The sequence below is a fragment of the Streptomyces sennicomposti genome (assembly GCF_019890635.1).
GTDB lineage: Bacteria > Actinomycetota > Actinomycetes > Streptomycetales > Streptomycetaceae > Streptomyces > Streptomyces sennicomposti.
The window spans coordinates 1-57,671 of the sequence record NZ_JAIOAB010000036.1 but is presented as its reverse complement, the minus strand read 5'-3'; the positions used below and the strand labels follow the sequence as shown (position 1 = coordinate 57,671).

42 protein-coding genes (1 of these 42 running past the window's edge) are annotated in these 57,671 nt (G+C 73.9%); 24 read left to right on the top strand and 18 right to left on the bottom strand.

The genetic code is table 11. The features are described 5' to 3' along the window. The 4 genes from guaA to K7787_RS20170 all read left to right on the top strand — a co-directional run. On the top strand, positions 1–1,304 hold the 3' portion of the coding sequence (guaA, locus tag K7787_RS20185; RefSeq protein WP_009190213.1) for a glutamine-hydrolyzing GMP synthase. The gene continues 277 nt to the left of window position 1, outside the view; 1,304 of the gene's 1,581 nt are visible here — the last part of the coding sequence; its start codon lies off the left edge, out of view; the stop codon is at positions 1,302–1,304. A gap of 761 nt (positions 1,305–2,065) precedes the next feature. Then, entirely contained in the window at positions 2,066–2,893 is an 828-nt protein-coding gene (locus K7787_RS20180; RefSeq protein ID WP_223002436.1) for a class II aldolase/adducin family protein, read from the top strand. 400 nt (positions 2,894–3,293) lie between these two features. Beyond that, on the top strand, positions 3,294–4,571 hold the full coding sequence (locus K7787_RS20175; protein WP_223002435.1) for a hypothetical protein: 1,278 nt from the start codon (positions 3,294–3,296) through the stop codon (positions 4,569–4,571). 239 nt (positions 4,572–4,810) lie between these two features. After that, a complete protein-coding gene (locus tag K7787_RS20170; RefSeq protein ID WP_027758010.1) occupies positions 4,811–5,341 on the top strand; it encodes a DoxX family protein in 531 nt (176 codons plus the stop codon). Positions 5,342–5,581: 240 nt separating this feature from the next. On the opposite strand, the gene K7787_RS20165 is transcribed toward K7787_RS20170, so the two are convergent. Both K7787_RS20165 and K7787_RS20160 read right to left on the bottom strand, forming a co-directional pair. Further along, positions 5,582–5,833 (bottom strand): hypothetical protein, encoded by a 252-nt coding sequence (locus K7787_RS20165; protein WP_009190217.1) that lies wholly within the window; start codon positions 5,831–5,833, stop codon positions 5,582–5,584. After that, a complete protein-coding gene (locus tag K7787_RS20160; protein ID WP_223002434.1) occupies positions 5,820–7,403 on the bottom strand; it encodes a PspC domain-containing protein in 1,584 nt (527 codons plus the stop codon). Before K7787_RS20160 ends, K7787_RS20165 begins: the two co-directional genes overlap by 14 nt. Before the next feature lie 209 nt (positions 7,404–7,612). Between K7787_RS20160 and K7787_RS20155 the strand changes: the two genes are divergently transcribed. After that, positions 7,613–8,902 (top strand): ATP-binding protein, encoded by a 1,290-nt coding sequence (locus K7787_RS20155; RefSeq protein WP_009190219.1) that lies wholly within the window; start codon positions 7,613–7,615, stop codon positions 8,900–8,902. Next, positions 8,902–9,633, top strand: coding sequence for a LuxR C-terminal-related transcriptional regulator (locus K7787_RS20150; protein ID WP_019981666.1), 732 nt, complete (start codon positions 8,902–8,904; stop codon positions 9,631–9,633). Before K7787_RS20155 ends, K7787_RS20150 begins: the two co-directional genes overlap by 1 nt. A gap of 112 nt (positions 9,634–9,745) precedes the next feature. On the opposite strand, the gene K7787_RS20145 is transcribed toward K7787_RS20150, so the two are convergent. Further along, the gene (locus K7787_RS20145) at positions 9,746–10,813 is read right to left on the bottom strand and encodes a C40 family peptidase (RefSeq protein ID WP_223002444.1); all 1,068 of its coding nucleotides are present in this window, start codon (positions 10,811–10,813) and stop codon (positions 9,746–9,748) included. Positions 10,814–11,251: 438 nt separating this feature from the next. Here K7787_RS20145 and K7787_RS20140 point away from each other — a divergent pair, with 438 nt between their 5' ends. Then, positions 11,252–11,605, top strand: coding sequence for a hypothetical protein (locus K7787_RS20140; protein WP_019981664.1), 354 nt, complete (start codon positions 11,252–11,254; stop codon positions 11,603–11,605). Positions 11,606–11,629: 24 nt separating this feature from the next. Here K7787_RS20140 and K7787_RS20135 read toward each other — a convergent pair whose 3' ends face one another. Beyond that, complete coding sequence (locus K7787_RS20135; protein ID WP_223002433.1) at positions 11,630–12,598, bottom strand: tellurite resistance/C4-dicarboxylate transporter family protein; 969 nt, start codon at positions 12,596–12,598, stop codon at positions 11,630–11,632. Positions 12,599–12,765: 167 nt separating this feature from the next. Further along, on the bottom strand, positions 12,766–13,827 hold the full coding sequence (locus tag K7787_RS31825; protein WP_247721100.1) for a C40 family peptidase: 1,062 nt from the start codon (positions 13,825–13,827) through the stop codon (positions 12,766–12,768). A gap of 1,124 nt (positions 13,828–14,951) precedes the next feature. Between K7787_RS31825 and pcrA the strand changes: the two genes are divergently transcribed. Then, entirely contained in the window at positions 14,952–17,477 is a 2,526-nt protein-coding gene (gene pcrA, locus K7787_RS20125; RefSeq protein WP_223002432.1) for a DNA helicase PcrA, read from the top strand. A 96-nt stretch (positions 17,478–17,573) separates the two neighbouring features. Here pcrA and K7787_RS20120 read toward each other — a convergent pair whose 3' ends face one another. Continuing rightward, positions 17,574–19,124, bottom strand: a complete 1,551-nt coding sequence (locus K7787_RS20120) for a M23 family metallopeptidase (protein ID WP_223002431.1) — start codon at positions 19,122–19,124, stop codon at positions 17,574–17,576. A gap of 191 nt (positions 19,125–19,315) precedes the next feature. After that, positions 19,316–20,200: an esterase/lipase family protein gene (locus tag K7787_RS20115; protein ID WP_223002430.1), complete on the bottom strand. Its 885-nt coding sequence runs from the start codon at positions 20,198–20,200 to the stop codon at positions 19,316–19,318. A 494-nt stretch (positions 20,201–20,694) separates the two neighbouring features. Here K7787_RS20115 and icmB point away from each other — a divergent pair, with 494 nt between their 5' ends. Continuing rightward, positions 20,695–21,111, top strand: coding sequence for a coenzyme B12-dependent isobutyryl CoA mutase small subunit (gene icmB, locus K7787_RS20110; protein WP_009190228.1), 417 nt, complete (start codon positions 20,695–20,697; stop codon positions 21,109–21,111). 167 nt (positions 21,112–21,278) lie between these two features. Here icmB and K7787_RS20105 read toward each other — a convergent pair whose 3' ends face one another. Further along, positions 21,279–22,907: a DUF5691 domain-containing protein gene (locus K7787_RS20105; RefSeq protein ID WP_009190229.1), complete on the bottom strand. Its 1,629-nt coding sequence runs from the start codon at positions 22,905–22,907 to the stop codon at positions 21,279–21,281. Positions 22,908–23,174: 267 nt separating this feature from the next. Further along, on the bottom strand, positions 23,175–24,530 hold the full coding sequence (locus K7787_RS20100; protein ID WP_223002429.1) for an SWIM zinc finger family protein: 1,356 nt from the start codon (positions 24,528–24,530) through the stop codon (positions 23,175–23,177). 133 nt (positions 24,531–24,663) lie between these two features. On the opposite strand from K7787_RS20100, the gene K7787_RS20095 reads away from it, so the two are divergent. The 5 genes from K7787_RS20095 (at position 24,664) to sucD (ending at position 32,734) form a co-directional block, all read left to right on the top strand. Beyond that, positions 24,664–25,860, top strand: a complete 1,197-nt coding sequence (locus K7787_RS20095; protein WP_223002428.1) for an ATP-binding protein — start codon at positions 24,664–24,666, stop codon at positions 25,858–25,860. A 216-nt stretch (positions 25,861–26,076) separates the two neighbouring features. Next, a complete protein-coding gene (locus K7787_RS20090) occupies positions 26,077–28,719 on the top strand; it encodes a DUF5682 family protein (protein WP_223002443.1) in 2,643 nt (880 codons plus the stop codon). A 91-nt stretch (positions 28,720–28,810) separates the two neighbouring features. Next, the gene (locus K7787_RS20085; RefSeq protein WP_223002427.1) at positions 28,811–30,004 is read left to right on the top strand and encodes a VWA domain-containing protein; all 1,194 of its coding nucleotides are present in this window, start codon (positions 28,811–28,813) and stop codon (positions 30,002–30,004) included. A gap of 635 nt (positions 30,005–30,639) precedes the next feature. Next, a complete protein-coding gene (gene sucC, locus K7787_RS20080; protein WP_223002426.1) occupies positions 30,640–31,821 on the top strand; it encodes an ADP-forming succinate--CoA ligase subunit beta in 1,182 nt (393 codons plus the stop codon). Between the two features lie 28 nt (positions 31,822–31,849). After that, complete coding sequence (gene sucD / locus K7787_RS20075) at positions 31,850–32,734, top strand: succinate--CoA ligase subunit alpha (RefSeq protein WP_009190236.1); 885 nt, start codon at positions 31,850–31,852, stop codon at positions 32,732–32,734. Positions 32,735–32,870: 136 nt separating this feature from the next. Here the strand turns inward: sucD and K7787_RS20070 are convergent, their stop codons facing one another. Beyond that, entirely contained in the window at positions 32,871–34,091 is a 1,221-nt protein-coding gene (locus K7787_RS20070; protein ID WP_308036400.1) for an RNA polymerase sigma factor, read from the bottom strand. A gap of 104 nt (positions 34,092–34,195) precedes the next feature. On the opposite strand from K7787_RS20070, the gene K7787_RS20065 reads away from it, so the two are divergent. Then, positions 34,196–36,079 (top strand): cell division protein PerM, encoded by a 1,884-nt coding sequence (locus K7787_RS20065; RefSeq protein WP_223002425.1) that lies wholly within the window; start codon positions 34,196–34,198, stop codon positions 36,077–36,079. Positions 36,080–36,136: 57 nt separating this feature from the next. Here K7787_RS20065 and K7787_RS20060 read toward each other — a convergent pair whose 3' ends face one another. Next, positions 36,137–36,964, bottom strand: coding sequence for a hypothetical protein (locus K7787_RS20060; protein WP_223002424.1), 828 nt, complete (start codon positions 36,962–36,964; stop codon positions 36,137–36,139). A 290-nt stretch (positions 36,965–37,254) separates the two neighbouring features. Between K7787_RS20060 and purN the strand changes: the two genes are divergently transcribed. From purN to K7787_RS20045, 3 genes are all read left to right on the top strand, one after another. After that, a complete protein-coding gene (purN, locus tag K7787_RS20055; protein ID WP_019981649.1) occupies positions 37,255–37,884 on the top strand; it encodes a phosphoribosylglycinamide formyltransferase in 630 nt (209 codons plus the stop codon). Continuing rightward, positions 37,881–39,446, top strand: a complete 1,566-nt coding sequence (gene purH / locus K7787_RS20050) for a bifunctional phosphoribosylaminoimidazolecarboxamide formyltransferase/IMP cyclohydrolase (protein ID WP_009190240.1) — start codon at positions 37,881–37,883, stop codon at positions 39,444–39,446. The genes purN and purH overlap by 4 nt, the downstream gene beginning before the upstream one ends. 327 nt (positions 39,447–39,773) lie before the next feature. Next, entirely contained in the window at positions 39,774–41,240 is a 1,467-nt protein-coding gene (locus K7787_RS20045) for a glycosyltransferase family protein (protein WP_223002423.1), read from the top strand. 149 nt (positions 41,241–41,389) lie between these two features. On the opposite strand, the gene K7787_RS20040 is transcribed toward K7787_RS20045, so the two are convergent. From K7787_RS20040 to K7787_RS20025, 4 genes are all read right to left on the bottom strand, one after another. Continuing rightward, the gene (locus tag K7787_RS20040; protein ID WP_019981647.1) at positions 41,390–41,860 is read right to left on the bottom strand and encodes a hypothetical protein; all 471 of its coding nucleotides are present in this window, start codon (positions 41,858–41,860) and stop codon (positions 41,390–41,392) included. A 97-nt stretch (positions 41,861–41,957) separates the two neighbouring features. After that, a complete protein-coding gene (locus tag K7787_RS20035) occupies positions 41,958–43,505 on the bottom strand; it encodes a protein kinase domain-containing protein (protein ID WP_372456660.1) in 1,548 nt (515 codons plus the stop codon). A gap of 818 nt (positions 43,506–44,323) precedes the next feature. After that, the gene (locus K7787_RS20030; protein ID WP_223002421.1) at positions 44,324–45,115 is read right to left on the bottom strand and encodes an FHA domain-containing protein; all 792 of its coding nucleotides are present in this window, start codon (positions 45,113–45,115) and stop codon (positions 44,324–44,326) included. 145 nt (positions 45,116–45,260) lie between these two features. Then, positions 45,261–45,854, bottom strand: coding sequence for a hypothetical protein (locus K7787_RS20025; protein ID WP_019981644.1), 594 nt, complete (start codon positions 45,852–45,854; stop codon positions 45,261–45,263). 367 nt (positions 45,855–46,221) lie between these two features. Here K7787_RS20025 and K7787_RS20020 point away from each other — a divergent pair, with 367 nt between their 5' ends. The 4 genes from K7787_RS20020 (at position 46,222) to K7787_RS20005 (ending at position 51,955) form a co-directional block, all read left to right on the top strand. Continuing rightward, positions 46,222–47,076: a bifunctional methylenetetrahydrofolate dehydrogenase/methenyltetrahydrofolate cyclohydrolase gene (locus K7787_RS20020; RefSeq protein WP_223002420.1), complete on the top strand. Its 855-nt coding sequence runs from the start codon at positions 46,222–46,224 to the stop codon at positions 47,074–47,076. 319 nt (positions 47,077–47,395) lie between these two features. Further along, positions 47,396–47,923: a DUF3017 domain-containing protein gene (locus K7787_RS20015; RefSeq protein WP_223002441.1), complete on the top strand. Its 528-nt coding sequence runs from the start codon at positions 47,396–47,398 to the stop codon at positions 47,921–47,923. Positions 47,924–48,298: 375 nt separating this feature from the next. Beyond that, on the top strand, positions 48,299–50,386 hold the full coding sequence (locus K7787_RS32295) for a helix-turn-helix domain-containing protein (RefSeq protein WP_223002419.1): 2,088 nt from the start codon (positions 48,299–48,301) through the stop codon (positions 50,384–50,386). A gap of 579 nt (positions 50,387–50,965) precedes the next feature. Continuing rightward, positions 50,966–51,955 carry a malate dehydrogenase gene (locus K7787_RS20005; RefSeq protein WP_009190249.1) on the top strand — a complete coding sequence of 330 codons (990 nt, stop codon included), beginning with the start codon at positions 50,966–50,968 and terminating at the stop codon, positions 51,953–51,955. Between the two features lie 170 nt (positions 51,956–52,125). Here the strand turns inward: K7787_RS20005 and K7787_RS20000 are convergent, their stop codons facing one another. Beyond that, positions 52,126–53,805, bottom strand: coding sequence for an MFS transporter (locus K7787_RS20000; RefSeq protein ID WP_247721098.1), 1,680 nt, complete (start codon positions 53,803–53,805; stop codon positions 52,126–52,128). A 93-nt stretch (positions 53,806–53,898) separates the two neighbouring features. Between K7787_RS20000 and K7787_RS19995 the strand changes: the two genes are divergently transcribed. After that, a complete protein-coding gene (locus K7787_RS19995) occupies positions 53,899–54,855 on the top strand; it encodes a LysR family transcriptional regulator (RefSeq protein WP_223002418.1) in 957 nt (318 codons plus the stop codon). A gap of 246 nt (positions 54,856–55,101) precedes the next feature. Here the strand turns inward: K7787_RS19995 and K7787_RS19990 are convergent, their stop codons facing one another. Then, positions 55,102–55,545 (bottom strand): carboxymuconolactone decarboxylase family protein, encoded by a 444-nt coding sequence (locus tag K7787_RS19990; RefSeq protein ID WP_223002417.1) that lies wholly within the window; start codon positions 55,543–55,545, stop codon positions 55,102–55,104. After that, positions 55,542–56,123 carry a carboxymuconolactone decarboxylase family protein gene (locus K7787_RS19985; RefSeq protein WP_372456659.1) on the bottom strand — a complete coding sequence of 194 codons (582 nt, stop codon included), beginning with the start codon at positions 56,121–56,123 and terminating at the stop codon, positions 55,542–55,544. The genes K7787_RS19990 and K7787_RS19985 overlap by 4 nt, the downstream gene beginning before the upstream one ends. Before the next feature lie 47 nt (positions 56,124–56,170). Between K7787_RS19985 and pdxR the strand changes: the two genes are divergently transcribed. Continuing rightward, complete coding sequence (pdxR, locus tag K7787_RS19980; RefSeq protein WP_169437619.1) at positions 56,171–57,577, top strand: MocR-like pyridoxine biosynthesis transcription factor PdxR; 1,407 nt, start codon at positions 56,171–56,173, stop codon at positions 57,575–57,577. Positions 57,578–57,671: the final 94 nt, after the last annotated feature.

The following is a 57,671-nucleotide window of genomic DNA, read 5'->3' as shown; positions in this document are numbered from 1 at the left end:
TCCAGCTGATGGCGCAGACCCTCGGCGGCACCGTGGACAACACCGGCGCCCGCGAGTATGGCCGTACCGACCTCGCCGTCTCCAAGCCCTCCTCGACCCTCTTCGAGGGCACCCCGGCCGAGCAGGCCGTGTGGATGTCGCACGGCGACGCCTGCTCCGCCGCGCCCGAGGGCTTCACCGTCACGGCCTCCACGGACGTCGTCCCGGTCGCCGCCTTCGAGAACGACGAGAAGAAGCTCTACGGCGTCCAGTACCACCCCGAGGTCATGCACTCCACGCACGGCCAGCAGGTGCTCGAGCACTTCCTGTACCGCGGCGCGGGCCTGAAGCCCGACTGGACCACGGGCAACGTCATCGAGGAGCAGGTCGCCGCCATCCGCGAGCTGGTCGGCGACAAGCGGGCCATCTGCGGGCTGTCCGGCGGCGTGGACTCGGCGGTCGCCGCGGCCCTGGTCCAGAAGGCCATCGGCTCCCAGCTGACCTGCGTCTACGTCGACCACGGCCTGATGCGCAAGGGCGAGACCGAGCAGGTCGAGAAGGACTTCGTCGCCGCGACCGGCGTGCAGCTGAAGGTCGTCGACGCGGAGAAGCGCTTCCTCGACGCGCTCAAGGGCGTCTCGGACCCCGAGGAGAAGCGGAAGATCATCGGCCGCGAGTTCATCCGGGTCTTCGAGCAGGCCCAGGCCGAGATCATCGCGGACGAGGGCCCGGCGGTCGAGTTCCTCGTCCAGGGCACGCTGTACCCGGACGTGGTCGAGTCCGGCGGCGGCACCGGCGCCGCCAACATCAAGTCCCACCACAACGTCGGCGGCCTGCCCGAGGACCTCGAGTTCAAGCTGATCGAGCCGCTGCGCAAGCTGTTCAAGGACGAGGTCCGCATGGTCGGCCAGGAACTCGGCCTGCCGGAGGAGATCGTCCAGCGCCAGCCCTTCCCGGGGCCCGGCCTCGGCATCCGGATCGTGGGCGAGGTCACCAAGGAGCGCCTGGACCTGCTGCGCGAGGCCGACGCCATCGCCCGCGAGGAACTGACGGCGGCCGGCCTGGACCGCGACATCTGGCAGTGCCCGGTCGTGCTGCTCGCGGACGTCCGCTCCGTCGGCGTCCAGGGCGACGGCCGCACCTACGGTCACCCGATCGTGCTGCGCCCGGTCTCCTCCGAGGACGCGATGACCGCCGACTGGTCGCGCCTGCCCTACGAGGTCCTCGCCAAGATCTCCACCCGGATCACCAACGAGGTACGGGACGTCAACCGCGTCGTCCTCGACGTCACCTCGAAGCCGCCGGGCACCATCGAGTGGGAGTAGCCCCCACGGGCCCCCGAGGCACGTGAGCGAAAGAGGTGGAACAACCGTTCCACCTCTTTCCGCATGACGCCCCACCGCCCGAGCATGCCGGGACGGCGGGCCGCGACTGCGGGGGCTGGGCGCGACGGGTGGCCAGGCGCCCGACTGGTGGTCGGTGGCCGGTGGCCAGGCGCGCGACCGGTGGCCGAGCGCGTGACCGGCGGCCGGGCGCGCGTCCGCCGGGCCGGGCCCGTGCACTGGGCCAGCCGCGTCCGCCGAGCGGGGCGTGTGCACCGGGTCAGCCGCGTCCGCCGAGCGGGGCGTGTGCACCGGGTCAGCCGCGTCCTCCGGGCGGGGTGTGTGCACGGGGGCGGCCGCGTGCACCGGGCGGGGCGCGTGCACGGGGGCAGCCGCGTCCTCTGGACGGGGCACGTGCACCGGGCCGCCGGACGCGGCGGTCGGAGCAGGCGTCTCGGCCGGCTCGGCAGTGCGGTCGAGACAGGCTTCCTCGGTCGGATCGGCGGAGCGGTCGAGCCGGGCGGCTCGGTCAGACGACGAGGCGGCGGGGCGGTGGGGCGACGAGCCACGGGCGATGACGGCGGCGGCGGTGGCCCCGGCGGAGCCGTCCGGGCACCTCCATGAGCCGCACCCACTGCCCGCCCCCCGCCTCCGGCCCCCCGCCGCGCGGAGCGCCCTGCGCCGCATCTTCACAACCCGGCGCTGTCATCCCGCCCCGACCGCCGGTACCTTCCGCCCGTACGCCGAACCGCGCCGGAGGAACCATGCACGGCCCCACTCCGCCCCCGCCCCTGCCGACCGACAAGCTGCGGTTCGCCATGCCGCCGCGCCACGACTCGGTCGAGGACGAACGCCGGCACCGCAAGGAACGCCTCGCCGCCGCCCTGCGCATCTTCGGACGACGCGGTTTCGAGGACGGCGTCTCCGGCCACATCACCGCCCGCGACCCCGAGTTCAGCGACTGCTTCTGGGTCAACCCCTTCGGCATGCCCTTCCAGCACGTCACCGTGGCCGACCTCGTGCTCGCCAACCAGGACGGACAGGTCGTCGAGGGCCGCTACCACGTCAACCAGGCCGCGTTCACCGTGCACGCCCAGGTCCACGCCGCCCGCCCGGACGTCGTCGCCGTCGCCCACTGCCACTCGGTGCACGGCCGCGCGCTGGCCGCCCTGGGTGAACTCCTGGACCCCATCACCCAGGAGAGCTGCGCCTTCTACCAGGACCACGCCGTCTACGACGCCTACACCGGCGTCACCGTCGACGCCGAGGAAGGCCGCCGCATCGCGGCCGTGCTCGGCTCCGGCAAGGCGCTGGTCCTGCGCAACCACGGCCTCCTCACCGTCGGCGACTCGGTGGACGCCGCCGCCTGGTGGTTCCTGTCCATGGAACGCTCCGCCGAGGTGCAGCTCACCGCCCGAGCCGCGGGCCGCCCCGTCCTCATCGACCACAAGGTGGCGGTCGCGACCCGGGAACAGCTCGGCGGCGACTTGGTGGCCTGGATCAACTACCAGCCCCTCTGGCAGGACATCACCCGCAGCGAACCCGACCTGCTGAGCCACGCCCCCACCCCACCGACCGACCTCGACACCTGACCCCGCCCCGCCGAGCCGCCACGCCCGACGCCGACCCCGCCGAGCCGCCACGCCCGACCCCGACACTGCCGAGCCGCCACGCCCGACTTCGATCCTGGCCCTGCCGACCGCCGCGCCCGGCCCCGACCCCGCCAAGCCGCCGCACCCGAACCCAACCCCGACCCCGCCTGAGCTGGTCCGACGGACCGTCCCGCACCTCCCCGTCGCACCGCCTCGGCCGGACCCTCCGACGCGCACCCTGGCGGACAGTCCTGCCGCCGGGTCAACCCAATGGCCCGAGCTTCACCCGCACTGATCAGACAGAGCAGCCGGGGATGCCCGAGGTAGGGCACAATTCGCAGACGGCGTAGGCGTGTTGGCCGCAGGTCTCTGCGGGTTCCGGGGAAGGCGGGCGTCGGACGTGGCGGTGCAGGAAGCGAGAGACGGTGCGGGGGCGGCTGCCCACTCGGGCGGCTGCACGTGCGGGGACTGTCCGCACGGAGCGCGTACCGGGCACCGGCGGGCCGTTGCCGAATTCCTCTTGAAACGGGACGAGTTCGCCGCCGGCCAGGGACTCCCGGCCGCCGTCGCCCACTCGGTGTCGGCCTCCCGCCAGTGGGTCTCGGAGGAACTGACCCAGTCCGCGGAACTCGTCGCCGCCCGCGGCCGCGCCGAGGGCGATGCCTGGCTGGCGCGGCTGTGGCGCTGGACGGTGTGCACGGTGTGGGCGGCCGTGGTGCTCCTCCTCCTCGCCCAGGCGCTGACGGCGATCGGCGCCGGCTGGAGCGCCGCCCGGACGGCGGGTCTGCTCGCGGCCGTGGCGGTCGCCGGCACGCTGACGGCCGCCTCGTGGTTCCACCGGGCGCGCGGCGGCGCGCTGGCCCCGGTCATCGGCGAGGACAACCGCCTGTCCACCTCGCGCGCCGTCGCCGCGGCCTGGGTGCTGTTCGTCGGGTACGCCGTACTCGTCCTGGCCGGCCGCCTGGCGGCCGCCTCCGACCACGCGGAGCGTGACGCGCTGCTCTCCGGGCTGGACCTGGCCCGGGGTGTTGGTGTGGTCACCGTGCTCGCCGTGGTGTGCGGCATCGCCGTGCTGGTGCGGCGGGTGGTCGGCCTGCGGGTGCTCGGCCAACGCCTCCAGAAGGTGCCGGCGCACCGCCCCCGCGCCGCCGACCTCCTCACCGACGACGCCGGCCGCGGCGCCTTCGCGGACATCCAGTACGTCGTCATCAGCGCTGTCTCCCTTCTGTTCGCCGCGGTACGGCTGGCCCGGCGGCCCGATCAACTGCCCGATCTGCCCTGGGGGCTGGCGGTGGTGGTGCTGGTGTCGGCCCTGACCTACCTGGCCGGCAAGTACGCCGAGGGCGGCCGGCCCGTCATCCTCTCCGTGGTCCGCGCCCGGGAGGCCGGCGACCTCGACGCCCCGATCCGCACCGGCGACGACATCGAGATCCGCGGGGCCGGGTTCGTCCCGCCCGGTGCGCAGGGCGCCGACCGGCTGTCGCGGATGGTGGTCCGCATCGGCGCGGTCAACGTCCACGTCCCCCTCGTCCCCGTCACCGGCGGCTTCAGCAACCCCACGGACACGGCCCTCACCGTCCCCGTCCCCGCCGACGTCGAACCGGGCCGCGTCGAGGTGCAACTGGTCACCGCGGCGGGAGTGGAGACCAACCGCTACAGCATCGACGTGACGGACTGAGACCGCGGCGGTGCGGCCGCGCACGGAGAGGGCGCCGACCGGTATTCAACGGACGGAACGGATGAAGCGGACGGAACGGATGGAACGGACGGAGAGGTCACGGACCAAGGGGCCGAGCGCAGGACCGAAATCATACGTAAGCCGGAAAATCGGTCCGGCGTGATTGAGCGACTCCTTCCTTACATACGTATGGTCTGTTGAGAGGTAAACGGCATTGCGGTGAGAGGCGGCTGGCAGCGATGACTCACGGCGTTCGGATGGACACGCACACCTCCTACGGCGACCGGCGCGGTGACTGGCGGGACACCGCCGCCCGCTATGCGCTCCTTCCCCTCCGTGTCTTCCTGGGCGTCACCTTCATCTACGCCGGCCTGGACAAACTCACCGACGGCGCCTTCCTGAAGGCTTCCGGCGCCGGGTCGATCGGCGACACGATGCGCGCGGTGCGCGACTCCTCCGCCGTCCCCGCCCTGGTGGACCTGTCCCTGAAGGCCCCGGTCGGCTTCGGCACCGCCATGGCCCTCGGAGAACTGGCCGTCGGCATCGGCGTCCTGATCGGCCTGCTGGGCCGCCTGGCCGCACTCGGCGGCGCGCTGATCTCCCTCAGCCTGTGGCTCACGGTCAGCTGGTCCTCCACTCCCTACTACTACGGCAACGACCTCGCCTATCTGATGGCCTGGCTCCCGCTCGTCCTCGCCGGCACCCCCTTGTTCTCCGTCGACGCGGCCCTGCGCGCCCGCCGCCGCCAGAGCCCCCGCACCTACCACTGACCACGCTTCCGGGAGCCCCGCACCTACGGCTCCTCGCGCTTACCGGTGACCGCTGCTGGGCGCTTCCGCACCTACAGCTGACGGCCTCCGGGACTCCCCGCGCATACAGCTGCCGTACTCACCGGCGACCGCTGCCGGGATTTCCTGGTGGTCTCCAGGCTCGCGCGGTCTCCAGGACGCGGGCTGCCCTCCGCCCACTCCAGCACGCCTCCCGCTCGGGACCGCGCGGGCACCCGGCGCTCAGTCCATCCGGTCCGCCCCCACGTCGGCCAGTCCCGGTCCCGGCCGACAGCGCCCCGCCCGGTTCCTTCGTACGGCCCGGTTCAGCAGTGCCGCGACGCCGGCCAGGCACAGCCCGCCCACGACGAGCGGGACGGCCGCGAACCAGGGGATCCGCCAGAGCCCGTGAGCAGCGCCCGCGTACACGACACCCGCCGCGATGAGGAACACCCCGGCCACCAGCTTCCCCGGCTGGAATTCATGACGCAGCACGGCTCACCTCTGCCTGTCCCATGCCGACCCGCAGGTCGAGTTCGAGTGTTCCGGCACCCTTGTCACCGGATGCCGGAGGCAGCGTCACCTGCTGGTGCCTGCCCGGAGTCACATCCACGTCCTGAGAGCTCTCGCCCGGCAACTGGACGTCACCCAGGCCCACGTCGATGGTCGCCCGCACGGTCACGTCCTGGGGGACGATCACCCGCAGCCGGCCCGCACCGACTTCCGCCCGCGCCGTCACCGTCCGGCCCTCGCCGATGCGTATTCGGGTCAGGTCGAGAGTGCCCTCACCGGTGCCGAGGTCGTACTCGCGCTGCACCTCCGCCGTCGTGGCCGGCCGCCATGTCGCGTGCGTCCACTGGGTGCTGATGTTCTTGGGGAGCGCCGCCGACGCCGTGAGCAGGGCCGCCGTGATGATCGCCAGCAGGACCGACCCCGCGCCTGTCCGCCCCAGGAAGGCGCTGACCGCTATGCCCAGTCCGAAGACGGCGAGCGCGCATCCCAGACCGGCCTGCAGACTGGTGCCGAGCGCGTGGTCGTCCCAGGTCAGCCTGGTTCCCAGGCCACCGGCGACCAGGGCCAGCAGGAAGATCCAGCCGCCGATCCAGCGCGGTCCGCGGGGGCGGCGCGGCGGCTCGGCACCGCCTGTGCGCGGAGTGTGCAGGTCCTCGCTCGCGCGGGTCCCGAGACTGATGTTGACGGCGGCCGCGATGTCCCGGTCACGGGAGTCCTGGGGGCCCCACAGATAGCCGGTGCCGCCGACGTGGGTGCCGTCCTTGACGATCGGTTCGCGCCACCACGAGGGGTAGGAGGCGGGGAACGGCGGCGCCTGCGCCTCCGGCGGGGCGTCGGCGGCGGCCTGGGCGGCCAGTGGATCGGGGTCGGGGGCGCCCCGGTGCCGCGACCAGTATCCGGCTCCCGCCAGGAGGAGGGAGAGGACGACGGCGAAGGTGAGCACGCTGCCGTTCTTCAGCATCGACAGGAACACCCCGCAGCCCACCAGCGCGAACAGCACGCCGGCCAGGGCCTGGCCGTCCACGCGGCCGGTGAGGAGCTTGCGCACCTCGTTCTCGTCCTCGTCGTCGGACGGGACGAGGAGCCAGGCGAAGCCGTAGAAGATGAGGCCCATTCCGCCCGTCGCGGCGAGCACGGCCAGCGTGATCCGGAAGATCACCGGGTCCATGTCGTACTGCCGTCCCAGTCCCGCGCAGACACCGGCGATCATCTTGTGCCGCTTGCTCCGCCGGAACCTGAACGGCTTCCGTCCGCCCTCGGACCCCTCGGCCGCCGCGGAGACCGCGTCGCGATCCGCGTCCGGTCCTGCGGTCGGTCCCGCGCCGGCCGTCCCCGTCGTCCCCGTCACGCTCGCCTCTCCGGTCCGGTGCGGGTGGTCGTCCGCACCCGGCTGTCCGCTTGATTGCCGCGCCTGCGCGCCCGGGTGTCCGGGCGGGCGCGGTTCCTCACCCGCACCCGTGCCGGGTGCGGCGGCCCGCGGCCCGGCGCCCGGCATCGGGCGGGGGCCGGAGCCGGGTCCCCGACCCGTCGCGGCATGCTGGTGATTCGTCATGCGTCCATGGTGACGGGCGCACCGCCGCGGCGGGAGTCGGGACGACCCTGGCCGAACCCTGATTCGCCCCTGAGCCCGGCCCGGGATGCGTTCGACGGCCGTCCGAGCACCGCCGGCACCGCGTCTCCGCCCGGTCCGGGGGAAGATCAGGGGAGTCTCGGGGGCCGACCCTGATGTCCCCGCCGCGACGGCATGTGACCATCGATGGCATGCCGGAAGCCGCAGCACTGCCCCTCGACGACCCGCGGCCGCCGCGCAAGCTCTACCGCAGCAGCGACGGACGCTGGCTCGGCGGAGTCGCGCGGGGCCTCGCCGGGCATCTCGGGCTGCCCGTGGTCTGGGTGCGGCTCGTCTTCGCCGGCCTGTTCATGGCCGACGGCCTCGGCGCGCTGCTCTACGCGGCCTTCTGGTTCTTCGTGCCCCTCGGCGTCGGCGGCGTCGCGGGCCAGAAACCGCCCTCGCTGGTCACCGCCGAGACCTCGCCGGACGGCCGCCGCAGAATAGTGGCCCGCAAACCGGACCGGGGACAGATACTCGCGCTGCTCCTCATGGTCGTCGTGGCAACGGTCTTCGTCGGCAGCGTGGATCTGGGCGGCGCGGCCAAGGCGTATCTCGTGCCGGCCGTCCTCGTCGCCGCGGGCGTCGCCCTGGTCTGGCGCCAGGCGGACAACGCCCGCCGGGCCCGCTGGGCCGAGGTGGGCCGCCACCGCCGGACGCTCACGCTGCTGCGCACCGGAGCGGGCGTCCTGCTGGTCACGGCGGGCGTCACCGCGATCTTCGTCCTGCAGGGCTCGGCCGCCCACCTCGGTTCGGTCCTCCAGGCGGCGCTCGCGGTCCTCGTCGGCATAACGCTGCTCGCCGGCCCGTACCTCGTGCGGATGACGCAGGATCTCTCCGAGGAGCGGCTGATGCGCATCCGCGCCCAGGAGCGGGCGGAAGTCGCGGCCCACGTGCACGACTCGGTGCTGCACACCCTCACGCTGATCCAGCGCAACGCGGAGAACGCGGGGGAGGTGCGCCGCCTCGCCCGGGCCCAGGAGCGCGACCTGCGCGCCTGGCTCTACAAGCCGGAGGGCAACGGCAAGGACGAGGCCGACGAACCGGCCACCCTCGCCGAGGCGGTCAGGCGCAACGCCGCCGAGGTGGAGGACAAGCATGGCGTCCCCATAGAGGTGGTCGTGGTCGGCGACTGCCCGCTCGACGAGAGGATCGGCGCACAGATGCAAGCCGCGCGGGAAGCCATGGTGAACGCCGCCAAGTACGGTGGCGAGGGCGGCGCCGTGCAGGTCTACGCCGAGGTGGAGGGGAAGAAGGTTTTCGTGTCCGTCCGGGACCGTGGCCCCGGTTTCGACCTCGACGCGATACCCGCCGACCGCATGGGCGTCAGAGAATCGATCATCGGCCGCATGGAGCGCAACGGGGGCACGGCCCGGCTGCGCGCGGTGCCGGACGGCGGCACGGAGGTCGAGCTGGAGATGGAGAGGGCGGAGAACACGTGATGAGCGACCCGACCGAGACGAACGGCACGGCGGGAGCGGAGGCGGCGGAGGGCGCCGGCGGGGCGGGCGGACGGCGTGTGCGCGTGGTCCTCGTCGACGACCACCGGATGTTCCGCACGGGCGTCCAGGCCGAGATCGGCCGGACCGAGGAGACCGGGGTGGAGGTCGTCGGCGAGGCGGCGGACGTCGACCAGGCGGTCAGCGTCATCACCGCGGCCCGCCCCGAGGTCGTCCTGCTCGATGTGCATCTGCCCGGTGGCGGCGGGGTCGAGGTGCTGCGCCGCTGTGCCGCGCTGATGGCCGACAGCGAGCGGCCGGTCCGCTTCCTCGCCCTGTCCGTCTCGGACGCGGCGGAGGACGTGATCGGCGTCATCCGCGGCGGGGCGCGCGGATATGTGACGAAGACGATCACCGGGGCGGATCTCGTCGACTCGATCTTCCGTGTCCAGGAGGGTGACGCGGTGTTCTCGCCGCGGCTGGCCGGCTTCGTGCTCGACGCCTTCGCCTCGACCGACGCGCCGCCGGTGGACGAGGACCTCGACCGCCTCACCCAGCGCGAGCGCGAAGTCCTCCGGCTGATCGCCCGCGGCTACGCCTACAAGGAGATCGCCAAGCAGCTCTTCATCTCGGTGAAGACGGTGGAGTCCCATGTCTCGGCGGTGCTGCGGAAGCTCCAGCTCTCCAACCGGCACGAGCTGACCCGCTGGGCCACGGCCCGCCGGCTGGTGTGAGCGGCCGCGCACGAACGGACCCGGCCCCCGCCCGGCCACTCGTCGCGCCCGCGGCGCCCGCCGCCCGCCTCTCGCAGCACCAGCCCTCGGCTCCCGGCCGAAGCTGTCCGCCTCACGCCACCCGGGTCGCCCCCGCGAACGGCATCTGGTCGATCGGGGCCAGGCGGACGGGGGCCGAGGGGTTCGGGGCGTGGATCATGCGGCCGTCGCCGACGTAGATGCCGACGTGACTGATCCCGGAGTAGAAGAACACCAGGTCACCGGGGAGCAGCTCGGAGCGTGAGACGCGGTGGCCGGCGTTGATCTGGGCGTAGGTCGTGCGGGGCAGCGAGACGCCGGCGGCGCGGTAGGCGGCCAGGGCCAGGCCCGAGCAGTCGAAGGCGTGGGGGCCGGTCGCGCCCCAGACGTAGGGGCTGCCGAGCTTCTGGTAGGCGTAGGCGACGGCGGCGGCCGCCCGGGAGGTGGGCGCCGCGACCGCGCCCGGACGGCCGAGCGGGCGTGCGGACGGGGCTGCGGCCGTGCGGGAGGCGGCGGAGGCGTCCGCGTCCTGGCCGGTCGCCTCGGCGCGCTGGTGCGGGGTGAGCCGGGACAGCAGCCGCCGGGCCGCGTCCAGCTTGGTGGTGATCGTCCTTTTGTGCCGCCGCAGCTCCGCCTGCTGCGACTTCAGGGAGGTCAGTTCGACGCGGGCCGCACCGCGCAGCCGTTCGATCTTCCTGAGCTGACCGCGTACTCCGGCGACGGCGGCCTCCTGCCGGGCGCCGGCCCGTTGGGTGAACTCGGCGCTCTCCAGATAGTGCCGGGGATCGTCGGAGAGCATGAGCCGCACGGTGGGATCGACGCCGCCCTCCCGGTACTGGGCGGCGGCGATCGATCCGAGGGTCTCCCGCGCCGAGTTCAGCTTCGCCTGGGTGCGGGCGGCCTCGTCGCCGAGTGTCCGCAGCCGCCGCTCGGCCGCGTCCGCCTTCTCCTTCGCGCCGTCGTACTTCTGGGTGGCGGTCTCCGCCTCCCGGTACAGCTGATCCACCCGGGCCCTGACCTGCGTCGGAGTCGGCTGGGGCGCGGCCTGTCCGACCCCGTCGAAGCAGGTGGCCGTCGCCGCGCCCGCCAGGGCGAGCGTGACGGCGGTACGCGCTGTGCCGCTGCTGAGCGGGCGTTGCCGGGGCCTGCGGTGCGCTGCCACGAGGAGCTTCACGTTCCCTTCGTCCGGCCGCTGATGCGGGGTGCGGGGTCCGGCGACGGCGCGAACAGGGGGAGCATGCCGCCGCCGGACCATTCGGCGGAGGTGCCCGGCCGCCGCCCCTGACCCGGGCGGCGCTGGGGATGGCCGGTCACCTGGGTGAGGACGCTAGGACCGACCGTGTCGGGCGGGTGGCTCCATGTACGGAACTGGCGCGAGCAGACCGGAGGGTGACCGTATGTGACCGCCGGGCATTCCGGAGGGCGGTCACTTCACGCGGAGTGATGACCGAAGCGGAGGTTCCGGAGCGAACAGGAGTAAGAGGGTGCTATGGGGCGTATGCGCACCGCCGTACCGAGGGCGACCCGCACGTCCGCGGGGCGGGTGCGCGGGACGGGCCGGTGTCGGAGGGGCGAAGGCCTGAGATTAGGCTCCGGCCTCATGGACGTACTCATCCATCTCTTCGTCGGCCTGCACATCATCGGCATCGCCGCGCTGCTCGGCGGTTTCCTCACCCAGATGAAGGCGATGGGCCAGGGCACGGCCCGATTCGTGCCGGGCATGCTGCACGGCGCGCTCACCATGCTGGTCACTGGCGTCGTCCTGGTCGGCCTCAACCAGGCTCAGGACTACCCCCTCGACAACATCAAGATCGGCGTGAAGCTGGCGCTGCTGATCGTCATCCTGGGCCTCGTCTACGTCAAGCGCGACGACGAGAAGGTGGACAAGAGCATGTTCGGCGTCGTCGGCCTGCTGACCATGGCGAACATCTTCATCGCCGTGCTGTGGACCTGATCGTCTCCCAGGCGGTGCGGCGGGTCAGCGCGCGGCCCTGAGGTCGGCGCGCGCCTCCGCGACCGCCCCCGCGCCGACCGCCAGCCAGGCCGCCGCCGCGACCCAGAGCAGCACCCGGCCGAGCGCGTCCAGCTCCGGCATGCGCAGGGAGACGGCGATGGACAGCGCGGCCGCCGCCGTCATCCCCAGCGGGAAGACGGTGGACCAGCGGCGTACGTCGTAATGGAGCCGGGGCCGGACGAACTCGCCGACGAGCAGGACGGCGTACCAGCACAGGTCCAGGACGAACAGCCCGAGGGTCACGGTGCGCAGGACCCCGCTGTCGTCGTCGTTCCACAGATACGGTCCCGCGCTCCCCGCGGCGATCAGCTTCGCGCCGGCCAGCGCCGAGATCGCCAGCGCACCGCCCGCGACCCACTGGTCCCCGTGCCCCTCCAGCACCTCCCGCAGCCCGAACCGGGACAGTGCGAGGAGATAGAGCGCGAGGCCGAGCCAGAAGAACACCAGCGCCGTGTGCGCCAGCCAGGGCACGGTTCGCGCCTTGGCCAGGGACGCGCCGAGCACGGCCAGACCCTCCGTGGCCACACAGCACAGGAAGACGGCGCCCGGCATGGGACGCCGTGAGTTCCGCACCACCAGCACGAGCAGCCACGGCCACAGGGCGAACGCCAGTGCGAGCAGCGCCGCGGCCAGGGTCTGCCAGCCCAGCGCCGAGAACCGCGTGCCCAGCACGGTCGTCGCGGCCACGGCGGTGAGCCCGCCCGGCGTCCCCGCGTCGGCCAGCCACCGCGGCCGGTCCCGCAGCAGCCGCACGGCGAAGTCCGCCGCCAGCGCCAGATAGGCGACGCAGGCCACCGCGAGGACCGCCAGGGACAGCACGTCGTATCCCGCCAGCTGCAGCCCGACCGACACGATGCCGCTCGCCATCACGGCGGCCCCGGCCGCGGGCGGACGCTGCGCCAGCCAGGCGCGCAGGGGGGAGGTGGCGGGCATGAGCGCGATCCTAAGGAGCCGCGCGCGCCGTGCGGGCGGGGCGCGCGCGGGCGCACTCGAATTGCGCCAAGGTGACCCATACCGGGTGCGCGCCGTCCTCGCGACCGGATGCGCCGGCGCCACCCGCCCACTCGCCCACCTCGGACGTGCTCTTCCCCGCCTTCCCTTCAGGCCGGTCGCACGACGTGGTGGACGGCCGGGGCGCCGTCGTGGTGGACCGGGTCCTCGCGGACGTACGCGCCCGGCTCCGGGGCGTGGATCATCATGCCGTGACCCGCGTAGACACCGACGTGGCCGACCTCGCCGAGGGAATCGCGGGGGTCGTGGAAGAAGACGAGGTCGCCCGGGAGCGCCTCGGTCAGCGGGACCGTCGTGCCCGCGCCGGACTGGTCGCGCGTGGAGCGGGGGAGGGCGACCCCGGCGGCCTTCCACGCGGCCTGGGTGAGCCCCGAGCAGTCGTAGGAACCGGGCCCCGACGCCCCCCACACGTACGGCTTGCCGATCTGCGCGCGGGCGAAGGCGAGGGCCTTGTGGGCCTTGGTGGCGGACGGGGAGCCGACCCGCCGCACGGCCTCGTCCGCGGCGGTCGGCACGGCTGGGGCGACTGGCGTGGCCGGCACGGCCGGGGCTGGGGCGGCCGTGGCGTGTGCGCCGGTGGGCGTTCCCGCAGCCGCCAGCAGCGTGCGCGCCGCGACGAGCTTGCGCTGGACGGCGGTTTTGGCCGCCCTGATGTCGTACTGCTGTGCGGCCGACGCCGTGGTCGACGCCCCGGCCGACCTCGTGACCGAGGCCCCGGCCGCGGCGGCCCGATGACGACCAGAACCCTCGGTACCGGTACCAGCAGTACTGGGAACAGCCGCATCGAGACCCGCAGCACCGGGAGCCGCCGCATCGAGATGCGCAGCACCCGGGACGGCGGTACCGGGACGAGCAGTACGGGGACCAGCCGCCCCGGGAACGACGGCGTCCACTGACGGATTCCGCCCCGCCGACGGGCTCTGCCCGGCCCCCGCCGACAGGTTCTGTCCGCTCCCCACTGGCCGCTGCGCGGTGCGCCCGCCGGCCCGGACCCGCTGCTGCGCGGTCAGCCGGCTCATCAGCTGCGCCTGGTCGAAGTAGCCGCTCGGGGCCTCCGTGAGCAGCAGCGCGGCGGCGTCCGGTCCCGAGGCCGCCGGGCGGTACGGCGCCGCGGTGAACGCCCCCAGCATCTCGCGCGCCTTGGTCAGCATGTCGGTGCGCTTGGCGGCGCCGTCGCGGAGCGCCCCGGCCCGGCCACGCTGCCGGACGCCCCTCTCACCGACTCCGGCACCGGCACCGACTCCGGCACGGGCCCCGGTTCCTGTGCCACCGGGGCCCTCCTCGGCCTCGCCGTACCGGCTCTCGGCGCCCCCGCGCCCGTCCCTGTCGCGCCTGCTCCCGGCCCCGCCGTTCCGGCCCTCGGCCTCCTCGCGGCCGTCGGCCGCGGCATCGGCCCGCCGGTACAGCTCGTCGAGCTTTCTCTCGACCTCTTCGGGGCTCGGCCTCCCGCCCAGGGACAGGACGTCCGAGGGCTCGCCGCTGTGGGGGAGCAGGGCCACGGAGCCCGGAGCCGGACCGGCCGGAACCGGAGCGGGAGTCGGTGCGGGAGCGGACGGGCCGGTCGTGTGCGGGACCGGGGGGTGGAGCTTGCGGTGCGACGCCAAGGGTGGCGACTCCTTCCATCCTCCGCCTGCCGGGTGGGCTGTCGGTTCGGGCGGGCGTTCCGGAAGGGCGCGCCTCGCTGTCCCGTTCGCGGAAGAAGCTCGTGGCGAGCTTGTGCTCGTGGAAGAAGGCGGACCGATTCCCCTCCGGGGGCGCGGGTCCCGGGTCCGGCGCGCATGGCGGTGCGGCCGGATTCGGCGGAGGCCGCGCGGCCCGGCGCCGTTCGCCGGTGGGGTCGTGCGGCCCGTGGGAACGGTAACCAACCCGTGAGGCTCATGTGAAGGTCGATGCGTGATATGCCCGATACGTATTCGTGACCTGGCCGAACCGTGTCGTCGCCGTGGCGGACCGGCTGCGTGGGGTGATCGCCTGGTCCGGTCCAACGGCCCCGGTCGAGCGGCCTGGTCCGGTCCAACCGGCCTTGTGCGATGGCCGCGCGGTGGCCGGGTTGCGGCCGTGCCGCGGCCGGCCGGTCCGGTCCGGTCCGGGCGACCCCGTTCGACGGCCGCCCCGTTCGACGGCCGCCCCGTTCGACGGCCGCCCCGTTCGACGGCCGCCCCGTTCGACGGCCGCCCCGTCCGACGGCCGGCCGGTCCCGTTCGATGTGCTCCGTGAGGGCGATCGGCCGATCCGGCCCCGGGTTGTCAGCGGGGAGCCCTAGACTCGTAGAGCGATGAGCAGCCTCTTTGACGACAGCTTCCTGGCGGATCTCCAGGCCCCGCGGGCCCATGGGGAGGAACCACCGCCGCCGCCCGAGGACGATCACGCTCCGGAGCCCGTTCCGGACGATCTGTTCGGCGGGAAGTTCGACGTGCCGCCGGACCCGGAGTCCTACCTCCCGGACCCCCGCGACTCCGACGGGTACGGCCGGGACGCCTACTACCGCGACGGCGCCCCCCGGCCGGTCGTCGACTCGGCCGCGCTCCTGGAGGGGCTGAACGACAACCAGCGCGCCGCCGTCGTCCACGCCGGCTCCCCGCTGCTCATCGTGGCCGGCGCGGGCTCCGGCAAGACCCGCGTCCTGACGCACCGCATCGCCTACCTGCTGGCGGAGCGGGGCGTGCACCCCGGGCAGATCCTGGCGATCACCTTCACCAACAAGGCCGCCGGCGAGATGAAGGAGCGCGTCGAGCAGCTGGTCGGCCCGCGGGCCAACGCGATGTGGGTGATGACCTTCCACAGCGCGTGCGTGCGCATCCTGCGCCGCGAGAGCAAGCGGCTCGGCTTCACGTCGTCCTTCTCGATCTACGACGCCGCCGACTCCAAGCGCCTGATGGCCCTGGTCTGCCGCGACCTGGACCTCGACCCCAAGCGCTACCCGCCGAAGTCCTTCAGCGCCAAGATCAGCAACCTGAAGAACGAGCTGATCGACGAGGAGGACTTCGCCGCCCAGGCCACCGACGGCTTCGAGAAGACCCTCGCCCAGGCGTACGCCCTCTACCAGTCGCGGCTGCGCGAGGCCAACGCCCTCGACTTCGACGACCTGATCATGACGACGGTCAACCTGCTGCGCGCCTTCCCGGACGTCGCCGAGCACTACCGCCGCCGCTTCCGGCACGTCCTGGTCGACGAGTACCAGGACACCAACCACGCGCAGTACGCCCTCGTCCGGGAACTCGTCGGCACCGCCGAGCACCCCGTGGACGTGCCGCCGAGCGAGGCCGACGTGCCGCCCGCCGAGCTGTGCGTGGTCGGTGACGCCGACCAGTCGATCTACGCCTTCCGCGGCGCGACCATCCGCAACATCCTCCAGTTCGAGGAGGACTACCCGGACGCGACGACGATCCTGCTGGAGCAGAACTACCGCTCCACGCAGACCATCCTGTCCGCCGCCAACGCGGTCATCGAGCGCAACGAGTCGCGCCGCCCGAAGAACCTGTGGACCAACGCCGGCGCCGGCGCCCGCATCACCGGCTACGTCGCCGACACCGAGCACGACGAGGCGCAGTTCGTCGCCGACGAGATAGACCGGCTCACCGACGCGGGCGAGGCCAAGGCCGGAGACGTCGCCGTCTTCTACCGCACCAACGCCCAGTCCCGTGTCTTCGAGGAGATCTTCATCCGCGTCGGCCTGCCCTACAAGGTCGTCGGCGGCGTCCGCTTCTACGAGCGCAAGGAGGTCCGGGACGTCCTCGCCTACCTGCGGGTACTGGCCAACCCCGAGGACTCCGTCCCGCTGCGCCGCATCCTCAACGTGCCCAAGCGCGGCATCGGCGAGCGCGCCGAGGCGATGGTCGACGCGCTCGCCCAGCGCGAGAAGATCAGCTTCCCGCAGGCGCTGCGCCGCGTGGACGAGGCGTACGGCATGGCCGCGCGGTCGGCCAACGCCGTCAAGCGGTTCAACACGCTGATGGAGGAGCTGCGCACGATCGTGGAGTCGGGCGCCGGTCCGGCCACGATCCTCGAGGCCGTCCTCGAACGCACGGGCTACCTCGCCGAGCTGCAGTCCTCCACCGACCCGCAGGACGAGACCCGCATCGAGAACCTCCAGGAACTCGCCGCCGTCGCCCTGGAGTTCGAGCAGGAGCGCGGGGAGGGCGAGCCGGTCGCGCTGTCTGAGTTCCTGGAGCAGGTCGCCCTGGTTGCCGACTCCGACCAGATCCCCGACGAGGAGGACGGCGACGGCGTCATCACACTGATGACCCTGCACACGGCCAAGGGCCTGGAGTTCCCGGTGGTCTTCCTCACCGGCATGGAGGACGGCGTCTTCCCGCACATGCGTGCCCTCGGCCAGGTCAAGGAGCTGGAGGAGGAGCGCCGGCTCGCCTACGTCGGCATCACGCGCGCGCGGGAGCGGCTGTATCTGACCCGCTCGGCGATGCGCAGCGCGTGGGGACAGCCGTCGTACAACCCGCCGTCGCGGTTCCTGGAGGAGATCCCGCAGACGCACGTCGACTGGAAGCGGACCGGCGGTTCGGTGGCGGCGCCCTCCGGACCGGCGTCCGGGGTGGCGGCCTCGCTGTCGTCGTCCCGCTCCCGCTCGTCGGCGTCCGGCGCCTCCGGGTTCGCCACCCGGCGCACCGCGGACAAGCCGGTGGTGTCCCTCGCCGTCGGCGACCGGGTCACGCACGACCAGTTCGGCCTCGGCACGGTGGTCGCGGTCAAGGGCACCGGCGGCAACGCGGAGGCGACGATCGACTTCGGCGACGCCAAGCCCAAGCGGCTGCTGCTGCGGTACGCGCCGGTGGAGAAGCTGTAGGCCTCTGTGGGCGCCGAATGAGGTGAGCCCCCGCGCGGCGGGGGCTCATGCTCGTCGGAACCGGAACCGGAACCGGAACCGGAACCAGGACCGGGATCAGGTCGGGTCGAGGCCGTGGCTGCGCAGCCACGGCAGCGGGTCTATCGGCGACCCGCCCGCGGGCCGCACCTCGAAGTGCAGGTGCGGGCCGGTGGAGTTGCCCGAGTTGCCCGAATACGCGATGGGCTCCCCGGCTTTGACACTCGTACCGGAGGGAACCCGGTACCTGGAGAGGTGGCAGTACCAGGTCTCCGTGCCGTCCTTCGCGGTGAGGATCAGCATGTTGCCGTAGGCGCTGTTCCACTGCGTGCGGACCGTGCCGTCGGTGGCGGCCATGACCGTGGTGCCGTAGGCGACGGGGAAGTCGATGCCGGTGTGCACGGACATCCAGTTCACGCCGGCCTGGCCGAAGTAGGCGCTCAGCCCGCGCTGCAGGACCGGCAGCATGAACTTGGGGCGCAGCCGCTCCTTGCGGGCCGCCTCCTCCGCCGCCTTTTTCTGCTCGGCCACCTGCTGGGCCTTGAGGTCGATGCGCTCCTGCGTACGGCTGGCCCGGTCGGCGAAGTCGTCGGCCCCGGCGGACAGGCTCTGCAGCTGGGTGTCCAGCTTGTTGTTGGCGGTGGCCGGCTGGACGGGGTGTGCGTCGGGGGCGGACGCCGAGGTCTCCTTGGCGTCGTCGGTGAACGTGCCCACGGAAGCGGCGGCCGCGCCGGCCACCCCCAGGACGCAGACCGAGGGCACCGCCACCGTGAGCAGCGCCGAACGCTTGGCCGGCTGGCGGCGGCGCGAACGGCCCGCCGCGCGGGGAGCCGGGACCGGGACCGGGGTGATCTCCTCCTGGTCCTCCAGGAGGTCGACGGCGGGCAGTTCACCGGTGGCGTCCTGCTCCCGCGCCGCCGGGGCCATGCCGTCGGCGCCCGTGTCGTCGTAGGACTGCCGGGGTTCGGGAAGCAGGCCGGTCGCGGTGCTCTCCTCGCCGACCGTGCCGCCGGTGTTCCACTGGGTGGCGTCGTAGGCGCCGGTGTCGAAAGCCTGTGCGCCGAGGGGCTGCGCGTCGAAGGTCTGCGTGTCGAACGCCTGAGCTTCGAACGTCTGGGTGTCGGAGCCCTGGGCGTTCCAGTCCCACTGCCGGGCCGCCTCGGCGGCGGCGTCCTGCGGGTCGTTCTGGAGCCAGGCGCTCGCGTCCCACTGACCGCTGGTGTCGGCGGGCGCGGACTGCTGCGGCACGAACGGCACTTGCTGGTAGCCGCTGGCCCACGCGGTCGTGTCGTAGGCGCCGGTGTCGTAGGCGGCGTGGTGCTGGGCCGCGTAGGCGTCGCAGTTCAGGCTCTGGTGGCTGCCCGTGGCCCACTGGGCGGTGTCGTAGGCGCCGGTGACCTGGGCGTTCTCGCCCGTGAAGCCGTCGTGGCCGGGGGCGGCGGAGTAGTCGGCGGTGTGGTACGTGCCGGTGTGAAAACCGGTGGCGCCGTACTCGTCGTACGTGGTGTCGTACGAGGTGAAGTCGCCGTACGCGGCTTCCTGTCCGCCGTACGACGCATAGGGCGCCGAGGCGTCTTCGGAGGCCGGTGCCGGGGTGGTAGCGGTCCCCGACGGGTGACGGTCGTTCACCAACTTCTCTTTCGCCTCGACAACAGGGGCTGCCAGAGCAGTGCGGTGACTGTACCCGGCGGTACGCGGGCGCGACAATCTTCGGCCGGTTTCCCGTACGCGGGAAACGGGCAATCGGCTGTGTTTCGGCGGACGGCGGACACGCCCTTGATGTTGTGTTCGAGACGAGGTTCGACCCTGATGGGCCAACGTCACGCCACGGTCAGCCCTCCGGCCCGGTTCGCGGACGGGTCTCCCGGCCGCACGGTGTCCAGGGCCTGGCGGATTCCGCTCGCCACGGCCGGATGCACCGGCAGGGCGAGATGGCCGATGCCGCTCACCCGCACGTTCTCCGCCTTCAGGTCGGGGTGGTCGACGCAGGCCGACTCCAGCGGGTCCATCAGATGGTCGAGGTCGCTCCAGAAACTGACGAAGTACGTACGGCAGCCCGGCGCGGGACGCGACAGCTCCTCGATCAGCTCCGAGCCGGGGCGCATCTGGCGCACGATCGGATGGGCGTTGGCCAGCGGCGCCACCCGGGTGCCGGCGTGCGGGGTGCCGAGCGTGACCAGCGTGCGCACCCGCAGGTCACCGCCGAGCCGCTGCACGTAGTACCGGGCGATCAGGCCCCCCAGGCTGTGCCCGACCACATCGACCCGCTTGCTGCCGGTGCGCTCGCAGATCTCCTCGATGTGCCGGCCGAGCAGTTCGGCCGCGGTGCGGATGTCGCAGGTCAGCGGCGAGTAGTTGAGGGACTCCACGCGCTGCCGGCCGTGCTGGGCGAGGCTGCGGCGCAGCAGCACGAACACCGAGCGGTTGTCGATGAACCCGTGCAGCAGCACCACCGGCGGCTTGGCCTCCACCGGCAGCCGGGCGGCGCCGCCCGCCTCGGCCGCGGCGCCGGACGCGGGGAGCGGGCACGCCGGGCCGCGGCGCTCCTGGACGATCCCGGAGGGATACAGGAGGACGTGTCCCGCGAGGATCGCCAGTTCCAGGGCGGTCGCCTTCAGCAGACCCAGTGAGACTCCCGCGATCCTGCTCGGGAACAGACGCTGGCAGAGCGGAAGGATGGGGTCTGCGACGCTGGTGACCTTCATGGCCGACCTCCTGTCGGCGCGCGGGAGGACGGCTCTGTCCCCCGTGCGTCCTTGTGGGCGGTCGCGGCGGCTGCGGCCGGCGGGGCGGGAGCGCGGAACGCGGGGCGGCCCGTGCGTCCTGCGTGCCCTCGCCGGTGCGCTGCACCGCCACGGCGCGCGGAGCGCTGCGCCGTGCTGCGACGACCTCGTTGCGGCTCCCGTGACGCTTGTTCCCGCACCGGCTTCCGTGCCACGGTGCTGTCCGGGCCCTGTGCCAGGGCGCTGTCCGGACCGTGGTCCGCGGCGGCGGGGAACGGTGCGCGGTGTGAAAGTCCCCCTTGCTCCAGGAGCCCGAGCCCGGAGGAGTGTCCCACCGTGTGATTTGCCCCTCCCCGCGCACCGCGAAACTGCGGGTTGCGGGATGCTGGAGATAACGTTCGTTCACTTCCCCGGACGATGTGGTGCGGGGCGGCCGCCCCGCGGCGGGCGGTTGTAGTCGCTTCATGGAGGCAGTGATGGGTGTGGCAGCCGGTCCGATCCGCGTGGTGGTGGCCAAGCCGGGGCTCGACGGCCACGATCGCGGGGCCAAGGTGATCGCGCGGGCGCTGCGCGACGCCGGCATGGAGGTCATCTACACGGGGCTCCACCAGACCCCGGAGCAGATCGTGGACACGGCGATCCAGGAGGACGCCGACGCGATCGGTCTGTCCATCCTCTCCGGCGCGCACAACACGCTGTTCGCCGCGGTCATCGACCTGCTCAAGGAGCGCGAGGCCGAGGACATCGTCGTCTTCGGCGGCGGCATCATCCCCGAGGACGACATCGCGCCGCTGAAGGAGAAGGGCGTCGCGGAGATCTTCACTCCGGGCGCGACCACCCAGTCCATCGTGGACTGGGTCCGCGAGAACGTCCGCCAGCCGGCGGAGGCGTAGCCCTCGCGGGTGCGGCGCGAGGTCGTGCACCGGGGCGTGCGGGCCGGGTGCGACCCGCCCGTCCGGCGGCTGAGGACCAGGCCGCTCGGACCCGAGGAGAGCCCGGGGGGCCTGGGGAGTCCGGGAGCGCGGCCCCCGGAGACGCCCACCGTCCTGCGCCGCACCGCTCAGCCGCCGAGGACACCGAGTTCCTCGGCCATCGCGGCGCGCAGCCGCAAGGTCGTCACCAGTCGCTGGAACGCCTCCGCCCAGTACCCGCCCGCCCCGGGCGAGGCGTCCCGCGCCTCGTCCGGCACCGCCAGCAGCCCGTCGAGCCGGCTCGCCTCCGCGGGGTCCAGACACCGCTCGGCCAGTCCCATCACTCCACTGAAACTCCATGGGTAACTCCCTGCGTCCCGCGCGATGTTGAGCGCGTCGACCACCGCCCGGCCGAGCGGCGCGGCCCACGGCACCGCACACACGCCGAGCAGCTGAAACGCTTCGGACAGACCGTGCGCCGAGATGAACCCGGCCACCCAGTCGGCCCGTTCGGCGGCGCCCAGCGTGCCGAGCAGCCGGGCGCGCTCGGCCAGCGACACCGCGCCCGGCCCGCCGGCCTCGGGCGCCGCGGGCGCACCGAGCAGCGCCCGCGCCCACCGTGCGTCCCGTTGCCGCACCGCCGCCCGGCACCAGGCGGCGTGCAGCTCGCCCTGCCAGCCGTCGGCGACCGGCAGCGCGACGATCTCCTCGGGGGTGCGCCCGCCCAGGCGTGCGGGCCAGGTGCCGAGCGGGGCCGCCTCCAGCAGCTGGCCCAGCCACCACGAGCGCTCGCCCCGCCCGGAGGGCGCCTTGGGCACGACGCCGTCGCGCTCCATGGCCGCGTCGCACTCGTGCGGGGCCTCGACGGCGATGGTCGGCGTGCCGAGGGTGTGATCGACGGCCACGCACGCCGCGGCCCGGTCCGCCATCCGCGCGGCCAGCGCCGAGCCGGGCAGCGCCGACAGCAGTTCGGCGGCGGTCGCCCGCACGTTGCGGCTGCGGTCGGCGAGGGCCTGCTCCAGGAACGGCTCGTCCGCCGGCGCCAGACCGGCGCGCAGCGAGTCGAGGAACATCAGGCGGTCCTCGGCCCGCTCGGTCGCCCAGGTGCCGGCCAGCAGCTCCCGCGCCGCCGCGGGGTCGCGCTCGCGGAGTGCCGCCAGCAGCGCCACCCGCTCGGCGAACAGGCCCTCCTCCCACAGCTCGCGTATCCGCTCCGCCTCGCCGGGGCCGGGCAGCGCGGCTCCGCTGCCGGGGGCCGCGCGCAGGGCGAACCGCCAGTCGGGGTTCAGCCGGGCCAGCCACAGGGCGCGGGGCCCCGCGAAGGCCAGCGCGGCCGGCCGCAGGTCGGTGCGTCCGCGGGCCGCGTCCAGCAGGGCGGGCAGAGCCTGCGGCGGCGCCGCGTAACCGCGCGCGTTGGCGGCGGCGAGCCACTGGGGCAGCAGCTCCATCAGATCGGGCGCGGTGCCCCTGCGTCCGCCGCCCGCCGTGCCGGGCCGGTCGGCCAGCAGCATGGTCAGCCTGCGGGCCGCCGCCGGAGGCAGCTGCGGCCGGGGGTCCTCGGGCGCCGGGTGCGGCCGCTCGGCCGCCGGTGCGGCCCGCAGCCCGGCCCGCCGCCGTACGGTCTGCACGGCCGCCGCGTCCAGCAGCGCCGCCGGGGCCTGCCGTCCCGCGGGCACGCCCGGGGGCGTACGGCGGTCCGTGCCGAGCAGCGCGGTGGTGACCAACTCCTCCCAGGCGCCCGCTGCGGGCGCTTCCACCGGGGCGGAGGTCCTGATCATGAGCTTCCCTTCGGTTGCCGGGTGCCTGTGGGTGGTCGGAGGGTCACTCGCGCCGGGTTTCCCGCGGCGCGGAACAAATGCGTGAAACAGGTGAGAAAGGGTGGTTGATTGCGATGCGGATCGGTGCGGTCCGGGCCGTTGTGCGCCTTTCGGGTGAGGCTTTCCCGCCGTACGCCGCATCCCTCCGTCCTGCTCCGCGACGTCACCCCAATGACGGACACCTGACCTCCGTGACCAGCGAAAATGTCGCTCAGAGTGCATCAATGTTCAGCACAGGGTGACCAATTCGCCGCCTTCCTCCCGCCAGGCCGTCAAGGGTGTGAAACCGCGGTGGCCGCACTCGCCGAACACCGTGACGGGCGCGCCCCCCGACAGCGCCACCAGCCGCCACAGCCCCGGCCGGGCGCGGGCCGCCGCGGTGAGCGGCAGCGCGGAACCGGAGCCGGCGTCGGCCAGCTGCCAGGAGTCGCCGTCCGGGACCGGTATCACCTCGCGCAGCGTCACCGGGACGGACTCCAGCCACGGGTCCTCCCGCAGCGCCTCGCCGTAGCGCGCCACCGCCTGCGCGGGCGTCACACCGGGCGGACGTGCGCCGGTCGGTGCGGGCGGCGCGAACCGCTCCCCGAGAGCCGCGCGCGGCTGTCCGGCGCCCGGATACGCGGCGACCTCCGCGTCCAAGGCCAGCCCCACCGGCAGCGCCGGCTCGGGGGCGCGGCCGGCGGCGCCGTAGGAGAGCAGCAGCGCCGTACGCCCGCAGTCCGCGCCGTGCAGCCAGATGCGGCGCGTGGTCAGCCTCGCGTCCGCCGTGTCGTACTGGGCGAGGACGAGCCAGCGGTCGCGCACCGGCGGGCCGTCCGCCGCACCGGGCAGGCCGACCCGGGAGCGCACCGTCGCCGCCAGCGCCTCCGGCAGCCGCTCACGGCGCAGCCAGCCCTGGTCCAGCAGATGCAGCAGCGCGCACTCCTCCAGCAGCCGCACCGGCCAGCCCGGCCCGGAGGACGGTATCGCCCCCAGCTCCCGCACCCGGGCCGCCAGACCGGGCGCCTGCGCGTCGACCATGCGGGCCGCCGTCTCCTCCCACAGCCCGTACCCCGCCTGCTCGGCCGCGGCCAGGCCGCCGCGCAGCAGATCGGCCAAGCGCTGCTCCAGCTCCGTCGCCCCCGCCGTGATCCGCTCCGCCCGGCGCTCGGCCCGGCGGCGCGCCGCCTCCGGGTCGGCGGTGCCGCCCGCACCGCCCGCCGCCCCGGCCGGCTGCGCGGCCGCCCGCTGCCGCCGGCCCGCCAGCCACGGCTCCGCCCAGTCCGGCGCCTCCTGCCCCGCCGGGACGGCCGCCTCGTCGCCCGCCCACAGCAACAGCAGTCCGAGCGCGTGCTTGCACGGGAACTTGCGGCTGGGACAACTGCACTTGTACGCCGCCCCCGCCGCGTCCCCGAGGTCCACGACCGTCTGGTACGGCTTCTTGCCGCTGCCCTTGCACAGACCCCACACCGCCCCCTCGTCCGAGCTGCCCGCCGCCGACCACGGCCCGGCCGTGGCGAGTTTGCTTCCCGCTTTGCGTGACGCGTCGTCAGGCGCCAGTGCCAGCACCTGGTCCGCGGTCCAGCGCACCCCCTGCTGTGTCATGCCATCGAAGGTAGATCCCCCCACTGACAATCGGCCCGGCGAGCACGTTTGCGCAGGTCAGCGCGCATTGTCAGTGGCGTGGTGCACGGTGGTCACCAGATCCGAACCGGCCGAGCTGGAGGGGGCCTCAGCCATGTCTGTGTCCGTGGAACCGACATCCGTCGAACCGAGCCAGAACCACTCCGCGCCCGCGAACACGGGCGGCGCGGGAAGCGCCGGCAGCGGCGGGAGCGCGCCAGGCACGGAGGCGGCGCAGGCGCTGCGCCCGCACGCCGAGCAGGCCTTCGCCGCCGAACTCGCCGCGCTCGCCGCGCAGGACGACCGCCCGCGCCCGGCCCGCTGGAAGCTGTCGCCGTGGGCCGTGGCCACCTACCTCCTCGGCGGCGCCCTGCCCGACGGCACGGTGATCACGCCCAAATACGTCGGCCCGCGCCGCATCGTGGAGGTCGCCGTCACCACCCTGGCCACCGACCGCGCCCTGCTCCTGCTCGGCGTGCCCGGCACGGCGAAGACCTGGGTGTCCGAGCATCTGGCCGCCGCGGTCAGCGGCGACTCGACGCTGCTGGTCCAGGGCACCGCGGGCACACCGGAGGAGGCCATCCGCTACGGCTGGAACTACGCGCGGCTGCTGGCCCACGGCCCCAGCCGCGACGCCCTGGTGCCGAGCCCGGTCATGCGGGCCATGGCGCAGGGCATGACCGCCCGCGTCGAGGAACTGACCCGCATCCCGGCCGACGTGCAGGACACGCTCATCACGATCCTGTCGGAGAAGACCCTGCCGATACCGGAACTGGGCGAGGAGGTGCAGGCGGTCCGCGGCTTCAACCTGATCGCCACCGCCAACGACCGCGACCGGGGGGTGAACGACCTGTCCAGCGCGCTGCGCCGCCGGTTCAACACGGTGGTGCTGCCGCTGCCGGAGACCCCCGAGGCCGAGGTCGACATCGTCTCGCGCCGCGTCGACCAGATCGGCCGCTCCCTGGACCTGCCGGCCGCGCCGGACGGCATCGACGAGATCCGCCGGGTGGTGACCGTCTTCCGCGAGCTGCGCGACGGCGTCACGACCGACGGCCGGACGAAGCTGAAGTCGCCCAGCGGCACGCTCTCGACCGCCGAGGCGATCTCGGTCGTCACCAACGGCCTGGCGCTGGCCGCGCACTTCGGCGACGGCGTGCTGCGGGCCGGCGACGTGGCCGCGGGCATCCTCGGCGCGGTCGTCCGCGACCCGGCGGCCGACCGGGTCGTCTGGCAGGAGTACCTGGAGACGGTGGTCCGCGAACGGGACGGCTGGAAGGACTTCTACCGGGCCTGCCGGGAGGTGACCGCGTGAGGGACCACGAGTCCGCACGGGGGATCGCGGCGGGCCGGGAGCGGACGCCGGGCGGTGCGGTGCGGAACCGGGCCGAGGACGAGCCCAGCTGGACGGGCGGCCGGGGCGGACGGCGCGGACGGTCCGCGCGAGGGGGACGGTGTGCGCGAGGGGGACGGTGTGGCGGGGAATGAGGGAACAGAGGCGACGGAGGACCGGTGGCCCGGCGCGGGGCCGCTGCTCCTCGGGGTGCGGCACCACGGGCCGGGCTCGGCCCGGGCGGTGCGGGCCGCGCTGGAGGCGGCGCGGCCGCGGGCGGTCCTGATCGAGGGGCCGCCCGAGGCGGACGCGCTGATCCCGCTCGCCCTGGACGAGGGGATGCGGCCGCCGGTCGCGCTGCTCGCCCACGCGGTGGACGAGCCGGGCCGGTCCGCGTTCTGGCCGCTGGCCGCGTTCTCCCCGGAGTGGGTCGCCCTGCGCTGGGCCATGGAGCACGACGTCCCGGCCCGCTTCATCGACCTGCCGGCCGCCCACACGCTGGCCTGGCAGCGGGACGACGAGGACGCGCCGGCAGACGCCGGCGAACCAGAGCCCGGTCCCGGTCCCGGCCCCGGTCCCGGTGAGGACCTGACCGGCGTCGAGGACTCCCCGGAGGAGGGGGCCGGGGAGCCCTCCGGGCGCAGGCGCACGCCCGCCCGCGCCGGAGCGCCTGCCGGTCCGCAGACGCCTGCCGGGCCGCAGGCGCCCGGCGGTCCGGGGGCGCCCCACGACTCGGACGCGCCCGCCGGTCCCGGGACGTCCGGCGCTTCCGGTGCGCGCCCCGGCTCCGAGGTGCGGGTCGATCCGCTCGCCGTGCTCGCCGAGACCGCCGGTTACGACGACCCCGAGCGCTGGTGGGAGGACGTCGTCGAGCACCGGGGGAGCGGAGCGGCGGACCCGTTCGCCCCGTTCCTCGCGCTGGAGGAGGCGATGGAGGCGCTGCGGGAGGCGTACGGGAGCGGCGGCCATGGACGGGACCTCGTACGGGAGGCCCACATGCGGCTCAAGGTGCGCGCCGCGCGGCGCGAGTTCGGGGACGGCGTCGCCGTGGTGTGCGGCGCCTGGCACGTGCCCGCGCTGCGGCGGAAGGCCACCGTCGCCGCCGACCGCGCCCTGCTGAAGGGCCTGCCCAAGATCAAGGCGGACCTGACGTGGGTGCCCTGGACGCACCGCCGGCTGTCCCGGGCCAGCGGGTACGGCGCGGGCATCGACTCGCCCGGCTGGTACGCACACCTGTTCGCCGCACCGGACCGGCCGGTCGAGCGGTGGCTGACCAAGGTGGCCGGACTGCTGCGCGAGGAGGACCGGATCGTGTCCTCCGCGCACGTCATCGAGGCGGTGCGGCTGGCCGAGACGCTCGCCGCGATGCGCGGCCGCCCGCTGCCCGGGCTGAGCGAGACCACGGACGCCGTGCGCGCGGTGATGTGCGACGGCTCGGACGTGCCGCAGGCACTGGTGCACGACCGGCTGGTGGTCGGCGACGTCCTCGGCGAGGTGCCCGACACGGCGCCCGCCGTGCCGCTCCAGCGCGACCTCGCCCGCCTCCAGCGCCGCCTGCGCCTCAAACCGGAGGCGCAGGTGCGGGAACTGGAACTCGACCTGCGCAAGGAGACCGACGCCGAGCGCGGCCGGCTGCTGCACCGGCTGCGGCTGCTGGGCGTCGGCTGGGGCGAACCGGCCGCCTCGCGGAGCGGCACGGGCACGTTCCGGGAGACCTGGCGGCTGCGCTGGGAACCGGAGCTGTCGGTACGGGTCGCGGAGGCCGGAGTGTGGGGGACGACCGTCCTCGCCGCCGCGACCGCCCGGGCGGAGTCCGACGCCGTCGGCGCGCAGACCCTCGCCGAGGTCACCGCTCTCGCCGAGCACTGCCTGCTGGCCGGTCTCAGCGACGCCCTGCCCGTGGTGATGCGCGTGCTCGCCGACCGGGCGGCGCTCGACGCGGACGTCGGCCATCTCGCGCAGGCGCTGCCGGCACTGGTGCGCTCCCTGCGCTACGGCGACGTGCGCGGCACCGACACCGGGGCGCTGGCGGGAGTCGCCGCGGGCCTGGCCGAACGGGTCTTCGTCGGCCTGCCGACGGCCTGCGCCGCCCTGGACGCGGACGCGGCCGAGGAGATGCGCCGCCACGTGGACGCGGTGCACACGGCGGTGGGCCTGCTGGGCGACACCCTCACGGCCGGCCACGGCGACCTGCGCCCGCGCTGGCACACCGTGCTGCGGACCCTCGCGGAGCGGGACACGGCGCCCGGCGTGATCCGGGGGCGCGCGGTGCGGCTCCTGCTGGACGACGGGGCGATGGAGCAGGACCGGGCGGCGCGGCTCATGGGACTCGCGCTGTCACCCGGGACGCCGCCATCGGACGCGGCGGCGTGGATCGAGGGCTTCGTCGGCGGGGGCGGCGGCGGAATGCTGCTCGTGCACGACGAGCGGCTGCTCGGGCTCCTCGACGCCTGGCTGACCGGAGTACCGGCCGAGGCGTTCACCGACGTGCTGCCGCTGCTGCGGCGGACCTTCTCGGCGTACGAGCCGGGGGTGCGCAGAACGCTCGGCGAGCTGGTCCGCCGTGGTCCAGGACAGGACGGCGGCCCGGCCGGGGCGCAGGCGGCCGGCGCACCCGGCTTCGGCCCCGGCCTGGACGAGGAGCGGGCGGACGCGGTGGCGCCGGTGCTACGGCTGCTGCTGGGTTTGGACGAGGCGAAGGCGATCGCGGCCGGGACCGCGACGGACGGCGGCGCGGAGGCGAACGGCATCGCCGCCGGGACGGCGGACACCGGTGCCGGCGCGCAGGGCGCAGCGGTCGGGGGAACGGTCCGCGACGGACGTGCGAGGGCGGTGGCATGACGGCAGGGGAAGGACGCGGCACGGCCGTGGGGAGGCGCACGTCATGACGGCGAGGAGGGGAGACGGCATGGGCGCGGCCGAGGGAGAGGGCATGAGCGCGGGAGAGGGAGTCGCCGTGACGGACGCGGCACGCGAGGGCGCTCAGGAGCGGCTGCGGCGGTGGCGGCTCGTGCTCGGCGGCGGCGAGGGCGCCGACGGCACCGGCTGCACGCTCTCGGGCCGGGACGCGGCCATGGACGGGGCGCTCACCGCGCTCTACGGCAGGGGCGACGGCGGCAGGCCGAGCGGCGGGAACCGTTCGGCCGGCCTCGGGGCGTCCGCGCCGTCGGTGGCGCGCTGGCTCGGGGACATACGGACGTACTTCCCCTCCTCCGTCGTGCAGGTCATGCAGCGCGACGCCATCGACCGGCTCGGGCTGGCGACGCTGCTGCTGGAACCGGAGATGCTGGAGGCGGTGCAGGCGGACGTCCACCTGGTCGGCACGCTGCTCTCGCTGAACAAGGCGATGCCGGAGACGACGAAGGAGACGGCGCGGGCGGTGGTGCGCAAGGTGGTCGAGGACCTGGAGAAGCGGCTCGCCACCCGCACCCGGGCCACGCTCACCGGCGCCCTCGACCGCAGCGCGCGCGTCAGCCGGCCCCGCCACCACGACATCGACTGGAACCGCACGATCGCGGCCAACCTGAAGCACTACCTGCCCGAGTACGGCACGATCGTGCCGGAACGGCTCATCGGCTACGGACGGGCGTCCCGGTCGGTGAAGAAGGAGGTCGTCCTCTGCATCGACCAGTCCGGGTCGATGGCGGCGTCGGTGGTGTACGCGTCGGTGTTCGGGGCGGTGCTGGCGTCGATGCGGTCGATCAGCACCCGGCTGGTCGTGTTCGACACGGCGGTCGTCGATCTCACCGACCAGCTGGACGACCCGGTCGACGTGCTCTTCGGCACCCAGCTCGGCGGCGGCACGGACATCAACCGGGCGCTGGCGTACTGCCAGGCGCAGATCACCCGGCCGGCGGACACGGTAGTCGTACTGATCAGCGACCTGTACGAGGGCGGGATACGCGACGAGATGCTGAAGCGGGTGGCGGCGATGAAGGCGTCGGGGGTGCAGTTCGTGGCCCTGCTCGCGCTCTCCGACGAGGGCGCGCCCGCCTACGACCGGGAGCACGCCGCCGCGCTCGCGGCCCTCGGGGCGCCGGCGTTCGCCTGCACCCCCGACCTGTTCCCGGAGGTGATGGCGGCGGCGATCGAGAAGCGCCCCCTGCCGGTGCCGGCCACCGCGTGACGGCTCGTGCGCGGCGACCACCGTACGGCCGAGCCGGGGACGGTCACCGCACGACCGGCCCCGGCCCCGGCCCTGGTCCTGGCCTCGGTCCCGGCCCTGGTCCTTGTCCCGGCCCTGGTCCTGACCTCGGCCTCGGCCCTGGTCTTGACCTCGGTCCTGGCCCCGACCCCGGCTCCGCCCGGTGTGCGGGCCGCGGGACACGTGCGAGTCTCTGGGGGCTGTGCGGGGCCGGGTAGCACGGGCGGCCGAAAGCCGTCGGTTTGTCCGGACGCACGCCCGGAACCCTGCGACAGGGCCGCGCTGGTCCCCATTGGGGTGGGGATCATCGGGCTCGGGCCCTCCGGGGCCGTGCACAGGGGTCTCACCGGGTCGACCCCAGCCCGGTGAGACCCTGCGGATCCGGCCACATCCGGCACGCCGTGCCAGGAACGGCGGCATCATGTGACAGGTATCACCGCGTGGGTGTGACCCCGGATTTAGGGCGCCCCCGCGAGCGGCGATAACCTGCGAGATGGACATGCCGCGCGCTCGGACACCGTGTGCGCCCCCCTAGTGACAAGCGGACGTCACGTTGCCCTTCGCGGCACGCCCACGCATCCAACGAACCGCGAGATCACTGATAGGGACGGAAGCGCGTGGACCTGTTCGAGTACCAGGCGAGGGACCTCTTCGCCAAGCACGATGTACCGGTGCTGGCCGGTGAAGTCATCGACACGCCTGAGGCGGCGCGCGAGATCACCGAGCGACTGGGCGGCAAGTCCGTCGTCAAGGCGCAGGTGAAGGTCGGTGGTCGCGGCAAGGCCGGTGGCGTGAAGCTCGCCGCCACCCCGGACGAGGCCGTCGCCCGTTCGACGGACATCCTCGGCATGGACATCAAGGGCCACACGGTCCACAAGGTGATGATCGCCGAGACGGCGCCGGAGATCGTCGAGGAGTACTACGTCTCCTTCCTCCTCGACCGTGCCAACCGCACCTTCCTCTCCATCGCCTCCGTCGAGGGCGGCATGGAGATCGAGGAGGTGGCGGCCACCCGCCCGGAGGCCGTCGCCAAGACGCCGATCGACGCGATCGACGGTGTGACCCTTGAGAAGGCCCGCGAGATCGTCGCGGCCGCCAAGTTCCCGGCCGAGGTCGCCGACAAGGTCGCCGACGTCCTGGTCAAGCTGTGGGACACCTTCATCAAGGAGGACGCCCTCCTGGTCGAGGTCAACCCGCTGGCCAAGGTCGCCTCCGGTGAGGTCATCGCCCTCGACGGCAAGGTCTCCCTGGACGACAACGCCGAGTTCCGTCACCCCAACTTCGAGGAACTCCACGACAAGGCCGCCGCCAACCCGCTCGAGGCGGCCGCCAAGGAGAAGAACCTCAACTACGTCAAGCTCGACGGCGAGGTCGGCATCATCGGCAACGGCGCCGGCCTGGTCATGTCGACCCTGGACGTCGTCGCGTACGCCGGTGAGAAGCACGGCGACGTCAAGCCCGCCAACTTCCTGGACATCGGCGGTGGCGCCTCCGCCCAGGTGATGGCGAACGGCCTGGAGATCATCCTCGGCGACCCGGACGTCAAGTCGGTGTTCGTCAACGTGTTCGGTGGCATCACCGCCTGCGACGAGGTCGCCAACGGCATCGTCCAGGCGCTGAAGCTCCTCGAGGACCGCGGCGAGAAGGTCGAGAAGCCGCTCGTCGTCCGCCTCGACGGCAACAACGCCGAGCTGGGCCGCAAGATCCTCACCGACGCCAACCACCCGCTGGTCCAGCGCGTCGACACCATGGACGGCGCGGCCGACAAGGCCGCCGAGCTGGCCCACGCCGCCAAGTAAGCACTCAGGACGAGGACACCAACACACCATGGCTATCTGGCTCAACAAGGACAGCAAGGTCATCGTCCAGGGCATGACCGGCGCGACGGGCATGAAGCACACCAAGCTCATGCTCGGCGACGGCACCAACGTCGTGGGCGGCGTGAACCCGCGCAAGGCGGGTCAGACCGTGGACTTCGACGGCACCGAGGTACCCGTCTTCGGCACCGTCAAGGAGGCCATCGAGAAGACCGGCGCCGACGTCTCCGTCATCTTCGTGCCGGAGAAGTTCACCAAGGACGCGGTCGTCGAGGCCATCGACGCCGAGATCCCGCTGGCCGTCGTGATCACCGAGGGCATCGCCGTGCACGACACGGCCGCCTTCTGGGCGTACGCCGGCAAGAAGGGCAACAAGACCCGCATCATCGGCCCGAACTGCCCCGGCATCATCACCCCGGGCCAGTCCAACGTCGGCATCATCCCGGGCGACATCACGAAGCCGGGCCGCATCGGCCTGGTCTCGAAGTCCGGCACGCTGACGTACCAGATGATGTACGAGCTGCGTGACATCGGCTTCTCGACCGCCGTCGGCATCGGTGGCGACCCGATCATCGGCACCACGCACATCGACGCGCTCGCCGCGTTCCAGGCCGACCCCGACACCGACCTGATCGTCATGATCGGCGAGATCGGCGGCGACGCCGAGGAGCGGGCCGCGGCCTTCATCAAGGAGAACGTGACCAAGCCGGTCGTCGGCTACGTCGCGGGCTTCACCGCGCCCGAGGGCAAGACCATGGGCCACGCCGGCGCCATCGTCTCCGGTTCCTCCGGCACGGCCCAGGCCAAGAAGGAGGCCCTGGAGGCCGCGGGCGTCAAGGTCGGCAAGACCCCGACCGAGACGGCCAAGCTCGCCCGCGAGATCCTCGCCGGCTGAACCGTCCGGGCGGTTCGGCCGCCCGGCGTGTGACATCGACGGGCCCGTCTCCCGGCCATCGCGGCCAGGGGACGGGCCCGTCGGCTTGCACGGAGGCGGCGCGCACGGCGGCGCACACGGGCGCGCCCCGAAAGGGCTAGCGGATCTCGGGCGCCAGACGCTCCGGTCCGCCCGCCACCTCGGCCTTCAGCCGCGCGCGCTGCTTGAGCGCGTCCTCGGACAGCGGACCGGCCGCCGCCTCCACCGGCAGGCCCTGCACCGGATGACCTGGGGAGACCGGCGCCAGGTAGTGCGTGGGGGCGGTCCGGAGCGTGAGCGCTGTCGCGCCGATGATGGTGACGGTGAACGCGATCGCGGACCGGGTCCAGAAACGGGTGCTGCGTTCCTCGGCGGTCCGCACGGCCGCCGGCCCGGCGACCGAGGCGGCCACCGAAGCGACCGCGGCCCCGGCGACGGGCCTCCCGCCCGTCCCCGCAACCGGCTGCCCGCCCGCCCCGGAGCCTCGCCCGCCGCTCCCCGCGACGCCGGCCACCCCTGCCACCCCGGCGACCCCGGCCACTCCGGAGGCTCCCGGAGCGGCGGCGCCCGCCGGTACCGCGGAACCGCCCGCGCCCGTCCCCGACACGGTCCTGCCGGTCGCGGCCGCGTGCGCCGCCGCCAGCGTCGCCGCCGAGCCGAGGCGGACCAGACGGCGGTGGAGTTCCGTCGGGTCCGCCAGTTCGGGGAGGTGGGCGGCGACGGCCTCGCGGGCGTGCATCAGACGGCCGGCCGTCGCCGGGGTGCTCGCCTCCGTCTCGGCCGCCGTCTCCGGCAGATCGAGGCCGACGCCGTCGTACAGCACCAGCGTGCGGCGGTACGACGGCGGGAGCCGCAGCAGCGCGTCCTGAAGGGCGCGGTCGGCGGGGTCCGGCGGCGGGTCGGGCAGGCGGTCGCGCCGCCGCAGCCGGTGCCAGGGAGACAGCGCGCACTCGTACGCCGCCGCCCGCACCCAGCCCGCCGGGTCCCGGTCGTGCGCCACCTCGGGCCAGCGCTGCCAGGCCTGCCGGAAGGCAGTCTCCACGGCGGCGCGCGCCCGCTCGTGACGCCCGGTCAGGAGATAGGTCTGCCGGACGAGGGCGGGGGCGCAGAAGGCGTAGAGCGAGTCAAAGGCCTGAGCGGGCGTCAGCTCGTTCTCGTTCTTTCCGGCCGTCTCGTTCTTTCCGGCCGTGCCGGCCTTGATCACCTCCTGCCCTTCCGCCCGGTCGCGGGTGTCGGTGGTCGTCGTCCCGGAGGACTGAGTGCGTGTCAGAGCGGGTGCCGCGCAAGGCGTACGGCCCTCCACGGGCTGCGGCAGCGGGTTCGCATGACGATCCGTCACAGTGCGTCCCTCCGTGTGAATAGGCACATAAACGTATATTGAGCGACACATCGGAGGTTCGCCTGTTGCGCCGGGAATGCGTGTGACGTTGGCAGCATGGCGACGTGATCCAGACGACCCGTCACCGCCCGCCCCTGGCCCAGCTGCGCATCCGCGTACGGGACCGTTCGCCCGGTCTCGGCGCCGGCTTCCTCGGCGGCGTGGTCGCGGCGGGCCTCGGGCTCGGCTCGTCCGCCGTGCTCGTCATCGTGCTGTGGATCAGCTCGCCGTACCCCGACAGCGGACCCGGCGGCGCGCTGCACGTCGCCGCCGCGCTGTGGCTGCTCGCACACGGCGCCGAACTGCTCCGCCCCGGCACCCTCACCGGCGCGCCCACCCCCATCGGGGTGACGCCGCTGCTGCTGCTCGTGCTGCCCGTGCTGCTGCTGCACCGGGCGGCGCGGGACGCCACCGACACCACCGACGGCGGACCGCTGCTGCCCCAGCGCACCGCCTGGGCGGGCGTCGTCATCGGCTACCTCTCCGTCGCCGGCGCGGCCTCGGTGTACGCGGCCGGCGGCCCCCTGCACCCCTCGTGGCCGTGGACCGTCCTGTGGGTGCCGCTGGTCGCGGTAGGGGCGGCGGGCAGCGGCGTCTGGGCGGCGTACGGCTGCCCGCGCGTCCCGGTGGAACGGGCCCTGGACGCCCTGTCGCTCTCGCCAGGGGTACGGCGGCTGCTGCTCGGACCGGGACCACGGGCCCGCCTCGGCGCCTCCGCACGGGCGGCGGGCGCCGGAGTGGTGGTGTTCGTCGGGGGCGGCGCCCTGGTGCTCGGAGTGTCGCTGGTCGCGCACGCCGGCGCGGCCCAAGGGGCGTTCCTGAAACTGACGGAGGGCTGGGCGGGACGGTTCGCCGTCCTGCTGCTCTGCCTGGCGCTGCTGCCGAACGCGGTGCTGTGGGCGGCGGCCTACACCCTCGGTCCCGGCTTCGCACTCGGCCCCGGCCAGGTCGGCCCGCTCTCCTCCGCCCCGCTGCCGTCGCTGCCGCCGTTCCCGCTGCTCGCGGCGGTCCCGGACGCGGGACCCGGCACCCCGCTGAACTGGGCGGCCACGGCGGTGCCGGTCGCCGCCGGACTGACGATCGGCTGGTTCGTCGCGGGCGCGGCGGTACGGGAGACACGCGCCCCGGGGGCGAACGGCGGCCTGCGGGCCTGGTCGTGGCGGCGGACCGCGGGCGGGGCCGCGCTGGCCTGCCTGGTGTGCGCGATCGTGCTCGGCCTGCTCGCGGAACTGGCGGGCGGCCCGCTGGGGAGCGCCGCCCTCGCCGACTTCGGACCGGTCGGCTGGCAGGTGACCGGGGCCACGCTGCTGTGGACCGCGCTGGCGGCCGTGCCGACGGCGGTGCTGGTACGGGCCTGGCGCTGCCGGGGGCACCGGGCGCAGACGGGCGGGGGAACCCCGTGGCGGATCACGAAGCCCCGCACGGGCGGTGCGGCACAGGCGGCTCAGCCGGGCCACGCGGCGGACGCCGAGCGCCGTCGCCCGGCCGACCACCACTACGACGCGACCCTGGAGCCGTACGACGTGCTCCCCCTGGACCCGCCGTCGCCCGCCGGCACGGCCCATGGCTCCCACGGGCTGCCCACCCCGGCCGCCCTCGGCCGGCCGACGCACCCGGCCCCCGCGACCCCGCCGCAGCACCCGGAGCCGACCGGGAAGACGGCGAAGCCGGAGGAGGCGGCGAAGCCGGACGGAGCGGCGACGCTGGACGGGGCGGCGACGCCGGAAAAGAAGCCCGAGAAGAAGACGGCGAGGCCGGACCAGAGCGCGAAGCCCGAGAAGACACCGCCCCCCGCGGACCGGACCGAGCCACCCCTCCCCGCCGGGCAGTCCGAGCCACCTCTGACGGAAGAGCCGCCCGAGTCACCGGCCGCGCCCACCCCGGGCACGACCACGACCACACCCCCTACGACCGCAAGCCCCACACCCCCCGGAACGCCCCCCGAGTGACCCCCGGCCCCGCACCACGACCACGCTCACCGCGCCCCGCGAGGGGGATCGCCGGCCTCAGCCGTCGACCCCCAGCACCCCCCGCAGCTCCCGCGGCAGATGCTGGTCGCACGACTGCTTCGCCTCGTTGGTCAGCGCGTCGTTCATGCACGAGTAGTAGTCGCTGTAGACGAACTGCGCGGCGAAGCCCGTGGCGACCAGGACGAGAGCCAGCGAGGCCGTGACCAGGCCGCTGACCGCGGCCGTGATCTGCGGGCGGCCCTCGGGCGCCTGGGCGGCGTCCGGCCCGGGCCGGCGCGGCTTGGTGCGCAGCGAGCTGATGCCCCAGTACAGGGCGAGCGCGCCGAGCAGCAGGGCGACGTAGGGCCAGCTGAAGAGGGCGAAGAAGAAGGCCCACATACCGCACAGCAGAGCGAACCGCGCACGGCGCTGGGCGGGGTCGGTGGGGTCCCAGCGCATACCGGGCCCCGGCCCGCCGCCCGGCTTCTCGGGGCCGCCGCCGGGCCGCTGCGGGCGCTCGCCGAAACCGCCGGGGGAGCGGCCGGGCTGGCGGTCGCTCCACTGGCTGCCCCACGGCGAGCCGCCGCCCTCGGAGCCGGGACCGCCGGAGCCGTCACCGGAGCCCTGCCCCTGTCCTCGGCCCTGCCCCTGTCCCTGCCCGTGTCCCGACGGGTGCCGGGGCTGCCAGGGACGGTCGGGCGTGCCCTCGGCGGGCGGCGCGAACGGGTTGTCCTCCTCGGCGGGACCCTCCCGCCCGCCGCTCTCGCCACCGGAGGGCGCGTCCGGCGGCGAGGCGGGACGCTCCCTCAGCAGCACGGCGCCGCGCTCCCCTCCCCGCGTCGGCTGCGGCAGGAGCGTGAGGAGTCGCGGGCTGCGGTCCGGCATCAAGAGAGCGTCTTCCCCTTGGTAGTCACGTGGTAGTCACGACTGGCCCGGACAGTCGGGTGTCCGGCCCGGTACCCGTTGAACGCACGGTGCGCCAAGTGCGTTCCCCGCGCGTCCCCGTACCAGCTCTCCCCAGACGCTACCTTCCGGCCACGCCCCCGTCCCATGGGGGCCTTCCGGTGTGCCGGTATCGTTGCTGACGGTCGGCCGCTTCGTAGGCTTCCCCGTATCCGGGGGCCCGAAGCATTCGTACGACCGTACAAACAGCTCCCCCGAGAAAGGGCCCCACCGTGGCCGCCAAGCCCGTGGCCAAGCGCCTCGTCGTGCTGGTCTCCGGATCCGGCACCAATCTGCAGGCGCTCCTCGACGCGATCGCCGAGACCGGAGCCGAGGCCTACGGCGCCGAGATCGTCGCCGTGGGCGCCGACCGCGAGGGCATCGAGGGGCTGGCGCGCGCCGAGCGTGCCGGGCTGCCGACCTTCGTGCGGAAGGTCAAGGACTACGGCACCCGCGAGGAGTGGGACGCGGCGCTCGCCGAGGCCGTCGCCGCCCATGAACCGGACCTCGTCGTCTCCGCCGGGTTCATGAAGATCGTGGGCAAGGAGTTCCTCGCACGGTTCGGCGGGCGGTTCGTGAACACGCACCCCGCGCTGCTGCCCAGTTTTCCCGGGGCCCACGGTGTCCGCGACGCGCTCGCGTACGGCGCCAAGGTCACCGGCTGCACCGTCCACTTCGTCGACGACGGGGTCGACACCGGTCCGATCATCGCCCAAGGCGTGGTCGAGATCCGGGACGAGGACGACGAGAGCGCGCTGCACGAGCGCATCAAGGAAGTCGAGCGAAGGCTGCTCGTCGAGGTCGTGAGCCGGCTCGCCCGCCACGGCTACCGCATCGAGGGACGAAAGGTAGTAATCCTGTGACCGCCGAGAGCAACAAGCGGCCCATCCGGCGCGCGCTGGTCAGCGTCTACGACAAGACCGGTCTGGAGGAGCTGGCGCGCGGGCTGCACGAGGCCGGCGTCGAACTCGTCTCCACCGGCTCCACCGCCGCGAAGATCGCCGCGGCCGGCGTTCCCGTCACCAAGGTCGAGGAGCTGACCGGCTTCCCCGAGTGTCTGGACGGCCGGGTCAAGACCCTGCACCCCAAGGTCCACGCGGGCATCCTCGCCGACCTGCGCCTGGAGGACCACCGGCGGCAGCTGGCCGAGCTGGGCGTCGAGCCGTTCGACCTCGTCGTCGTCAACCTCTACCCCTTCCGCGAGACGGTCGCCTCCGGCGCCTCGGCCGACGAGTGCGTCGAGCAGATCGACATCGGCGGCCCCTCCATGGTGCGCGCCGCCGCCAAGAACCACCCCTCGGTCGCCGTCGTCACCAGCCCCGAGCGCTACGCCGACGTCCTCTCCGCCGTGCAGGACGGCGGCTTCGACCTCGCCACCCGCAAGCGGCTGGCCGCCGAGGCTTTCCAGCACACGGCGTCGTACGACATCGCGGTGGCCGGCTGGTTCGCCTCCTCCTACGCGCCCGTCGACGACTCCGCGTTCCCCGACTTCCTGGGCGCGACCCTGGAGCGCAAGAGCACCCTGCGCTACGGCGAGAACCCGCACCAGCCCGCCGCGCTCTACGTCGACGGCACCGGCGCCGGCCTCGCCGAGGCCGAGCAGCTGCACGGCAAGGAGATGTCGTACAACAACTACACGGACACGGACGCCGCGCGCCGTGCCGCGTACGACCACGACGAGCCGTGCGTGGCGATCATCAAGCACGCCAACCCGTGCGGCATCGCCGTCGGCGCGGACGTCGCCGAGGCGCACCGCAAGGCGCACGCCTGCGACCCGGTCTCCGCCTACGGCGGCGTCATCGCCGTGAACCGGCCGGTCAGCAAGGAGATGGCCGAGCAGGTCGCCGACATCTTCACCGAGGTCATCGTCGCCCCGGACTACGAGGAGGGGGCGCTCGAAGCCCTCACCAAGAAGAAGAACATCCGGGTGCTGAAGGCCCCGGCGGCGCCCTCCCACCCCGCCGAGGTCAAGCCGATCGACGGCGGCGCGCTGCTCCAGGTCACCGACCGGCTCCAGGCCGACGGCGACGACCCGGCCAACTGGACCCTCGCCACCGGCGAGGCCCTGTCCGCCGACGAGCTGGCCGAACTCGCCTTCGCCTGGAAGGCCTGCCGGGCCGTGAAGTCCAACGCCATCCTGCTCGCCAAGGACGGCGCCTCCGTCGGCGTCGGCATGGGCCAGGTCAACCGCGTCGACTCCTGCAAGCTCGCCGTCGAGCGGGCCGGCGAGGAGCGGGCGCGCGGCTCCTACGCCGCCTCCGACGCGTTCTTCCCCTTCCCGGACGGCCCCGAGATCCTCATCGCGGCCGGTGTGAAGGCGATCGTCCAGCCGGGCGGCTCGATCCGCGACGAGCTGGTCGTGGAGGCCGCGAAGAAGGCGGGCGTGACGATGTACTTCACCGGTACGCGTCACTTCTTCCACTGAGCACCGCTTCGGCGAGCGGTCGGGCACCGTTCCCGCAGCTGAGGCACTGAGCACCGCGTCAGGGCGCGGCGTCACGAGCGACAGCGTGACGCCGCGCCCTTCGCCGTGCACCGGACTCGGCTCCGCCGTTCTGCGAGGACCGGTCCCACCGTGTAGCGGGGTCTCAGCGCGCCACGGGACCCCAGCCCCCCACGGCGTTGCAGAGAACGATCTGCCCCCACACTCACCCCTGGCCAATTCCTTACGCTCGATCACCGTCAGCGGCCCACTCGCACGTACTGTGAGCGGCCCATCCGATGATCAACCACAGTGAGGACCCGGCCGCTCATGACCTCTCATCCGGCCGGTCCCCGAGGGCGCACGCCCGTCTGGGCGGTTCCCGTGCTCTGGACCGTCCTCCTCGGCCTGTGGGGGATCACCCGGCAGCACAGCATGTGGCGGGACGAGGCCGCGACCTGGCTGGTGGCGCAGCGGCCGACCGGTCAGTTATGGCACACGCTCCAGCACGTGGACGCCGTGCACGGCCTCTACTACCTGTGGATGCACGCCCTCTTCACCTGCTTCGGCCCCGGCCTCGTCACCCTGCGGCTGCCCTCCGTGCTGGCGATGGCCGGTGCGGCCGCCTGCGTCGCGGTCGTCGGCCGCCGGCTGGTCGGATCCCGGGCCGGACTGGTGGGCGGGCTGGCGCTGCCGCTGCTCCCGGCGGTGCAGTTCCAGCTCCAGGACGGCCGCTCGTACGCACTGGTCGCGGCCGGCGCCGGACTCTCCACGCTGCTGCTGGTCACGCTGCTCCAGGGACGCGGCGGCGCCGGGCGGTGGGCCGCGTACGGCGGTGTGGTCCTCGCGACGGGTCTGCTGCACTGGCTCTCCCTTCTGATCCTTCCCGCGCACGCGGTGACTCTTCTGTGGACCCGCGCCGGGCGCGGGGCGTGGGCGCGCTGGGCCGGGGCGTCAGCGGGCGCGGTGGCCGGGGTGTTGCCGCTGATCCTCTACAGCCGCGGTCAGGCTCGACAGGTGGCCTGGATACCCCCGCTGACCTGGCATATGGCGATCGCTCCTGCGGTGCTGTTGGCGGTGGGAGGCCTTGCGGCCCTCGCGACCCGCCCTCCCGCTGGGCGGCTGTCGGCGACGGCCGTGGGGCTGCCGTTGCTGGCGGTCCCGCAACTCGGTCTTATGGGCCTCTCTTTCATCCAGCCGGTTTTCCTGGACCGGTACATCGTGTTCAGCCAGCTGGGGCTGGCCCTGCTGATCGGCGCCGTCCTCGACGTGGCGGCTCGGGCGGCGGCACCGCGGTTGCCCCGGGCGTCCGCGTGGCTGATCCCCGCAGTGGTCGTCGTGGCGGTGGCCGCGCTGCTGCCGCAGTCATTGGCCACCCGGTCGCCGGCCAGCAGGGTGGACGATGTGCTGGCGGTGGCGGACCGGGTGCGCGCACTGCACCAGGAAGGGGACGCGCTGCTCTTCGTCCCCGCGTTCCGGCGGGACACCGCACTGGTCTCTCCGGAAGACTTCACCGGCCTGCGGGACATCGCGCTGACTTGTCCTCCCGCGGAGTCCGGAACGCTGGGCGGCGAGGAGGCGGATCCGGCCACGATCCGCACCCTCGCCCTGAGCGAGCGGCGCATCCTGCTGGTGACGGACGCGCACCTGCCCGACGAGCCGTCCTCACCGGCACGGGACCAGGCCAAACTGGCGGTGCTGCGCGAGCACTTCACGCCCGTCGCGGACGAACGGGTCCGCGGCCGTCGTGTGACGGTCTACGAACACCGCCCTCACCCACGCCACGATCCCATCTGACCGGCATCTCGATGGGCGCCCCCCGTGGGCGCCCACGACCTCGACAAGCGGTCGTCACCTCGACAACCGGCCGTCCGTGTCCGCGGGGCGGTGGGCTCCGGCCCTCCCCCAGGAGGGGCCGGAGACCACCGCGGTTCAGCGGGTCGGGATCAGCAGGGGCGCAGGGACCAGATCGGGTCCCAGGTGGCCGTGCCGGCCTGGTAGGCCGTGGACGTCCAGCGGACGCTGCCGTCCCTGTTGTAGAACTTCGCCACCGTGCCCGGCGTCTGGTTGTTGGTGAACGGGCCGTCGCCGGTCCAGTTGTTCACCGTCCACGTCTGGCACTTGTAGAAGTCGAACTTCGTGCCCTTCACGACCATGCACAGGTGCCCGTAGGCACAGGCGAGGTCCTTCAGGGCGGCCCTGCCCGTGGGCGCGGCGGTGACGGTCAGGCCCTCGTAGCGCACCGCGTCTGCGGACGCGTGCAGGACCTTCGGGTGGCCGGCCAGGACTTGCTCGGCCTGCTGCTGAAGGCCGGTCACCCGGGTGCCGGCCGGGTCGGCGGCGGATGCCGCGACCGTGGTGCCGGCGAGCAGTGCGGTCGTCGCGATGAGCATCGCGGCGGGCTTCTTCACGTTCACAGGTTCCCCCATGTGACGAAGGTGGTCGGTCCGCCGAAGCGGATTGGTACCACCGTGCCGCCGGCCGCGCTGCGCCGGTACCTCGGAACTCTCAGGGTCACGTGTGGCCCGCGGGCGTGTACTCCTTGAGGTAGTGCGCGACCCGGGCGCAGTAGTCGCGGTACTTCGGGGGGACTCCGCCCGCGGTGTTCACCTTGCGGAACGAGGTCCGGTAGGCGGCGGCGACCAGCACCCGCCGGTCACCGGGAAGGGAGGGGTCCAGGTTCGGAGCGATGAAGCAGAGATAGCGGCCCATGGCCGGGATGGACACGGCGGCGGAGAAAGGGGGCTTGGGAATCGTGGCGGCGGGCTCGCCGTCCGCGCGGATCCAGTAGCGCAGCACCCGCGGAGTCCAGCGGGCGATGCCGTACTCGTCCTTGGCCGGGTCGGACAGTGCGGGGTCGAAGTCGCTCTCCGCCTTCAGCATGGCCGCGATCAGAGCTGGCGTCACCTCCGGCTGGGGGCAGTCGTGCGCCGCGTTGACGATGAGAGGCCGATAGGAAGGGGGAACGCCACGGTCCGTGCGGAGTTCGGCGGCGCCGTAGGTGGCCGGGGCCGCGGCCCCGGGCAGTGCCGTGGAGGCCTGGCTGCCGACGGGGGCGTGGACGAAAGTGCCGATGCCGAAGCCGAGCGCGGCGACGGCGGCCGCGGTGACCGTGCCGCCCAGCAGCAGCCGGGTGCGGCGCCCGTGTTCGGCCGCGCACCGACGCAGTCGCCGGCGCAGTCGTTGGAGCAGCCGGAAGCGCGGGGACGGGCAGACCGTGCCCGTCACGGCCGTCACCCGCCGCAGCAGGGTCTCTGTACCGATCCGGTCGGCGTGCGTACGGGTCAGGCAGGAGCAGACGATCTCCCGCCAGCCGGGTGGGAGTTCGGGAGACAGGCGCAGTTCGTCCGTACCGCGGGCGAAGGCCGCCGCCGCGTCACGGCGGGCCGTCGGGGTCCCGCCGGGAAGAGGAAAGGAGCCGGTAAGAGTGAGATGAGCGAGGACGCCGAAGGCCCACACGTCGGCCGAGGGACGCACCTGGCGGCCCCGTACGCCGACCTCCGACCACAGCAGTTCGGGCGGGGTGTAGTCGGGGGTGGAGAAAGCGGGGGAGTAGGCGTGGGTGCCCTCCAGCTCGGCGGCCGTGTTGAAGTCGGCCAGGCGTGCTGAACCGTCGCGCATCAGCAGCACGTTGGCCGGCTTGAGGTCGCCGTGCACCCAGCCTGCCCGGTGCAGTTGGGCCAGGCCCTCGCAGATCTGCGCCAGCAGCACCGGGCCGGCGGCGGGACGGGGCTCGGCGGCGAGCAGGGCGGACAGCGAGCCCTCCGCCTTCTCCAGGACGAGCACGGTGGCGCCGTCCAGGTCGGGGGAGGCCGGATCGTCCACGGTCAGCGTCTCGTACATCCGGATCAGCCGGGGGCGGCTGAGCCGGCGGTGCAAGGTGACTTCGCGTTCGACCAGTTCACGAAGGTGGGTGAGGCGGCGTGGGGTGCCGGTGCCGGTGGGGAGGAACTTCAGGGCGGCGACGTCGGGGAGCACCGGGCCCCGCGCGGACCGGGACGACGCCCTGCCGCGCTTGGCCCTCGGAGAGGCCGTGCCGCCTGCGGCGAGCGGGGCTGCCACGCCGTCCGTGGCACCCGAGGGCGCCCGGCAACCGGCGGCCTCTGCGTACGCTGCGGTGCCTGCGGTGCCTGCGGCCTCTGCGTACGCTGCGGTGCCCGCGGCGGCCCCCGGGAGAGCTGCGGTGCCTGCGGTCCCTGCGGGCGTCCTGCCGCCCGTGGCCGGTAAGGCCGGTGCGTGGTCCGTGGTACCCGAGGGTGCGGTGCCACCCGCCGACCCTGCGGGCGCCGGGGTGCCTGTGGCCTTCGGCGGCACTACGCCATCCGGGGCCGCCAGGGGTGACGTGCCGTCCGGGGCCGGCAGGGATGCCGCAGCGTCAGTGGTCCCGGAGGGGCCTGGACCTGGGCCGTCTGCGGCCTCCAGGGGTGCCTGACCGCTCGGGGCGGCCGAGGGCGCTGTGCCGTCGGCGGTCCACGAGGGGGCTGTGCCGCCGGTGGCACGCGAGGGTGCTTCGCCGTCTGCGGTGCGTAAGGGGGCCGGGCCTTCTGCTGTGCCCGACGGTGTTCGGCCGTGCGCGGGTGTCGTGGGCGCCGTGCCGCCCGTGGCACCCGAGGGCGTCTGGTCGCCTGCGGCCGCTGAGGGGGCCGTGGCGGTTGTGGTGTGTGAAGGGGCTCGGGTGCCTACGGGATCTGGGTGCGTCGGGTGAATCGGAGGGAGGGGGGTCGGGTGGCCCGTAGGGGCGAGGGGAGTCGTGGGGGGTGGGGGGTCGTCGATGCGGCGGGCCTCGTAGACGCTGCCGAAGGCGCCCGTGGCGAGAGGGCGGCGTACCTCCCATACGCCGACCCGGTAGCCGCGCGGTACCACGACGGCGTACGTCTCGGTCACCGGGTCGCCTCGGGGCGGGGCGCTCCGTGGGCTCCGTGGCCGGCCGGGACCGTTGTGCCCCGGGGGGCCGACAGGACCGTGAGGTCGGTTTCTCGCACCAGGTCGAAGCGGAGGGCGAGGGAGACCAGGGTCTCCTTCTTGCCGTTGAGGCGGGGGCCCGTGTCGGCGGTGTCGGGGCCTGGCTTCAGCCGGAGTTTCACGGCCAGGTAGTCGATGTTCCACTGGACCGAGGCGCGGGAGGCGGCCGGCCAGACGGGACGCAGCCGGTCGACCACCTGGTCGACGGTGGGCAGCGGTGCGTGCGGGTCGCCGCGCAGCCGGGGTTCGCACAGCGCGGCGAGGACCGCGAAGTAGCGTTTGGCGCGGTCCACGGAGAAGGCGGGCGCGGTGGGTTCGCCGTCCGGGCCGTCCGCGCCGTCCAGATAGTCGTGCCGGGGCGCCCACACCTCGATCGGCAGCAGGTCTCCGGCCGCCGGCAGGACGATCCGGGAGAACTCGAACGGGATCGGCGCGTCCAGCCGGCCCGGCCCGACCTTGATGTGCTCGCCGGCGCCCTCCGGGTTCTCCACGACGTAGGTCTGGCGGGTGGAGAGGTTGCTCAGTATCCAGAACGCGCCGTGCGCGGTGATGCGGCCGGCCCGGCGGGACACCCCGTCGTGCCGGATCACCAGGTCGTTGTCCCCGGCCGAGCGCCCGAAGGCGAGGCGGTCGCCGGGCGCCAGCCGGATCTGGGCGCTGTTTCGTTCGTCCTCCGTGGTCGGCGGAGGTACCACGATGATGCTGTACAAGGTGCGTCTCCCCGTGCCTGTACGGCTACGGATTCCAGATTAGGGCGACGCACAAGGGCCGTGTCCCGCCTGTGGACAAGCGGGGCACGGCCCTGTGGATGAACGGCGCGAACTGCGCGGTGGGACTCGGCGGTGGTTCCAACGCTCAGTAGCGCGGGCGGTTGAACCAGGCGGAGGCCGAACCGTTCACCATGGAGGCGAGGATGATGCCGGCGATGGCGAGCGAGATGATGCCACCGAAGGTGGCCGAGCCGCCGCCGCCCCGGACGAGGTTGCTGAGCCCGCCGAGGATCATCAGCGAGGAGTACACGATCGTGGTGACGCGGATGCCCGTGCCGCCCGTCTTGAACTTGACCCCCAGGAAGATCGACAGGGCGCCGAAGGCCAGCAGGACGATCGCGATGGCGATGATGAGCCCGGTGGCGGCCGAGGTGTCGTCGCCGGAGCCGAAGGCGCTGGAGGTGTCCTGCGCCGCGCCCGCCAGGATGCCGACGATGAGGCCGAAGAGCAGCTGCAGACCGGCCAGGATGAACAGCAGCACCCGGGCGGTCTTCATCAGGCCGGGCATCTCCTGCGGACCGGCGCCGTAGCCGTAGGGCTGGCCGATCGGCGGGGCCTGCGGGTAGCCGTAGCCGGGAGCCTGGCCCGGCTGGGGCGCGCCGTACCCCGGCTGCTGCGGAGGGTAGCCGGGCTGGCCCTGGGGCGGGCCGTACGGGTTGTTCGGGTCGCCGTAACTCATGGCGGTGTTTCCTCCGTTGATCAAGTGCGGGGACGACGCGCGGCACCGTACGGAGGAGAGATCTACAGAGATTGCGGCCCGTCCCCCCGATGAGCTGCCCGCGGCACTGTTGTGTTCATCGTTCTTGACCGACTGCTTACTTGTCCAGCCGCATTCCGTAGGTGATGCGATGTGTTGTGCAAGTGCAACATCGCTGATCATGGAGTCACGTACGGGCCGCGCGACGGCCACGCACGGGTCATGCACGGGTCATGCACGGGCCGGGTGCGGGATACGTGGCGGGAATGGGGGGCGGGGGGGCGGGGGCGTGCCGCCGAGCGGCCCCCCGGATTGGAACCGGCACAGGTTCATCCGCGAGGATGGGACCATGACCGCCCAGATTCTCGATGGCAAGGCCACCGCAGCCGCGATCAAGTCCGATCTGACCGCCCGCGTGGCGGCGCTGAAGGAGAAGGGCGTCACGCCCGGCCTCGGCACGATCCTGGTCGGTGACGACCCCGGCAGCCGCAAGTACGTCGCGGGCAAGCACCGCGACTGCGCCGAGGTCGGCATCGCCTCCATCCAGCGCGAGCTGCCGGCCACCGCCTCCCAGGAGGAGATCGAGGCGGTCGTCCGCGAGCTGAACGAGGACCCGTCCTGCACCGGGTACATCGTCCAACTGCCCCTGCCCAAGGGCATCGACGAGAACCGCATCCTCGAACTGATGGACCCCGACAAGGACGCCGACGGCCTGCACCCGATGAACCTCGGCCGCCTGGTCCTCAACGAGCCGGCCCCGCTGCCCTGCACCCCCAACGGCGTGCTGACCCTGCTGCGCCGCTACGGCGTGGAGATCAAGGGCGCCGAGGTCGTGGTCGTCGGCCGCGGTGTGACCATCGGCCGGCCGATGCCTCTGCTGCTCACCCGGCGCAGCGAGAACGCCACGGTCACCCAGTGCCACACCGGCACCCGTGATCTCTCCGTCCACCTCAAGCGGGCCGACATCATCGTCGCCGCGGCCGGTTCCCCGCACCTGATCCGCGCGGAGGACGTCAAGCCGGGTGCCGCCGTCCTCGACGTCGGCGTCTCCCGCAACGCCGAGGGCAAGATCGTCGGCGATGTCCACCCGGACGTCGCCGAGGTGGCCGGCTGGCTCTCCCCGAACCCGGGCGGCGTCGGCCCGATGACCCGGGCCCAGCTGCTGGTCAACGTGGTCGAGGCGGCGGAGCGCAGTGTCGGCTGAGGCGGGCGGCCCCCGCCGGGCGCGGGCCGTCGCGAAGACCGCCGGAGGACCTGAGCGGGCCTCCGGAGGGTCGGTGAAGACCGCCGGAGGACCGGCGGCGGCTTCCGGCGAGCCCGGGAAGAATCCGGCCTCCGGCTCCTCACCGGAGGTCTCCGGCCAGCCGGAGCAGGAGGCGGCGGTCTCCGCGCGCCCGGAGAGCAAGCCCGCCCCCGAGACCCCGGAGCAGAAGGCGACCCCCGCGGCCCCGGAGCAGGAGCCCGCCTCTCCGCAGTCCGAGGAGAACTCCGCCCCCGCAGCCCCGGAGAAGAGTGCGGCCCCCGTGCCCTCAACGGAGAAGGACTCTGAGCCCCCGGGGGACAAGGACTCTGAGCCCTCGGCGGAGAAGGACTCCGAGGAGCCGGAGATCGAAGTCCTGGACCCGGTCAGCGCGCCGGACGCCGAAGGGCGGCCGCGCCGGGCCACGCGCCGTTTCCCGCTGTTCACCAGGGACACGGCCCGCCCCGAGGGCGGTGGCCGGGCCGCACCCGGCGACGCCCCGGCGCCCGCCCGGCAGTGGCCGCTGCTGGCCGTGCTGATCACGGTCGGGCTCGGCCTGCTGGTGACCGCCCTGGACGCGTTCCGGGTCGGGCTGCTGCTGATCGGCGCCGGGCTGCTCGGCGGCGCCGCGCTGCGCTGGCTGCTGCCGAGGGTCGGCATGCTCGCCGTCCGTTCCCGGTTCACGGACATCGTCACCTACGGCGTCCTCGGCGTCGCCATCGTGCTGCTGGCGCTGATGGCCCAGCCGAAGCCGTGGCTGGAGATACCGTTCCTGGACGACGCGTTGCACTTCACCGTTCGCAACAGCTAGTTCGCGTCTAGTTCGCGCCGCGACGGCGGCCCGTCCTCTCCCCCGAGTAAGGACGGGCCGCCGCCGGGACCAACCTTCCTGCACCCGGAACCCGCTGTTCAACGGCTGTTCGTGCGCTGTGGCACGGAAGTGACGGTTCCGCTACGGTGTCCGCGCTTCGCCACAGGAGCGCCCCCGTCCGGACCCGCGCCGTGCGGAGGGGGCCACTCCTGTCGATGTGTTGACAAAATGAGACCCCGCGGCGGAGTCGTCCGGCGGCCGGTCTTCGACCACACGGATTAGCGTGGACAATCAGCGCATCGGCGCGTGTTCCCGTCGGAAAGGGCGCGCGCGGGGAAGAGCCGGCACGTAATCGGGGAAGAGGGGGATGCAGCAATGCCTCGTTGGAAGGCCTTGCCCGATGAACTCGATCCGCAGGTCAAGGAGTTCGCGAGCCAATTGCGGCGGCTCGTGGACCGCAGCGGACTGAACGTCGCCGCGCTCGCCGACCGCACGGGTTACAGCAAGACCTCCTGGGAGCGGTACCTGGGCGGGCGGCTCCTCGCGCCCAAGGGCGCGGTCGTCGCCCTCGCCGAGGTCACCGGCGCCAACCCCGTCCACCTCACCACCATGTGGGAACTGGCCGAACGCGCCTGGAGCCGCGCGGAACTGCGCCACGACCGCACCATGGAGGCCATCCGGATATCCCAGGCCCGCGCCGCGCTCGGGGAGTTCGGGGCGGCGGGGGCGGACGGGCCCCGCGCGGACGGTACGCCGGGAGGCCCGGGCACCGGGGACGGCAAGGGGCGTGACGCGGCGGCCCCGGGCGGTGCGGTGACCGGTCGGCTGGTACCCGGGATCGCGGGCCCCGCGGGGGTGTCTCCCACGGTGCCGTTGCAGCCGACGGCCGACGACGCGGACGCGCGGACGGGGGCCGCCGGGCGGGAACGGGCCGTGCGGGACGAGCCGAAGGACGCCCGGCCGCGTGCGCGGGCCTCATGGGCCGTCCGGACCGACCCCGAGGACGCCCCCGGGTACGACGGGAAGGGCGGCGCCGGGAGCGGGGCCGGGCGCGGAACCGGGGATGCGGGTGGTTCCAGGACCCGTACGGAGGCGGCCTCGCCCACCAACACCCTCGCCGACGCCACGCCGGCTCCCGACGCCACGTCGCCTTCCGGCACCACGTCGTCTTCCGGCACCACGTCGTCTTCCGACGCCACGCCGACCTCCCGTCCTGGTTCCATCGGCCGCGGTGGCACGTCGAACGCCACGCCGGCTTCGGGCTTTGACGCCACGCCGGCCACCCCCTCCGACACGGCCCCGGCCTCCCCCTCCGGCCCCGGCTCCACCCCCGCCACCGGCACCGGCACGCCCACGGCGCCCGCGTCCCGCACCGCCCCGGACTCCGCCGCGACCCCCGGCTCGGCCTCCGGCCCCGACAAGGCACCCCGCCCTGACAAGGCATCCCGCCTCGACAAGACATCCCGGTCCGGTTCGGCGTCCGGCTCCGACAAGGGGGCCAAGGCCTCCGGCTCCGATGCCGCGTCCTCCTCCGGGGGCAACTCCTGGCGGGTGGCCGGATATCGGGGCCCGGCCCCCATGGGCGGCAAGCGCGCCCCCCAGGGCCCCGGTGCTCCCGGTGCCACGGCTCCCGGCGGTACGGCCGGTACGCCCGGCACCCCGGGCGGCGGCACCCCGACCTCGTACGCGGCGGGCGCCCAGGCGGCCCCGTACGCGACCGGCACCGCGCAGCCGTACGGCCCGGGCGCGGGGGTCGTACCCGCAGGTCTCCACGGCCCGGGCGTCGTGGGCCCGCACGCCCCGGCCGCCGCCGGCCCCCTCGGCGCCGGCGTCCCCGGAGTCGCAGGCGTCCCCGGGACCCCTGGAGTGCCAGGCACCCCCGGAGTCCCAGGCGCCCCGGGCGCGAACGCCCCCTTCCCCCCGGCCCCGCGCAGCGAGCCGATGAAGGCTCCGCGCGGCAGCACCCCGCTGCGGCGGCAGGTGACGATGTTCCTCGCCGGGCTGGTCACCGCGCTGCTGGTGATGGGCGTCGTCTTCTACGTCACCGGCGGCATCGGCGGCGGCAAGTCCGGGCGCGCGGGCGGAACGCCGTCCCCGTCGGCCAGTACGGCCGTGAGTCCGCCGCCCGGAGTGAAGTGCGTCGGCGCGGGCTGCACCGGCAAGGACGCCGAGGCCATGGGGTGCAGCCGTGCGCAGGTGACCACGACCCGGAGCATCACCGTCGGCACGACCCTCGTCGAGGTCCGGTACAGCAAGACCTGCGGCGCGGCCTGGGGCCGTATCACGCAGGCCGCGCAGGGCGACCGGGTCCGGTTCAAGGCCGGTGCGCGCGAGGAGAGCGACACGGTCGAGACCGCCGGGGACACCATCGCGTACACGCCGATGGTGGCCGTGACGGACGCGACGCGGGCGACGGCGTGCGTGACCCTGGCGGCGTCGGGCCGTCAGGAGTGCACTCAGTGAGCAGCAATGCGCCCGGCACGGCAGGAGTGCACCCGGGGGCAGCAATGCGCCCGGCGCGGCAGGAGTGCACCCGGAGGCAGAATCGCCCCCGGCATGGCAGGAGCGCATGGAGCGCATGGAGTTCACCCGATGAGGCGACCTCGTCACCGATGAGGCGACCTCGTCACCGGTGTGGCGAGTGAGATCCGGGGCAGCGGAAAAAGAAATGGCCTAAGCCGTGCATGAGGCGCGCGCGGCGGGGCAGACGGACAGGCACCCCCACGGGAAGTCAGGTCGCTTCGGTGACCCCCATACGGCGGCCGCCCTCGTCCCACCTCTCCTGGACGGGCGGCCGCCACCTCGTGCGGGTGGCGGCCGACCGCCGTCGTCCGCTCACTCTGTGGGACGGGCCACAGGGTCCGGGCGGTGCGTGATCCCGGATGCGCGATAGCCTGACCGGTGGATCTCTCTTGACGCCAAGAGATCGATCATCCGTACCTTTGATCGATCATCGCGGCGGCACACGGTCACGAACCGGACGAGCGGTCCAGCTCCCCGGGGCAGGGACGCCCCACCGCCAGCTGTCATACGGAGAACGCCATGACCCGCACTCCCGTGAACGTCACCGTCACCGGCGCGGCCGGCCAGATCGGTTACGCCCTGCTCTTCCGCATCGCCTCCGGCCAGCTGCTCGGCGCGGACGTGCCGGTCAAGCTGCGCCTGCTGGAGATCACCCCGGCGCTCAAGGCCGCCGAGGGCACGGCCATGGAGCTGGACGACTGCGCGTTCCCGCTCCTGCAGGGCATCGACATCACCGACGACCCGAACGTCGCCTTCGACGGCACGAACGTCGCCCTCCTCGTCGGCGCCCGCCCGCGCACCAAGGGCATGGAGCGCGGTGACCTCCTGGAGGCCAACGGCGGCATCTTCAAGCCGCAGGGCAAGGCCATCAACGACCACGCGGCGGACGACGTCAAGGTGCTGGTCGTCGGCAACCCGGCGAACACCAACGCGCTGATCGCCCAGGCCGCCGCCCCGGACGTACCGGCCGAGCGCTTCACCGCGATGACCCGGCTGGACCACAACCGCGCGCTGACCCAGCTCGCGAAGAAGACGGGCACCACGGTCGCCGACATCAAGCGGCTGACCATCTGGGGCAACCACTCCGCCACCCAGTACCCGGACATCTTCCACGCCACGGTCGCCGGCAAGAACGCCGCGGAGGTCGTGAACGACGAGAAGTGGCTGGCCGAGGACTTCATCCCGACCGTCGCCAAGCGCGGCGCGGCCATCATCGAGGCCCGCGGCGCCTCGTCGGCCGCCTCCGCCGCCAACGCGGCCATCGACCACGTGTACTCCTGGGTCAACGGCACCGCCGAGGGCGACTGGGTCTCCATGGGCATCCCGTCGGACGGCTCCTACGGCGTCCCGGAGGGCCTGATCTCCTCCTTCCCGGTCACCGTCAAGGACGGCACGTACGAGATCGTGCAGGGCCTGGAGATCAACGAGTTCTCCCGCACCCGTATCGACGCCTCCGTCAAGGAGCTGGAGGAGGAGCGCGAGGCGGTCCGCTCCCTCGGCCTCATCTGAGACCGCGTCCGGGCTCTCCTTCCTGAGCGTTGAGCCCTCGTCCGGGACTGGTCCGCAGTCACGGTCGTACGCCTCGGCTCGTGTTCGTCGCGAGCCCGCACGGGCCCCGTTCCGGAATCCTCCGGAACGGGGCCCGTGGCCGTTCGCGCGCCGCACCGGGCAGGGTCGGCTCAGGCCGCGCCCCGCCCGGCATCCCGCCCGGTACCTGGTCCCGCACTCCGTCCCTTGCGCCGTCCTGTACGCCGCTCCCGTCCGCCGTCCCGTCCGCCGTCCCGGCCGTAGCCCGCGACCACCGCCGCCGTCGCCGCCAGGACCAGCAGGGCGACGATGCGCAGGGCGGGCGCCATGCCGTCGGACAGGGCGTGGGCGCCCCGGTGGGCGGAGAGGACCGTGCCGGTGACGGCGACGCCCAGGGCCGCGCCGAGTTCACGGGCCGAGGTGCCGAGTCCCGAGCCGAGCCCCGCCTGGTGTGGCGGGAGCGAGGTGACCACGCCGACGGTGAGCGCGGGCATGCTGAGCCCGGTGCCCGCGGAGATCACCAGCAGCCAGCAGGCGTACAGCGGGTACGGCGTTCCCGCGTCGGCGGTGGACGCGCCGAGCAGCCCGAGGCCGATCAGCGCGAGGCCGCCGCCGATCACCGGGCGCGGCCGGTCCGGCCAGCGGGCGGCCAGCTTGGGCACCAGCGCCATGCCGACGGTGAGCGGCACGATCGCCACTCCGGTGAGGGCGGCGCCGTAGCCCTTGACGTCCTGCAGATACTGCGAGTTGACGTAGAACAGGGCGAACAGGCCGAAGAAGCCGGTGGCCGTGCCGAGGGTGGCGGCGCGCAGCCGGGGCCGGGCGAAGACCCGCGGGTCGAACAGCGGTGCGGGCGAGCGCAGGGCGTGCCGGGCGAAGAGGGCGACGAGCAGCGCGCCGGCCGCGAACGCGGCGACGATCCGCGCCGAGCCCCAGCCGTACGCGGGTCCCTCGATGATGCCGAACAGCACGGCGACCAGACCCGCGGTGAGGAGCACGGTGCCCAGCGGGTCGGGGTTGCCGCGGGCCGCCCGCGCGGTGCGGGGCACGGCGAGGGCGACGGCCGCGGCGAGTACGGCGGCCAGCGGCACCATCACCGCGAACAGGGCGCGCCAGGACAGGTACTGGCCGATCAGCCCGCCGCCGAGGTTGCCCGCCAGCCCGCCGAGGCCGATGGCCAGGGTCCAGGAGGCCAGCGCGCGGGCGCGGTGTTCGGGGGTGGTGAGGTGCACCAGGATCGACAGCGTGGCCGGGGTGATCAGCGCGGCGCCCGCTCCGGACAGGCCCCGGCCCGCGATGAGCAGCGTGGGGCCGGTGGCCAGCGCGCTGGTGGCGGCGCCCGCGGCGAACAGGGCGAGCCCGGCGAGCAGCGCCCCCTTGCGGCCGTGCCGGTCGCCGAGCGCCCCGGCCGGGATGAGCAGCCCGGCGAAGGCGATGACGTAGGCGTCGACCGTCCACAGGATGTCGCTGTGCGTCAGGTGCAGGGACGACGAACCGAGCTGCGGGATCAGCAGGTTGATGGCGGCGACCATGCTCTGGGCGACCAGGACGCAGGCGCACAGGGTCAGCAGCGTGGCGCGCTTCAGCGCACTCGTCGGGGCGGCGGCCCCGGTCGCGCCTCCGGTCGCGCTCCCGGTCGCACCCTCGGCCGCGCTCCCGGTCGCGCCCCCGGCGGCGCTTCCCGCCGTGCTCCCGGCGCCGCCCCCGCCGGGTCCGTCGCCGGGTGCGCGGGCGGCGGCGGCCGAGCCGTGGGAGGCGCCGGGGGGCGCGGCGGGGGAGTTCCGGGTGCGGGAGTCCGCGGGCAGGCCGGAGTTTCGGGCAGGCGAAGGCATGGCTCCTCCAAGGAGACCGGTGTGGTGGGGGATGCCCTGCCACCGTAGGCTCGGAGATGACCTGCACTCCAGTGCAATCTTGGCAAGGGAAAGATGCGCGTGACGCAATCCGCAGGGCCGGCCGGGCCCGCACCGGCCCCCACCGGCATCGACCTCAATCTGCTGCTCGCCCTCGACGTCCTCCTGGAGGAGCAGAGCGTGCAGGGCGCCGCCCGGCGGCTGCACCTGTCCGAACCGGCGATGAGCCGCACCCTCGGCCGCATCCGCAAGGCGCTGGGCGATCCGGTGCTCGTGCGCGCGGGCCGGCGCATGGTGCCGACCCCGCACGCGCTGGCCGTGCGCGCCGAGGTGAGCGCGGTGGTGGAGCGCGCCCGCGCCCTGTTCACACCGGGCCGGGACGCCGATCTGCGCACCGTGACCCGCACGTTCTCGGTGCTGTGCCACGACGCCGTCCCCGCCTCCTGCGGCGCGGCCCTGTTCGCGCGGGCGGCGCGGGAGGCGCCCGGCATCCGCATCCGGTTCCTCGGCGAGAGCCATGTGGACGCGCCGTTCCTGCGGCAGGGCACCGCCGACCTGGAGGTCGGGGTGATCGACTCGACCTCGCCCGAGGTGCGCACCGAGCACCTGTACGAGGACCGGATGGTCGGCGTCGTACGGGCCGGGCACCCGCTGCTCACCGGTGAGGTGACGCCCGAGCGGTACGCAGCGGCCGAGCATCTGTCCGTGTCGCGGCGCGGCCGGCTGCACGGCCCCGTGGACACGGCCCTCGCCGAACTCGGTCTGACCCGGCGGGTGGTGGGCGCCGTCGGGACCTTCCCGGCCGCGCTGTTCGTGCTGCGCGACAGCGACCTGGTGGGGCTGATCACGGCGTGGGGGCTGCCGTTGGCCGCCGCGCTGGGGCTGGTCACCTTCGATGTGCCGCTGGACCTGCCCGTGCTCGGGATGGGGCTGGCCTGGCATCCGCGCCACGACGCCGATCCGGCGCACGCCTGGCTGCGGCAGTGCTTCCGGGAGACGCTGGCCCAGTGGTCCCGTTCCCACGGCGGCTAGACGCCGGCCCAGCGGGCCCGTTCCCACGGCGGATAGACGCCGGCTCAGCGGGCCCGTTCCCACGGCGGATGAACCCCCGCGCCACCCGCCGAGGAACGAGACCCCGGCCACCGGGACCCCGCCCCGCGACCGGCCCCTCCGCGCCACCCGCCCCTGGACGAGACCGCCAGGGGGCCCGCCGCGGGACGAGAACGCCAGGGGACCCGCCCGGGCCCCGCCCAGGACCCGCCCCAGGGACTCAGTCCCTCACGCCTGCCGGCCGCCCGGCGGCACCCGGCGGCTGACCATCAACCGGTTCCAGCTGTTGATGACGGTGATCAGCGAGATGAGGTGGGCCAGTTCCGTCTCGTCGAACAGCTTGGCGGCCGCCTCGTACACCTCGTCCGGGACGAAGCCGTCGGTCAGCACCGTGACCGCCTCGGTCAGGGCGAGCGCGGCCCGCTCCCGCTCGGTGTAGCGGCCCTCGGCCTCCTCCCAGGCGTCGAGGAGCTGGATGCGGTCCTCCGACTCGCCGTTGCCCCGGGCGATCCCGAGGTGCATGTCCAGGCAGAACGCGCAGTGGTTGACCTGCGAGGCCCGGATCATGACCAGCTCGGCGAGGACCGGGTCGCCGAGCCCCTTCTTGGCGGCCGCGCTGACCGCCCGCATCGCCTGGAAGACCTTCTGGTCCAGCAGTGGGGAACGGCTCACGCGTGCCGCCCGGGCCGGTAGTGGCCCGGCGTCATCCGGGTGGTCACGCCGAACCGGTTCCAGGCGTTGATCACCGTGATCGCGGCGATCAGCTGGGCCAGTTCGGCCTCCTCGAACAGGCCGGCGGCCCGGTCGTAGACCTCGTCCGGGACGAAGCCGTCGGTCAGGACGGTGATCGCCTCGGTCAGCTCGATCGCGGCCAGTTCCTTCTCCGTGTAGAAGTGCCGCGACTCCTCCCAGGCGCTGAGCTGCACGATCCGCTCCACGCTCTCACCGGCCGCGAGGGCGTCCTTGGTGTGCATGTCGAGGCAGAACGCGCAGTGGTTGAGCTGCGAGGCGCGGATCTTCACCAGTTCGTACAGCCGTGCGTCCAGGCCCTGCTTGGCGGCGGTGTCGAGGCGGATCATCGCCTTGTAGACCTCGGGGGCGTGCTTGGCCCACTCCAGCCGCGGCGCCCGCTCGGGCGCGTACCCGGCCGTCTTCGCCGCCGCGTTCGCAGTCGTGTTCGCCGTGGTGTCCGATGCCGCGTCCTGTGCTGTGTCCGGTGCTGTGTTCGGTGTCTTGTTCGTCGTGGTCACGCAATCGACCCTAGGCGCGAAGCAGCCCAGGAGTATGGTCCATTTCCATGGTGGAAACGTGGGCCACTCTGGGTGTCGACCTGCACCTGGAACCGACCGGACCGGGCGTGCGGCGCGGGCTGACCGACGCGCTGCGCGAGGCGGTGCGCACCGGCCGGCTGGCCCCCGGCACCCGGCTGCCGTCCTCCCGCGCCCTCGCGCTCGACCTGGGCGTCGCCCGCAACACGGTCGCCGACGCCTACGCCGACCTGGTCGCCGAGGGCTGGCTCACCGCCCGCCAGGGCTCAGGCACCCGGGTCGCCGCGACGGCGCCCGCCGCGCCGTTCGCCCAGGCCCCGCCGGCCGGTCCGGCGCACCCGGCCCGCACGCAGCCGCGCCCCCGCCACGACCTGCGCCCCGGCACCCCCGACCTCGGCTCCTTCCCGCGCGCCGCCTGGCTCCGCGCCGCCCGCCGGGCGCTGACCACGGCCCCGAACCAGGCCCTCGGCTACGGCGACCCGCGCGGCCTGCCGGAACTGCGCGCCGCCCTCGCCGGCTACCTCGCCCGCGCCCGCGGCGTGCGCACCGACCCGGACCACGTGCTGATCTGCGCGGGGTTCGCGCACGGGCTGCGCATCCTCGCCGAGGTGCTGCGCCGCCGCGGGGCCACCACCGTGGCCGTCGACTCCTACGGTCTGGACGTGCACTGGAACCTGCTCGCCCGGGCCGGGCTGCGCACCCGGCCGCTGCCCTTCGACGCACAGGGCACCGTCACCGCCGGCCTCGGGGACGCCGGGGCGGTCCTGCTCACGCCGTCGCACCAGTTCCCCCTCGGGGTGCCGCTCGGGCCGGACCGGCGCGCCACCGTCATCGACTGGGCCCGCCGCACCGGCGGTCTGGTCCTGGAGGACGACTACGACGGCGAGTTCCGCTACGACCGCCAGCCGGTCGGCGCGCTCCAGGGCCTCGCGCCCGACCAGGTCGTCTACCTCGGCACGGCGAGCAAGTCCCTGGCGCCCGGGCTGCGCCTCGCGTGGCTGGCACTGCCGCCGTCCCTCGCCCGGGAGGCCGCCGAGGCCAAGGGCGCCACCGAGACCTGCGGGGTGCTGGACCAGCTGACGCTGGCGGAGTTCCTGACCTCCGGCGCCTACGACCGGCATGTGCGCGCGTCCCGGCTGCGCTACCGTCGCCGCCGGGACGCCCTCGTCGCGGCGCTCGCCGCGCACGCCCCCCACCTCCGCGCCACGGGGATCGCGGCCGGTCTGCACGCCGTCCTGCCGCTGCCGCCCGGCGCCGAGCCGACGGTGGTCCAGGCGGCGGCCTGGCAGGGCCTCGCGCTCTACGGCCTCGCCCGCTTCCGCCACGAACTGGCCGCCGTCACCGCCCCGGACGACGCCCTGGTCGTCGGCTACGGCACCCCACCGGACCACGGCTGGCCGGCGGCCCTGGACGCCCTGTGCCGGGTCCTGCCCTAACCACCCCCGGCCGCACGCCACTTCACCGCACCCCAGCCCACCACGCACCGCCCCACCGCACGCCCCTCCCCCCGCCGCCCCCGCCCACAACGAA

Coding starts and splice junctions, on each gene's coding strand:
- K7787_RS20045 (WP_223002423.1), top strand. CDS start 39,774: ATGACCTCTCATCCGGCCGGTCCCCGAGGGCGCACGCCCGTCTGGGCG.
- K7787_RS20025 (WP_019981644.1), bottom strand. CDS start 45,854: ATGAGTTACGGCGACCCGAACAACCCGTACGGCCCGCCCCAGGGCCAG.
- K7787_RS20155 (WP_009190219.1), top strand. CDS start 7,613: ATGCCGGAAGCCGCAGCACTGCCCCTCGACGACCCGCGGCCGCCGCGC.
- K7787_RS20020 (WP_223002420.1), top strand. CDS start 46,222: ATGACCGCCCAGATTCTCGATGGCAAGGCCACCGCAGCCGCGATCAAG.
- K7787_RS32295 (WP_223002419.1), top strand. CDS start 48,299: ATGCCTCGTTGGAAGGCCTTGCCCGATGAACTCGATCCGCAGGTCAAG.
- K7787_RS20005 (WP_009190249.1), top strand. CDS start 50,966: ATGACCCGCACTCCCGTGAACGTCACCGTCACCGGCGCGGCCGGCCAG.
- K7787_RS19995 (WP_223002418.1), top strand. CDS start 53,899: ATGCGCGTGACGCAATCCGCAGGGCCGGCCGGGCCCGCACCGGCCCCC.
- K7787_RS20170 (WP_027758010.1), top strand. CDS start 4,811: ATGACTCACGGCGTTCGGATGGACACGCACACCTCCTACGGCGACCGG.
- K7787_RS20140 (WP_019981664.1), top strand. CDS start 11,252: ATGGACGTACTCATCCATCTCTTCGTCGGCCTGCACATCATCGGCATC.
- K7787_RS20095 (WP_223002428.1), top strand. CDS start 24,664: ATGTCTGTGTCCGTGGAACCGACATCCGTCGAACCGAGCCAGAACCAC.
- K7787_RS20180 (WP_223002436.1), top strand. CDS start 2,066: ATGCACGGCCCCACTCCGCCCCCGCCCCTGCCGACCGACAAGCTGCGG.
- K7787_RS20160 (WP_223002434.1), bottom strand. CDS start 7,403: ATGACGAATCACCAGCATGCCGCGACGGGTCGGGGACCCGGCTCCGGC.
- K7787_RS20085 (WP_223002427.1), top strand. CDS start 28,811: ATGAGCGCGGGAGAGGGAGTCGCCGTGACGGACGCGGCACGCGAGGGC.
- sucD (WP_009190236.1), top strand. CDS start 31,850: ATGGCTATCTGGCTCAACAAGGACAGCAAGGTCATCGTCCAGGGCATG.
- K7787_RS20060 (WP_223002424.1), bottom strand. CDS start 36,964: ATGCCGGACCGCAGCCCGCGACTCCTCACGCTCCTGCCGCAGCCGACG.
- K7787_RS20100 (WP_223002429.1), bottom strand. CDS start 24,530: ATGACACAGCAGGGGGTGCGCTGGACCGCGGACCAGGTGCTGGCACTG.
- icmB (WP_009190228.1), top strand. CDS start 20,695: ATGGGTGTGGCAGCCGGTCCGATCCGCGTGGTGGTGGCCAAGCCGGGG.
- K7787_RS20115 (WP_223002430.1), bottom strand. CDS start 20,200: ATGAAGGTCACCAGCGTCGCAGACCCCATCCTTCCGCTCTGCCAGCGT.
- K7787_RS20000 (WP_247721098.1), bottom strand. CDS start 53,805: ATGCCTTCGCCTGCCCGAAACTCCGGCCTGCCCGCGGACTCCCGCACC.
- K7787_RS31825 (WP_247721100.1), bottom strand. CDS start 13,827: ATGCTGACCAAGGCGCGCGAGATGCTGGGGGCGTTCACCGCGGCGCCG.
- K7787_RS20150 (WP_019981666.1), top strand. CDS start 8,902: ATGAGCGACCCGACCGAGACGAACGGCACGGCGGGAGCGGAGGCGGCG.
- pcrA (WP_223002432.1), top strand. CDS start 14,952: ATGAGCAGCCTCTTTGACGACAGCTTCCTGGCGGATCTCCAGGCCCCG.
- K7787_RS20105 (WP_009190229.1), bottom strand. CDS start 22,907: ATGATCAGGACCTCCGCCCCGGTGGAAGCGCCCGCAGCGGGCGCCTGG.
- K7787_RS20135 (WP_223002433.1), bottom strand. CDS start 12,598: ATGCCCGCCACCTCCCCCCTGCGCGCCTGGCTGGCGCAGCGTCCGCCC.
- pdxR (WP_169437619.1), top strand. CDS start 56,171: ATGGTGGAAACGTGGGCCACTCTGGGTGTCGACCTGCACCTGGAACCG.